Genomic DNA, 53,526 nt, shown 5'->3' on the forward strand with positions numbered 1-53,526 from the left:
GCTGGGCGCCGGTGAGCTCCCGCCCGTACTGGATGTGGCTGTCCTCCACCTGGGCGGCGACCATCCAGCCGGCGGCGAGGGAGAGCAGCAACGGCAGGGCCACCGTCAGCAGGCCGTAGGGGACCGCGCGTGCGGACCGGCCGGTGGTGGGCGGGGCCGGGCGGTCCTGAGGGGCCTCGCGGCGCTCGATCAGTTCCAGCACCCGTTCGGTGGCCTGGAGGGGTCCCAGGTCCTGGCCGTGCCCCAGGCCCAGGGAGCTGCGCAGGGCGGCGAACGAGTCGGTGGCCCCGGCCGTGGCGGCCGAGACCCTGCGGCGCGAGCGCTCCTGGACCGCCTCCTCCAGGGTCCGGACGTGGGTGGCGTTCGGGATCGTCTTCCGCGGGGTGACGCGCCGGGCCATCGTCCCGGCCGTGGTACGGATGGCCTGCTCCGCGGTGTTCCAGCGGTCCATCAGCTCGGCCGACGGCCCGACGCCGGCCGCCACCTCGTGCGTGATGGCCAGCAGTTCCGCGCGCTGGGACTCCAGGGCACGCGCCGCGGCCGGGTACCTCTCATGGTGGGCGAGCACCTCGTCCACGGACTGGAGCAGGGGCAGGGCGAGCCGGTCCAGCACCGAACGGGATCCGGCATGACCGGAGCGGACCTCGGCGCTCTGGGCGAGGACGTCGGAGCGCCGCTGGAGGTCCAGGGTGTCCGCGGAGAACTGCTCGAGGTCGGTGGTGAGCTGCTCCTGCGTGCGGGCCTTGAGGGGGGAGACGGTGCGGTCGAGCTCCGCGACCAGCTCCTGTTCGGTGCGGGCCAGCTCGACGGTGAGGCCCCGGACCCGCGTCCAGTCGTTCCGCAGCTGGGCCGGTGCTGATCGCTCCGGGCCCCCGGCCTCCGTGGCGGGAGCCGCGACCTCTGCCACGTCCACCCGGAGGTTCAGGGTCTCCAGCGCCAGCACGGCCCGGGCGAGCCGGAGCTGGGCCTCGCCGAAAGCCCGGTAGCGGGCGTGCTCGCCGCGCCGCCGGCCGATCCAGCGGTACATGGCCAGGACGGCGATGAACATGGGCAGGGCGGCCAGCGGGGCCCAGAGCAGCGGGGTGCGCACCCCGCCGTCGAACCGGAGGTCCGCCGCCGTGAGTGCGGCCCCGAGCACGGCGTTCGGACGGTGCCCGAGGGTTCGGTTGTTGACGAAGGTCTCGCGGATGGTGGCCGCATCCCGGTAGTGATCGCTGTAGTCCTCGCCCGCGAAGGCCACGCGGTTCGCGTCCGGCAGGTCCAGGTCCAGGTCGTCGGGGTCGTCGGCGATGGAGAGCAGGACGTCCGCGTCTCCGGTCTCGCCGTGGGTGTACTCCTCCCATTCCAGGTCCCGGCCCACCACGTGCAGGGTGAAGGGCTCATGGGCCAGGCCGATGCCCTCGGCGGCGGCCTCCACGGAGTCCTGGGTGATGCCGTAGGGCAATCCCCCGTCCACCACGAAGGTGATGGGCTCGGTGGGCTCGGCGGTGACCTGGGTGAAGCCGATGGTGCCGAGCAGCACGGAGAGCCCGGCCAGGGACACGGCCAGGACGGGGAACCGGGACGGGGGCCGGCGGCGCAACGGGCCGCGGTGCTGCGATCGGGAAGGGCGGGGCACGGCACGAGTGTATGGGAGGGTGGGCCTTGTCCCCTGTCCCGCCGCCGAGGAGGAGCCGCATGGCGCAGCCAGCACCGTGGACCGATGCCGAGATCCGTCCCTACCTGGAGTCCCTCGGGCTGCCCGGTGTGGTGGACCTGCACGTGCACTTCATGCCCCAGAACATGCTGGACAAGGTCTGGGCGTTCTTCGACCGGGTCGGGGAGCAGGGCACCGTCCCACCGTGGACCATCACCTACCGCACGGACGAGCAGGAGCGGGTCCAGGCCTTGCGGCAGATGGGCGTCCGCGCCTTCACGACCCTGAACTACGCGCACCGCCCCGGCATGGCCGGCTGGCTCAACGAGTACTCCGCCCGGTTCGCGGCCGCCCACCCGGACGCCATCCATTCCGGCACCTTCTACCCCGAGCCCGGGGTGGCGGAGCAGGTGGCCGGGTGCCTGGAGGCCGGCGTGCGGGTGTTCAAGGTTCACGTCCAGGTGGGCGGATTCACCCCGCTGGATCCCCTGCTCGAGCCGGCCTGGGCGTTGCTGGAGGAGTCCGGGACCCCCGTGGTCATCCACTGCGGCAATGGCCCGACGCGCGGCGAGCACACCGGCCCTGGGCCCGTCCGCGAGCTGCTGGCCCGCCACCCGCGGCTGGTGCTGGTGATCGCCCACGCGGGGCTGCCCGAGTACGGCCAGTTCGCCGCACTGGCCCGCGAGTACCCCGGAGTCCACCTGGACACCACCATGGTGGGGACCTCCTTCATGGAGCACTCCTTCCCGCTGCCGGCGAACTACCCGCAGATCATGCTCGACCTGGCGGACCGGGTGGTGCTGGGCACTGACTTCCCCAACATCCCCTACCCCTACGCCCATCAGATCGAGGTCCTGGCCGGCTGGGGCCTCGGGGACGACTGGATGCGCAAGGTCCTCTGGGAGAACCCCCGCCGGCTGCTGGGCTACGAACCACCCCGGTAGTCCCGCGGCGTCAGGCCCAGCACCGTGCGGAAATCACGGCTCAGGTGGGCCTGGTCCGCGTAGCCGAGGTCCGCGGCCACGTCCGCGATGCGCACGGCCGGGTCCGTGCGCAGCCGCTGGGCCGCCTCCTGCAGCCGGTACCGGCGGATGATCGCCAGCGGGGGCAGGCCCACATGAGACCGGGCCAGCCGTTGGATGCCGCGCACGGAGGTGTCCAGCTGCGCGGCCACGTGCTCCACCCGGGTGATCTGCCGGCCCGCGGCGATCACCTCCTCCATCGCATTGGCGAGCCGGCCCGCCTCGTCCGGCGCCGCCAACCGGCCCGCAGCCCATCGGGAGAAGGCCGAGGTGGCCCGTTCGTGGGAGGGGGCGCCGCCGTCGTGCGTCATGGCCAGCACCACAGCGGCGTGCAGGTCCGGCGCGTCGAACGGGACCTCGGCGTCCCGGAGCGCGCCGGGCTCAGGATGCCATTGCACGACGCCGGCCGGGCGGAGCAGCGCGCCCACCGCCCAGCCGGTGCCCCGCAGGTCTCGGAACGAGGCGCGGGTCGAGGGTCCGGAGAGCGTCACGCCCTCCGCCTGGACCACCAGGTTGGAGGCCGGGAAGGGGAGCAGCTCCTGGCGGGAGGTCCGGCCCGGGGCCATTCGCCAGCGCGGGATCCAGAACCAGCGGATGAGGCCCTCCAGCCCGGGCGGGGCGGGGACGCGGCGGAAGGTGGGCAGGCGGGTGGGATAGAGGATGCCGCGCGGGTCCTCGGCCCGGGGGCCCTCGTCACCGCTCATGCCGGGCTCCTCCCGGGGACGGATGCTGTCGCGAATCTCCAAGCCAGGCGATCCGCGCCCGGCCTACGGTGGCTCCATGAGCGAACAGGACACACAGAGCGAACAGGACACACAGAGCGAACAGGACACACAGAGCGAACAGGATACGCCCCGGCTCGGGGTTGATGGAGAGCATACGGCCCACGGCGTCCCCCACGGGTTCACCAGCCTGACCCCGTTCCTGGCGGTGGCCGGCGCGGGCGAGGCGGTGGAGTTCTACCGGGACGTCTTCGGCGCCCGGGTACTGGGCGTCACCGAGATGGGCGGGATGGTGGTGCACGCCGAGCTGGACTTCGGCCAGGGCCGGCTGCAGCTGGGCGAGCCGAACCCGGACTACGGCCTGGTGCCGGCCCCCGCGGGGGAGGACGACTGCTACTCGATCGGCCTGTACTGCGCGGACGTGGACGCCCTGGTGGCCCGCGCCGAGCAGGCGGGCGCGGTCATCCGTGAACCGCTGAGCACCTTCGTCTCCGGAGACCGCTTCGCCTCGATCCGAGATCCCTTCGGGGTCCGCTGGTCCCTGATGTCCCGGGTCCAGGACCTGACGCAGGAGGAGAGCGACCGGCGGGTGGCCGAGTGGGCGGCGGCGCAGGGGTGACGGTCCCCGGGCAGACTGCGAACCAGAAGTCCGACCCGAAGAAGGAGATCGACTCCTACCGGGCGAAGCGTGGCGAGTTCCGGATCCTTGACGTGCCCGCGATGAGCTATCTGATGGTGGACGGGCACGGTGATCCCAACAGCTCCCCGGAGTACGCGGAGGCGCTGCAGGCCCTGTACCCCGTGGCCTACGCCCTGAAGTTCGCGTCCAGGGCGGCCGGGCGCGACTACGTGGTGCCGCCGCTGGAGGGGCTGTGGTGGGCCGAGGACATGGACGCCTTCACGGTGGCCCGGGACAAGTCCGCCTGGGACTGGACCATGATGATCCTCGTGCCGGACTGGCTCGGTGAGACCGAGGTGGCGGCCGCCGTGGGGGCGGTGGAGGCCAAGGGAGCGCGGGCGCCGGAGGGCCCACCGGGACGGCTCGGCGATGTCCGGTTCGCCACGCTGACGGAGGGGCGGTGCGTGCAGACCCTGCACGTGGGCCCCTTCGACGCGGAGGCCGCCGTGCTGGAGGAGATGCACCACCGCTTCATCCCGGCGAACGGGCTGGAGCTGACGGGGACCCACCATGAGGTCTACCTCTCCGACCCGCGTCGGACCGCCCCGGAGAAGCTGCGCACCCTCCTGCGCCAGCCGGTGCGGGCGGCCGGCGCCTGAGACTGGGGACGGGGCCGGGCAGGCCGCACAGATCCTCGCCGCCGGGTCCGCCGAGCCTCGGTCCGTCCGGAATCGTCATACGAACGTTCGGCGTGTTGTGGGTTACGGGCGCTGACACGCCGGAAATCCGCATGACGGAAAATCCGCATGGCGAGAATCAAGGATGGGGGATGCCCGCTATTCCGGGTCGGTGACGTCCGCGAGCTGCGCGCCCAGCACCTCGACGAGCCGGTCGGCGTCCACCGTCGCCGCGGCACCCGGCGCCCCGGCACCGATCGAGACCCGACCCCCGGCCAGGGCGAGGTCCGCGATGACGGGCCAGGCCGTCGTCGCGCCGAAGGGGGTGATGGAACCCCGCGGGTATCCGGTCACCTCGAGCGCCTCGGCCGCCGAGGGCATGGACAGCCGGTTCACGCCGAGCAGGGCGCGCAGCTTGGGCCAGGAGATGCTGTGCCCGCCCGGGACCAGGACGAACAGGAAGTCGCCTTCCCCGCGGCGGACCACGAGGGACTTGATGAGCCGGTCCGGGTCCACGCCGCGGGCGGCGGCGGCCTCGGCCAGCGAGTTCACGGGACCGTGCTCGGTCAGGGTGTACTCCAGGCCGGAGCCGATGATGGCCTGCAGGCCGGGCGGGGTGTGGTCGGCGTGTTCGGGGTGGTGGGTCACTGCGTCAGGGTATCGGTGTGGGGCAGGATGGAGCCATGGCCACCCAGCCCCCGCCCCCCGTTCCCGGAGATGACCGCGACTGGACCTTCGTCGTGACCGACGGTTGCAGCGAGTGTGGATTCCAGCCGGTGCCGCGCGCCGAGCTGGCCGACTGGTTCGTGGAGCGGTCGAGCCGTTGGCGGGACGCCCTCACCCGGTCCGACGTGGCCGAGCGCCCCGACCCCGAGGTGTGGTCCGCGCTGGAGTACGGCCGGCACGTGCGGGACATGCTGGCGGTGCTCGACGAGCGGATCGAGTCGATGCTCGGTGCGGACACCCCGGTGCTGGCCGACTGGGACGGCGACGCCAAGGCCGTGGAGCTGGAGTACTGGAACGCCGACCCGCTGCAGACCCTGACGGAGCTGCAGCGCGCCGCCGTCCGGGTGGGCACCCTGCTGGGCAGCGTGGTGGGGGAGGACTGGGAACGGGCCGGCCTGCGCTCGGACGGCATGTCCTTCACCGTGGCCACGATGAGCCAGTACATCGCCCACGAGATGGAACACCACCTGCACGACGTCGGCGCCTGAGTCCCTGCCCGCCCCCTGGGCGCAAAGTGACCTCACCCCCACCGGAGTGACGTGGTGTCGTCACTTTATGCCTGGGGTGGGGCGGGGTCAGACCCGAGCAGCGAGGGTGCCGGAGCGACGACCGGAGATCAGCGCATCGAGGCTGATGCGGCCCGCGCCCACGAGGGCGAAGATCAGGGAAGCCACGCCGATCACGGCCACCAGCTCCCAGCCGTTGCCGGCCACGAAGACGCCGTGGGGGGCGTGGACGAACAGCACGGCGCCCAGCATGTTCAGGGCCACCAGGAAGCCGGCCACCGTGGTGAAGAGGCCGAGGATCAACAGGACCCCGCCGCCGAGCTCCACGATCGAGGCGACGAGGGCCGAGACCGGGGGTGCCGGCACGCCCATCTCCTGGAAGCTCGCCGTGGTGCCGGCGATGCCCCACTCGGTGAACTTCTGCCAGCCGTGGGCCACCAGGACCACCCCGAGGACCACGCGGGCCACGAGCAGGCCCCACTCGCGCACCGGGGTCGGCAGGGGCAACAGGCGGGCGGTTGCTGTCCGGGCAGCAGGGGCGGGAGTCGCAGTGGGGGCGCTCATGGAAGGTGGCCTTTCGTGGAAGTTCAGTGCGCAACGGACGGAGGCACGGAGGACCACTGTTCCGCACATTTAGTTGAAGAGTCAAGTTATGCGGCGCGGTGGTGAGAAGCCCCATATCCGAGTCCTGCGGGGAATACGTCGGAGACCATTTGCGCCGCCGGCGAAGTGTGGCGCCGGGCGGGCCGGGACGGGTTGGCAGGACTGCCCGAGTCCGAAAGGGTGGAGCCATGGCTACTTACACCACCACCAACCCGACCACCGGCGTGACCGAGCGCGAGTTCCCGAGCCTGGACGAGTCCGGCGTCGAGGACGTGCTGCGCCGCTCCGATGCCGCCTTCCCCGCCTGGCGCTCGCGGACTCCACAGGACCGGGCGGAGATCCTGACGAAGGTGGCGGCGGCCTACCGGGAGCGGGCCGAGGAGCTCGGCCGGCTCATCGCCACCGAGATGGGCAAGCCACTGGCGGAGGCCGTCGGCGAGGCCAAGCTGGCCGCGGCCATCTACCGCTGGTATGCCGAGCACGGACCCGAGCTGCTGCAGCCGGAGCCGTTGGACCCCCAGGGTGCCGAGGAGTCCCTCGTCACCACCGAGCCGGTCGGCCCGCTCGTGGGGGTGATGCCGTGGAACTACCCGTACTACCAGGTGGCCCGCTTCGCCGCCCCCAACCTCATGGCCGGCAACACGGTCATCCTCAAGCACGCCGAGATCTGCGCCGGCTCCGCGGAGGTCATGGCGGAGATCTTCCACGCCGCCGGCGTGCCGGAGGACGTGTACATCAACGTGTTCGCCGACCACGAGCAGATCGCCACCATGATCGCCGATCCGCGCGTCCACGGGGTGTCCTTGACGGGAAGCGAGCGGGCCGGCGCCGCCGTCGCCGAGACCGCCGGGAAGCACCTGAAGAAGGCCGTGCTGGAACTCGGCGGCTCCGATGCCTTCATCGTGCTCGAGGACGCCGACCTGGAACGGGTGGCGCGGACCGCGGCCAAGGCACGGCTCTCCAATGCCGGCCAGGCCTGCAACTCCCCGAAGCGCATGATCGTCCCGACGGAGAAGTTGTCTGACTTCGTGGCCTCCCTGACGGCCGCCTTCGAGAAGGCAGCGGTGGGAGATCCCCTCGACCCGGACGTGCGGGTGGGCCCGCTCTCCTCGACCGGGGCCCGGGACACCGTGGTGAAGCAGGTCAAGCGGGCCGTCGAGCAGGGCGCCACACTGCACACCGGTGGCGATGCCCTGGACGGGGACGGCGCGTTCATGCGGCCCGCGGTCCTCACCGGCATCACCCCGGAGATGGATGCCTACTCCGAGGAGATCTTCGGACCGGTGGCCATGGTCTACGCCGCGGACTCCGCCGACGATGCCGTTCACTTGGCCAATGATGTGGGCTTCGGCCTGAGCGGTTCGGTGTGGGGTTCCGACATCGCCCGCGCCCAAGAGGTCGCCGACCGGCTGGAGGTGGGGATGGCCTACGTCAACGAGCACGGCACCACGCTGCCCGGACTGCCCTTCGGTGGCGTCAAGCGCTCCGGCTTCGGCCGTGAGCTGGGCCGCTGGGGGATGGGCGAGTTCGTCAACACCCGGCTGCGCCGGACCGCGGCTCCCAGGGGCTGACCGGGCTCGAGGTCACGCCCGGGCTACAGTGCCGCGCAAGCCGTCCGCACCCTCACCGCCCAGGCGATCCAGGTGCACGGTCCGTCCGGTCAGCAACAGGAACAGGTCTCGCATCGAACCGGTGACCACTGGCCCGTGGCCCGCGGACCACGGGTGGTCGTCGGCCACGAGGCGGAACCCTTCCGACGGCAGCGGGTGGAAGACCCGGGCGTTGCCGCGGCCCCCGTAGGACAGCACGCGGTCCGCCGCCTCGGCCAGTTCCGACGGCGGGATCGGCAGCTCGCGTCCCAGGGGCAGCGTGATGTCCTGGGTGTGGCCCACAAGGTCGATCAGCGCCTCGCGGCACGTCAGGCCGGGGAAGTGCCGGTGGAACCCCACCATCCGGCGGATCGCGGCGACGATCTGCGCCTCGTCCATCCCGCGGGCCACGGCCTTGGACCCGTCCCGGATGGTGCGGTTCGTGCTGCCCGGGTACCGCAGGAACAGCGGGAAGAGCCGCCACGGCGGCAGCGCCGGCAGGGTCAGGTGTGCAGCCACCTCGCGCACCGTCCACGCCTCGCACAGGGATGGGTTGGCCCAGTCACCCGGCGCGAGCCCGTCCAGGAAGTCGGCGATCTCCTGCCGCCGGCGGTCGACGGCCGCCCAGACCTCGGTCTCGTCCATGACGATGTCCCTTCCGAGTGCGGTCCACCGTGCGGGACCGCGAGATAGTACGATCATAGGACTATATTCGGGGCGCGAGTAGGCTCCGAAGCCGGGATTCCAGGGAGAGACCATGCAGCGTGAGATTCCGTCCAGCCTGCTGATGTTCCTGGGCTACCGGGCGGCCGAGGACCGCATCCTCGCCGCCCTGGCCCAGGCCGGCTTCGGAGACCTCACCCGGGCGCAGGGCCGGCTGCTGGCGGGGATGGACGACGGCGGCACCCGGCTCGTCGTGCTCGCAGACCGGGCGCGGATCGCCAAGCAGACGGCCCTGGCGCTCGTCGACCGGCTGGTGGCCGCCGGCTACGTGGAGCGGGTGCGGGACCCCGAGGATGGTCGCGCCCGGCTCGTCCGGCTCACCGACCGGGGGCGGGACATCCTGCCGGTGGCGCGGGCGGAGGAGCGGCTGGTCGACGACGAGTGGGCGGCGCACCTGGGTCCCCGGCGCATGCGGGAGATGCGTACGGCGCTGCAGGATTTGCGGACGGTCGTCGATCCCTGAGGGCTATCGGAGCCGCCGTTGACGCCGCGGTTGCCGGATCAGGCGGATGCCCAGCAGGATTGGCACAGCCGGAATGAGCAGGATCAGCAGGAAACCGAGGAAGAGCCCGACGTTGTACGCGTTCTCCCCGGCCGTGACGTTGGAGTTGAAGGAATCGACCCCCGCGAAGAAGAGGACGAGGAACAACAGCCCGAACAGGATGGTGAGGACCCAGCCGACGGTGGCGAGCGCCGGGCTGTGGAGCTTCCGATCGGACTCTGGGACGGACGACCCGAGGCCGGGCGGCTGGACGGGCGCTGGCTCTGGCGGGTGCGCCGGCCCAGGCTGGTGCGTCCAGGAGGATTGCCCTGGCGGCGGCTGCCCGGTGGCTTCGGGGGCCGGCGTGTACCAGGAGGGCCGCTGGTCCTCAGGCTGTGGGGCGTGCGGTGGGTCGGTCATGACGGTGCGTCCCCTCTCGTGATGCCGGACGTGGTGCCTGACTTCAGAGGATAGCCGCGCCTCCGGACCGGCTATCCGGCGCGATGCCGGACGGCGCGTGCGGACATGATCCCCGCACCCAGGGCCCGGACCCGGTCCTGAAGGCCACGGTCGGCGGTGGCCACCACCACGGTGCCCTCCGGGTCCGCGGCGAGCAGATGCCCGACGACGGCCACGACCTCGTCGTCCCCCTCACCGGGGGCGTCGACCACCTGGACCCCGGTGACCGACTCGAGGCCGCGGGCGCGGCCCTCGGCGACCAGGACGATCTCGGGACGGACCCGCGGGGTCTTGAGGCCGGCGGCGCGCACCTCCAGGCCGTCCCGGGCCAGGGCGGCGAGGTGATCCCGAAGCCGGGTGGTGGCGCCGAGGCGGTCCTTCCACCAGCCGTCCGGGACGGAGCCGACCACGTTGGCGGCGTCCACGACGAGGGTTGTCCGCGAGGGATTCGAGTGGCTCACTTTGTCTGTCCGTCCTTAACCGGGCTCGGCGACGAGACCTGCGACGGCCCGGGCGGTGGACGTCAGGGCCTCCGCCACCTCGGCGTACCGGGACGGGGGGAGGCGTTGGGAGATCGCGGAGGCGGACAGGGCCAGGAAGGGCACCGCATCCCCGTTGGGAACCGTCACGGCCACGCCGGCGATGCCCGAGTAGCCGTCCAGGACCAGGTCCGAACCGGCGACGTGGCCCGTGCGACGCAGGTCGGTGCGCAGCCGCCCGATGAGCCGCACCATCCGCATGGCCTCGTCCTTGTTCCGCTCCGTGGACGCAATGATGCGGTTCGAGGCCTCCGCCGGAAGGGACGCCAACATCGCCAGGCCCGAATAGCTGTTGGAGATGCGCCGCAGCTCGCCGACCTCCACCGTGTAGGTCCTGATGGGATAGGGGCCCTCCTCGCGGATCAGATACTGCATGGTGGTTCCGCGGCGCATGGAGAAATAGACGACATCACCCAGCTCCACCGCGAGATCCCGGAGCAGCGGACGGAATCGATCCAAGGTCCCGACCGGATTGGACGCCGCCAGACTGAACTCGAAGAGTTGCTGGCCGAGGACATACCGCTTGGCGGAGGTCTGGCCGATCAGACGCTCTTCCATGAGGTCGGTGAGCAGGCGATGCACGGTGGGCCGGGGGAGGCTCACGGCCTCGGCCAGGTCCTTGAGCCGGGTCCCCTCGGGCCCGCCGTCCGCGATGTGCCGCAGGAGCAGTGCCGCCTTCTGGACAACGCCGGCTCCGGCCACGGTACTCTCGCGATCGGTCATGCCAGCCTCCTTCCGTTCCGGATCCCATGAGGTCTCCGGGTTGTTGCCGTGTCCCCCTGAAGCCCACGACCAAAGTCCGATGGTTGGACTCTGCGCCCCCGGTCGACGCGAGCCATCTTACGGTGGAGTCCACTGAACGGACCGAGAAGGAGATCGCATGACGAAGTCCAGCATCACCCGTCCCGTCGCCATGGTGACCGGTGGCCGGCAGGGACTGGGGCTGGCCGCCGCGCGTGCCCTGGGGGCTCAGGGATTCGACGTGGCCATCGTGGACCTGGCCGCGCCGGACACCGTCAGCGAGGGCATCCTCACAGGGCTGGCCGGTCTGGGTGCCACCGCACGCTACTACCGACTGGACATCTCCGAGCTGGAGGGTCATCAGTCGCTGGTGGACCGGGTCTGGGCTGACTTCGGCCGGTTGGACTGCCTCCACAACAACGCCGGGATCGCGGCCCGACCCCTGACGGATGTGCTGGACCTGGGCCCTGAGGCCTTCGACCGCGCCATGGACATCAACCTGCGGGGCACCTTCTTCCTCTCCCAGACCGTGGCGAAGTCCATGCTGGCCGACGTGTCCCGCCACACGGACGGCATCTATCGCTCGATCCTCATCGTCAGCTCGATCGCCGCCGAGATGGTGTCCACCAACCGTTCCCAGTACTGCATCACCAAGGCCGGGGTGTCGATGCTCTCGAAGGTCCTCGCGGTCCGGTTGGGCGCCGAGGGCATCCACGTCCACGAGATCCGGCCGGGGTTCATCCGCTCGGATATGACCGCCTCCGCCGGGACCACCGAGATCGACGACTGGCTCGAGCAGGGGCGGGTGCCGATGCCGCGCTGGGGCAAGCCCGAGGATGTCGGGACAGCGGTGGCCTCGCTCGCCTCCGGTGCCCTGCCCTACAGCACCGGCCAGCCCTTCTGGGTGGCCGGTGGACTCAACGTCATGCAGGCCACGTGATGAACCCGAAGGAAGGCCCCATGCCGGCCCCGACGTCCCTCGCCGGCCAGATCGCCATCATCACCGGTGCCTGCGGCGGGATCGGTGCCGCCACCGCCCGTCGATTCGTCCGTGACGGTGCCCACGTGGTCTGCCTGGACCTGCGCCAGGACGCCCTGGACGAGCTCGTCGGGCAGATCACCGAGGCGGGCGGCTCCGCCGTGGGCCTGGCCGGGGACGTCACCGACTCCGAACTGCCCGCGCGTGCCGTGGCCCTCGCCCAGGAGGCGTTCGGGGGCCTGGACATCTTGGTCAACAACGCCGGCATGGGCAGCGGCATGGTGCCGCTGTGGGAGGTGGAACCCGAGACCTGGCGCCGCGATCTCGAGATCAACCTGACCAGCCAGTTCATGTTCATCCGTGCCGCGGTACCGGTGCTCATCGAGCGCGGCTACGGCCGGATCGTCAACACGGCCTCGGCCGCCGGCATGGAGGGCCACGCCCTGTCCGGCCCCTATGCCGCGGCCAAGGCCGGAGTCATCGCCATGACCAAGACGCTCGGCAAGGAGCTGGCCCAGAAGGGAGTGGTCGTCAACGCGATCGCCCCCGCCCTGATCGGCTCCGGGATGCTCGAGCAGCCCTGGTTCTCCGGGGAGGTCAAGCGCACCCTGCTGGAGCGCATTCCCATGGGCCGGGTGGGCGAGCCGGAGGAGGTCGCCGAGATGGTCGCGTTCCTGTCCAGCCCCGCCCTGACGTTCTCCACCGGCGCCGTGTTCGACCTCTCCGGCGGCCGCGCCACCTACTGAACCACCAGAAAGAAGAGCCATGCTGACTGAAGACGTCTTCCGGTCCCGGACCCTCACCGTGGACGGCACCGCCGTCACCTACTACGACTCGCAGGACACCAAGGGGCGGGACGAGATGCTCGTGCTGGTCCATGGAACCAGCGGCTCCACCCGGGCCCACTTCGGATTCCTCTACCCGATCCTCGCCGCCAAGCAACGGGTGGTCTCGGTGGACTGGGCTCAGCCGGAGGGTCTGGCGGGCCCGCTGGAACTGGACCATCTGGTCCGGCAGGTGACGGCCGTCGTCGGGCACGTCCGAACCGGGCAGAAGGTGGTCCTCCTCGGATACTCGCTGGGCGCCGTGGTGACCGCCGTGGTGGCCGCCCGCCACCCTGAGCTGGTCAACCGGCTCATCCTGGTCTCCGGGTGGATCAAGACCGATCTCCAGCAGATCCTGCGCAACGACGTCTACCGGGCCCTGCGGGCACTGCCCGACGATTCCGCGCTGCGCGAATACAACACCTTCTGCGCCTTCGGCGGCCCCTTCCTGGCCGGCAAGACCCTGGCGGACATGCAACCCGGCATGGACGCCGCGCAATTCACCGACTTCGGCGACCTCCAGATGGACCTCAACCGGCGCATCGACATCCGCTCGGAGGCCGAGGAGATCCGGGTGCCCACCCTCATCACCGGCGGCACCCACGACCAGATGGTGCCCTTCCGCCACCAGAAGGACCTGTTCGGGGCCATCGCCGACTCCCGCCTGGCAGAGATCCCCACCGGACATGCCGTGGTCTTCGAGCGACCCAGCGAGCTGTCCCACCACATCCAGGTCTTCATGGACGACCCGTCCCGCCACCCGACCGGAACCGCTATCCCGGTCCCCGCGCCCTAGACCCCGTCGCACGCCCCGGGCCGACCCCACCGGCCTCCTCCCGATGCTGAGCACCACCGAACGGACCGACATGACCGAGAACCCCTCCACCCACCAGCACCCGCACCAACGCCTCATCGTGATCGGCGCCGGCTTCGCCGGCCTGGGCATGGGCATCCAACTCAAGCGCCGCGGCGAGGACGACTTCGTCATCCTCGAGCGGGCGGACGACGTCGGCGGGACCTGGCGCGACAACACCTACCCGGGTGCGGCGTGCGATGTGCCCTCCCACCTGTACTCCTTCTCCTTCCGGCCCAATCCCGACTGGTCCCGCATGTACCCCCCGGGGTGGGAGATCCAGCAGTACATGCGCGACTGCGCCGAGCAGGAGGGCCTGATGCCGCACCTGCACCTCAACACGAATATGGAGGACGCCTCCTGGGACGAGGGGCGCGGGATCTGGCGGGTCCGCACCAACCGCGGGGTCTTCACCGCCGATTACCTCGTCACCGGCACCGGGCACCTGGCCGATGAGCACTTCCCGGACATCCCCGGCCTGGACGGCTTCACCGGACACAGGTTCCACTCCGCCCGCTGGGACCACGGCGTGGACCTGGCCGGTCAGCGGATCGGGGTGGTCGGCACCGGTGCCTCCGCCATCCAGGTGATCCCGGAACTGGCCAAGACCGCCTCCGAACTCGTGGTCTTCCAGCGCACCCCCGCCTATGTGATCCCCCGCCGGGAGCGCACTTTCACCGACGGGGAGCGTCGCCTGTTCCGGCGGGATCCCCAGTCGATGAGGGACCTGCGCTCGGAGCTGTTCTGGGGCGGGGAGAACAACTACGCCCAGCGCCGTGCGATCCCGCAGTTCCTCGACGCGGCCAAGGCTGAGGCGCTGTCCCACCTCGCGTCCCAGGTGACCGACCCCGAGCTGCGCGAGAAGCTGACCCCGCGCTACGAGCCGGGCTGCAAGCGGGTGCTCATCTCCAACGCCTACTACCCCGCCCTGACCGCCCCGGTCACCACGGTCGAGACCTCCGCCCTGAGCCGGCTGGACGGCGGACGGGCCGTGGCGGCCTCCGGGGCAGAGTACGAGCTGGACGCGGTCGTCTTCGCGACCGGCTTCGAGGCCACCGAGCCGCCGTTCGCCGAGGTGGTGCACGGCCGGGGCGGCCTGAACCTCTCCGAACACTGGCAGCAGGGGATGCAGGCCTACGACTCGATCTCCGTGGCCGGGTTCCCCAACCTGTTCATCATCAACGGGCCGAACACCTCGCTGGGGCACAACTCCATCGTCTACATCATCGAGGCCCAGGTCGAATACATCCTCGGTGCCCTAGACCATGCCCGGGCCGAGAGGTTCCAGGTCATGGAGCCCACACGTGAGGCTGAAGACGCCTACGTCGAGAGGATCCAGCGCAACGCTGCCGGAACCGTGTGGATCGACGGTGGTTGCAAGAGTTGGTACGTGGACCAGCGCAGCGGAAAGCTGACCCTGATCTGGCCCGACTTCGGCTATGCGTTCCGGGACGAGAACGCCCGCTTCTCACCGGAGGGCTATGAGCTGACCCGGGCTGAACTCGTCTCCGCCGGTTGACTGCTCGGACCGCAGGCATCATGACAGCATGATCACAGCACAACACCAGCCATGATCAACGAAAGGAACACCATGAAGATCGAAGCCCTCGTCGTCGAACAGAAGAACGCCCCCTTCGTCCCCGAGACCCTGGAACTGGAGGGGCCCGGCCCCGGGGAGGTGTTGGTCAAGGTCGTCGCCAGCGGCGTCTGCCACACCGATGCCAACACCCAGGCCGGAGACATGCCGCTGCCGCTGCCGGGCGTCCTGGGCCACGAGGGCTCCGGGATCATCGAGGCCGTGGGTGAGGGCGTGACCGAGCTGGTCATCGGTGACCACGTGGTCATGGGCTGGCCCTACTGCGGCCAGTGCCGCAACTGCCGCCACGGCGAGCACCGCTACTGCGAGCTGATCGGCCCCGCCCTGGTGGGCGGACGACGCTTCATCGGGCCCGACGCCGGCACCACCGGTTACCGGCGCGCCGACGGCTCCGAACTGTCCGGCCACTTCTTCGGTCAGTCCTCCTTCGCCACCTACTCGCTGGCCAACGCCAGTGCCGTGGTCAAGGTGGACAAGGATGTCCCGCTGGAGCTCGTGGGTGTGCTGGCCTGTGGCATCACCACGGGCGCCGGTGCCGTCTTCAACACCGCGAAGCCGGGGCCGGGGCAGTCGATCGTGGTGTTCGGGGCCGGTGCCGTGGGATTGGCCGCCATCATGGCCGCCAAGAACACCCCGGCTACCACCGTCATCGGCATCGACCTGCATGACAACCGACTCGAACTGGCGACCCGCTTCGGCGCCACCCACACCATCAACTCCGGCACCGAGGACGCCATCGCCCGGATCAAGGAGATCTTGGGCGGCCCGGCTGACTACGTGATCGACTGCACCGGTTCCGTGAAGGTCATCGAGTCCGCCATGGAGGTCGTCGGCATGCTGGGGACCATGATCCTCATCGGCGGCGCCCCGGTGGACGCGCGGTTCAGCCTGGACCACTTCACCACCCTGTGGGGCCAGCGGGTGGTCGGCACCCTGGGTGGATCCGGGACCTCCCAGGACCTGATCCCGGCTCTGGTGGATCTCTATCGGCAGGGACGCTTCCCGTTCGACGAGCTGGTGAGGTACTACGAGTTCGATCAGATCGACCAGGCCTTCGCCGATTCCAAGTCCGGCGAGACGATCAAGCCCGTCCTGCGGATCGGCTGATCCCTCCGCCACCCACGCTTTGAGGGCAGAAATCACAAGTAATCATCAGCCGGCCAGCAGCTGGCGGTTGATGTCCTCCGCGGCGTGTCGGAGGCGATCGACCATGTTGGCCTCCCGGTCGGGCGTGCTGCGAGACGAGGGCAACACGATGCCGAGACCGGCCACGGGCTTGGTGGGATCGTCCCCGAATACGGGCACTCCGACGGAGACGGAGTCGCGGTCGTATTCGCCCCGGGATACGTAGAAGCCGTGCCTGCGGATGGCATTGACGATCCGGAGGACATCCTGGACCGTGCGCGGGGTGTCATCCGTGTACGGTTCGATCTCGACGCCGCTGAACGCCGACCTGACCTGCTCATCCGTGTCACCGAACAGGAGGACCAGGGATGGGGCGCCGGCGTACAGGGGCATGACCGTGCCCAGGTCGTAGGACACCCGGAGCAGCCGGTTGCTGCTCTCCGATGCCCGGATGACCGTGCGGATCCCCCCGAGCCTGGCGGTGTACGTGGTGGTCTCGTCGAATTCATCGCGCAGCTGCAGCAGCCACGACTGGGCCAGGACGAGGGCTCGGTCGGAGTCCCGGTCGAGCATGGCCAGTTCCTGGATCCGTCGGCCGATCCGATAGCCACCTGCCGGATCTTCAGCGAGAAAGTTCATCTCCAGCAGGGTGTCCAGGTAGCGGTAGGCAGTCGATCGTGAAGTCTGCAAATGATTGGCGATCTGAATCGCCGTGATGGTCTTCTGCTCCACCGTGAACAGATTGAGGATCTCCAGCGCATTGTTGGCGGTGCTGTTCTTTCCCTTGTAATTCCCGGCCATGAGGCCATCCTTCCACGCGATCCGCACGAACGGGTCCTGAAAATCAGGACATTGACTTGCACATGTCAGGTCATCATAGTTATTGTGAGTTGCATCTCAACCGCACCGTTCTCTGCTGTCTCAGCCCTCGAAAGGCACCTTCATGACGAATCGCTCGCGTTCCCCCCGCCGGGTGGCGGCCGTCACGGCCACGCTCGCCGTCGCCGCCCTGACCCTGACCGCCTGTGGCGGCGGGTCCGATGCCGCCGACTCCGTGGAGTCCTTCGCGGACATGGAGGAGGTCAACCTCAAGGTGGCCACCATCTACGGCCCGGACAATTACTCCACTCTGGCCATCGAGAAGTACACGGACGCCATCACCGAGGCGACCGAGGGCAAGGTCACCTTCGAGTACTTCTATGCCGGGAGCCTGCTGCCGCAGAATGAGATGGCGCAGGGGCTGTCCGACGGGACCATCGACTTCGCGGAGTTCATGCCGACCTATACCCCGGCCGACTACCCGGTGGACAACTGGGCCACCAAGCTGGCCTTCATGTCCGATCCGGCCCCTGTGGTGGGCTCGACGCAGAGCAAGAGCGCCACCTGGGAGTTCGCCTACTCGGAGCCCGCCTTCCAGGAGGAGCTGGCCGACAACAACATCCACGGTCTGGTCCCCCGCAATCAGACCGTGCACACCTACGACCTGATCTGCAAGGACCCGGTGACCTCGCTGGAGGACATCCAGGGCAAGCGCATCCGCGTGGGCGGTGAGGCCTGGGCCGGCGAGGTGGAGAACCTCGGCGGGACGCCCGTCAACCTGCCGTCCAATGAGGGGTACACCGCCCTCCAACAGGGTGTGACCGACTGCCACCTGGGCGGCGTCCAGGAGATCGACGGCATGGGACTGACGGACGTGGCCAAGAACTACACCCCGCTGGGCCTGACCGGCTGGACCAGTGCCTCCACCGGCGTGAACCAGGACACCTGGGAATCCCTGCCGACCCTTGCCCAGCAGGCCTTCGTGGACAACCTGCCGGTGCTGTTCGAGGCCCAGGCCGCGGAGTCCAGTCAGGCCGCGTTCGACTTCTTCAGCCAGGCATCAGACGCCGGGGTGACGACCCACCAGGCCGACGAGGACGTCCACGCCAAGGTGGGCAGTTACCACGACCAGCTGGCAGCCGACCTCGTGGAGCAGGCGCCCGCCGAGGTGGCTGACCCCGAGGCGGCCATCGCCTCCTACCAGGAGGCCCACGCGAAGTGGCTGGAGACCCTGACCGGCGAACTCGCTTTCCCGAACGAGGCCGCCACCTGGGCCGAATACGTGGAGCAGAACGAAGGCGTGGACGAGGACTTCAGCGCCTGGTCGGACAAGATCTCCACCGAGATCCTCGATCAGACCGACTTGCTCGGCTCCGCCGAGTAGCCACCACCTGAACCCTCCCGGGGCCCGGCCAGCACACGTGGCCGGGCCCGGGGTCCCACGGAGAAGAGGACGACGCATGTCGACCACCACGCCGGAGCCGAGCTCCGGATATCCCGAGGCGCTGGTGCGCAAGCGCGACCGGCCTCCGGGCGTGAACCTGAAGAATCCCACCCGTTGGTGGCAGTGGCCGGGCCAGGTGCTGACGTGGCTGGGCATGGCCGCCGTCGCCGCGATGCTCTTCCACGTGGTGGCCGAGGTTGCAGCCCGCGGGGCGCTGAACTCCCCGTTGACGGGGACGCTGGAGATCACCACGTACTGGTACCTGGGGGGGATCGCCTTCATCGGCCTCTGGCAGGCCTTCGTCCACAATGAGCACATCTCCGTGGACCTGGCCACCGCCCGTCTGCAGCCGGGTGCCCAGTGGGTCGCGTACCTCTTCGGGGCCGTGATCACCTTCATCTTCCTGGCACTGGTCCTCTGGTTCTCGGTGGAGGCCGCGTTCGAGGCCATGGACAAGGGCGAGTACATCGGGGCGGACCGGGTCCCGGTCTGGCCGATGCGCTTCGTCGTCCCCCTCGGGGTGGGCGCCTTCATGCTGTCCCTGATCGCCCAGGTCACGCGCGTGGTCCGCGACGGCAACCTCACATCCCTGGAGGATCACCATGAGCCTGTCTGAGCAGCTGTCCACCCCGTCCACGGCACCCGCCGGCGGGCAGGGGCCGGCCGACCCGAAGGCCGGGCGCAGGCAGGGATACCTGATCGTGGCCGGCACCGTGGTGGCCGCGGTCCTGATGGTCCTCGCCGCCCAGTCCGACCTGCCCCGCGAGGCCGTGGGCGGGATCCTGCTTGTCCTCATGCTCGGTCTCATGGCCCTGAACGTCCCGGTCGGGGTGGCCATGGGCCTGACCGGCGTGATCGGCGTGTTGTCCCTGGCCGGCGAACGACCGACCATCGGCCTGCTGGCGGAGGGCCCCTTCGCGGCAGCCACCAACTTCTCCCTGACCGTGATCCCCATGTTCGTGTTCATGGGCCTGATCCTGTGGCGTTCAGGGGTCACCGCGGATCTCTACACCGCGGCCAAGCACTGGCTGAGCTGGCTGCCCGGCGGACTGGCGATCACCACCAATCTGGCCGGGGCGGGTCTGGGTGCGGCCTCCGGGTCCACCATCGGCATCACCTACGCCCTGGGCCGCATCGGGATCCCCGAGATGCTCAAGGCCGGGTACGACAAGCGCCTGGCGACGGGGGCGGTGATGAGCTCGGGCACCATCGGCCAGCTCATCCCCCCGTCCATCCTGCTGGTGCTCTTCGCCGGCTTCGCCGAGGTCCCGGTCGGGCCCCAGCTGATGGCCGGTATCGTCCCCGGGATCGTGCTGACCCTGATGTACATCGTGATCGTGGTCGGCACGGTGAGCCTCAAGCCGCACTGGGCGCCCCGGGACACCTCCAAGACCCAACTGGACTGGGGCGTGGTCTGGAAGGACTCCGCCAAGTGCTGGCCGATCCCCGTGATCGCGTTCATGATCATCGGCGGCATGATGTCCGGCTGGTTCACCGCCACCGAGGCCGGTGCCGTCGGCGCCATGACGGCCCTGGTCTTCGCCCTGTTCCGCCTCGGTCCCCGCGAGGCCCTGCGGTCCGGGCTGACTGCGCTGAAGGACACCGTGGCCTCGGTCGGCGGGATCCTGTTCGTGATGATCGGGGCCACGATGCTCAACCGCTTCCTGGCCCTGTCCGGCACGGCCCAGCTGTTCTCGGACGCCGTGATCGCCGCTGGCCTGCCGATGCTGGGGCTCGTGGCCGTGCTCACCGTGTTCTACCTGGTGCTGGGCATGTTCATGGACCCGATCGCGATGATGCTGCTGACCGTGCCGATCCTGCTGCCGGCTGCCACCGCCGCCGGCATCTCCCCGGTCTGGTTCGGCGTCTTCGTGGTGCTGATGGGCGAGATCGCGATCCTCTCGCCACCGGTCGGCATGCTCGCCTTCATCACCCACAAGATCACCCGGACCCGAGAGGTCAACCTCGGCCACGACATCACGCTCATGGACGTCTTCAAGGGCGCGCTGCTCTTCGTGCCCGGCGCCCTGGCCGTGGTCTTCATCATGGCCCTCTTCCCCGAACTGGCGACCTGGCTACCTGGCCTGACCTCGTCCCAGTAGGCCGGCGCGCCTCCTGACACCCCACCCCACCCCACAGAGGTTGATACTGCATGCATGACATCGGATTGGGCTCCTGGCCACGGCGCCGGGCCCTGGCCAGCCCGCACCGGGTCGCCTGGACCCATGAGGGCCGGGACACCACCTACGCGGAGGTCCACGCCCGGACCACCCACCTGTCGGGGGCCCTCGGGGACGCCGGGGTGCAACCCGGAGACCGGGTCGCCTACGTGGGGTTCAACCACCCGGCACTGCTGGAGACCCTGTTCGCCACCGCGCGGGCCGGGGCCATCACCGTGCTGGTGAACCCACGGCTCTCCACCGGCGAACTGGACTACATCGTGGCGGACAGTCAGCCCACCGTCGTGGTCCACGGACCGGAGTTGGCCGCCTGGGCGCAGGGGTACGCGGCCGGAGACCGGAACGACGCCGGCCCGGACGGCTCCAGCGGGGGCGTCCGGGCCGTCGTCGGGGTCCAGGAGGCGGGGCCGGGAGGCTACGAGGCCTTCCTGGCTAGCGGGTCGGAGACCGAGGCGACACCGAACGGGCTCGAGGACGTCTGCCTGATCATGTACACCTCCGGGACCACGGGAAATCCGAAGGGGGCCATGCTTACGCACGGCAACCTGTTCTTCAATGACATCAACCAGCTGCTCACGGTGGACCTGCGCCCGGACGAGGTCTGCCTGGACGTCGGCCCGCTGTTCCACATCGCCGCCCTGAACGGGCTGGCGCTGCCGGTCTTCCTCAAGGGAGGGCGGCAGGTGATCAGGACCAAGTTCCGTCCCGAGGAGGCCTTCCGGGATATCCGCGAGCACGGGGTCACCTCCATGTTCACGGTGCCGCTGATGCTGGACGCCATGGCCCACCACCCGGACTTCGCCACCGCGGACCTCTCCAGCCTGCGATCGCTGATCTGTGGCGGGGCTCCCGTGCCGGACCGGCTGCTGCGGGTCTTCGCCGAGCGTGGGATCAGCGTGCTGCAGGGTTACGGATTGACTGAGACTTCGCCGGGGGCCATGCTCCTGGAACCGGAGTACAGCGCCACCAAGTCGGGTTCGGCGGGGGTGTCCCAGTTCCTGGTGGACACCCGCGTGGTCGGTCCGGACGGCGAGGACCTGCCTCCCCATGAGCCGGGCGAGATCCTCATCCGCGGGCCCATCGTCACCCCGGGGTACTGGCAGAAGCCGGAGGCCACCGAGGAGGCCTTCACCGGTGACTGGTTCCACACCGGGGACATCGCGGTGCGGGACGAGGACGGCTTCACCTTCCTGGTGGACCGGTCCAAGGACATGTACATCTCCGGTGGAGAGAACGTCTATCCCACCGAGGTGGAGAACCGCCTCCTGGACGTGCCCGGGGTCGCCGAGGCCGCCGTGATCGGCGTGGCGGACGATAAGTGGGGCGAGGTCGGGTCAGCCTTCATCGTGCCCCAGGACGGCGTGGAGCTCACCGAGGACTCCCTCCGCGCGGACCTGGAGAACCGGCTGGCCCGGTACAAGATGCCGCACCACGTCACGTTCGTCTCCGAGCTGCCGCGCACGGCGACCGGCAAGGTGAAGAAACACGTGCTGCGCCAGGACCTCGCCGGCGCGGCTCCCGGCGTCTCTGACTCGCCTGGTGCCCTGTCCACGTCCATGACGGGAGAATCCCGGTGACCACCCCCGACCTGCTCGACATCGCCTCTCTGCTGTCCGCCGAGGAACGCGCGCGCCTCGACCGGCTCAAGGAAGCCCTGGCAGGCCTGGACCGTGCCGAGTTACGCGGGTGCTGGGAGCGGGCAGAGTTCCCGCACCACCTGGTCCCCGTCCTGGCGGAGGCCGGAAGCCTGGGCCTGCACCTGGACGAGTACGGTACCCAGCCGCGGGCCTCCTGGCTGTTCCGCGGTCTGGCCGCCATGGAACTGGGCCGAGTGGATGCCTCCATCGCCACGTTCTGCGGGGTCAGCTCCTCACTGTTCGGGTTGTCCGTGCGCCACTTCGGCTCCGAGGAGCAGAGGCGACGGTACCTGCCGCGCATCGTCACCGGGGAGGAGTCCGGAGCCTTCGGGCTGACCGAACCCCTGCACGGCTCGGACGTGGCCGGGGCCATGACCACCACGGTCCGCCGCGAGGGGGAGGACTGGGTCATCAACGGCCACAAGCGCTGGATCGGCAATGCCACCTGGTGCGATCACGTGGTCGTCTGGGCTCGGGAGGAGACCACCATCGCGGCGGATTTCGAGGACGACGCCGGCCGGTCTGGTTCCGGACGACCGCGCACCCTGGGCTTCATCGTCCCGACCAGCAGCGAGGGCTTCGAGGCACTGAAGATCGAGGGTAAGTACAGCCTGCGGACCGTGCAGAACGCGGACTTCACACTCACGGAGGTGAGGATCCCGGAATCGGGCCGGCTGCCCGGCGTCGAGTCCTTCAAGCAGACCTCCGAGGTGCTGAAGTACACCCGCCTGGAGGTGGCCTGGGTGTCGGTCGGCAACGCCCTCGGCGCCCTCGACGGGGCCCTGGACCACGCCAGGAATCGGGAGCAGTTCGGCAAGCCCCTGGCGAAGTTCCAGCTGATCCAGGACCTGCTGGTGAGGGCCCAGGCCGAGATCGCCACCGCATTGGCCTCCCTGGCCCACGCCGCGGCCCTGGCCGAGAGGGGGGAGCTGACGGACGAGCAGGCCTCCTTCATGAAGCTGGTGGCCTCCGGCAATGCCCGCCGCGCCGTGGCCGCCTGCCGCGAGGTGCTCGGCGGGGATGGGATCACGCTGGAGAAGGATGTGATCAAGCACTTCATGGACGCCGAGGCCCTGTACACCTTCGAGGGCACCCATCAGGTCAACACCCTGATCGTGGGCCGCGCCCTGACCGGGATGTCCGCGTTCGTCTGACCCGGGCGCACGTCCCGATCCACCCCACAGACCACCCCGAAACCAGGAGCCAGATCTCATGAACGATGCCGTCCTCGTGTCCTTCGCCCGCACCCCGATGGGCCGCGCCTACAAGGGCGCATTCAACAACACCTCCACCCAGGAGCTGGGTGGCCACGCCATCGCCCACGCGGTCTCCCGATCCGGGGTGGACCCTGCCGAGATCGACGACGTGATCATGGGGGCTGCCCTCCAGCAGGGTGCCCAGGGGATGAACCTCGGGCGGCAGGCCGCCCTGCGCGCCGGGCTGCCGGCCTCGGTGGCCGGGATGACGGTGGACCGCCAGTGTGCCTCCGGGCTGATGGCCGTGGTGTTCGCCAGCCGCCTCATCGCCGCCGGGGACGCCAGGATCATGGTCGCCGGCGGTGCCGAGTCGATCTCGGTCGTCCAGAACCAGCACCTCAACACCTACCGGGCGGAGGACCCGTGGCTGCGGGAGAACGTCCCCGGGATCTACGACTCCATGCTCCAGACCGCCGAGACCGTGGCCGAGCGCTACGGCATCTCCCGCGAACGCCAGGACGCCTACGCCCTGGAGTCCCAGCGGCGCACCGCGGAGGCGCAGGCCGCGGGCCGGTTCGATGAGGAGATCGTGCCGCTGGCCTCGACGCCCCTGGTCAAGGAGGAGGACGGGCAGATGGCCGAGGGACAGCCGGTGACCCTGGCGAAGGACGAGGGCAACAGGCCCTCCACCACGCTGGAGGGCCTGGCCGGCCTCACGCCCGTGCTGGACGGGACGGTGGAGAATGCCTCGGTCACCGCCGGAAACGCCTCCCAGATGTCCGACGGCGGCGCCGCCCTGGTGGTCATGGCGGCCGAGGAGGCCTCCCGCCGGGGTCTTGAGCCGCTGGGCCGTTTGGCCGGATACGCCGTGGGCGGCGTGGACCCGGGCGAGATGGGCATCGGTCCAGTGGCCGCCGTGCCGAAGCTGCTGGCCCAGACCGGATTGGGCGTGGACGACATCGACCTGTGGGAGCTCAATGAGGCCTTCGCCAGCCAGGTCCTGTACTCCCAGGACGTCCTGGGCATCCCGGCCGAGCGCCTCAACGTGGACGGCGGCGCCATCTCCGTGGGCCACCCCTATGGCATGTCCGGTGCCCGGATGACGGGCCACGGACTGCTCACCGCGAAGCGTCTCGGTGTGAAGCGCGTGGTGGTCACCATGTGCGTGGGCGGCGGCATGGGTGCTGCGGCTCTCTTCGAGCGCCTCTGATCCCAGGCGAGCCCCAGCCACCTCAAGATTCACAGTGACCAAACCCCGTCACAACGGTGGGGGTCAGGTCACTGTGCGCCCAGGTGTCAGGCCAGCAGGGTGGGTCCGATGGCGTCCCGCGGTCCACGGGAGGGGCCGCTGCCGTGGACCCGGTCGTGGAGGCGCTCCATCCGCCGGTCCAGGTCGTCGGCGGCCTGCGCCGCCTCCGTCAGTTCATCCACGACGTCGGCCGGCACCTCCCCGTCGTACTTGTACTTGATCTTGTGGTCCAGCGAGGCCCAGAAGTCCATGGCGATGGTGCGGAACTGGAGTTCCACCGGGATCAGGATGACGCCAGTGGAGAGGTATACGGGCACACGGACGGTGGCGTGCAGGGAGCAGTAGCCGTTCGGCTTGGGGTGGGCGATGTAGTCCTTCACCGAGATCACCTCCACGTCCTCCCGACTGGTGAAGAGCTCGAAGACCCGGTAGGCGTCCCGCCGGAAGCTGCACGTCACGCGGGTTCCGGCGATGTCCAGGATCTCCCGCCGCCACACGCCCAGGTCCATGGGCAACTCGCGCCGGTTGGCCTTGGCCACGAGGGAGTCCAGGGTCTTCAGCCGGGTGGAGACATGCTCGATGGGGTTGTAGTCGTGCAGGTGTAGGAACTCGTCCTGCAGGATGTGCATCTTCGTCTCCACCTCCCGCAGCGCGAACTCGTACTCGAGGGTGAGCTGGCGGAACTCGGAGCCGATGGCCGCCAGCCGTTGGGCGAGGTCCGGCGGCATGGTGCTCAGGTCCATCCCGGTCTCGGCGCCCAGCCGTTCGAGGTCGGTGGAGGGCGCCGGCCGTCTGGGGGAGTCGTCCATGCCGCCCATTCTCCCGGAGCCGCCTGTCAGCGCGCCGAACTGAGGCTGGGTGTCGGCTGGACCGGACTCGGATCACCTGAGACCGCCGGAGATGGCCGGTGACCGCCGGAGATCACCGCAGTTTCGGAGGGGACGGCGCCCATGGCCCGGACCTACCGTGGGGGCACGCACGCAGAGCCCTGCGTCCACCGTCCACCGGTCCGACCCGGCTGAAGAGGATTGCCATGACCGCCACCGATCTGTCCCACTACGATCCGGCACCGGCCACCCCGCCCGTCGTTGACCAGGCGACGTGGCAGACCGAACTGGACCAGCTGCGTCGGCGCGAGAAGGCCTCCACCCGTGAACTCGACGCCATCGCGGCCCAGCGCCGGCGGCTGCCCATGGTGAGGATGCCCGACTACACGCTCGAGGGGGCCTTCGGGCCCGTCCGCCTCGCGGACGTCTTCGACGGGAAGCACCAGCTCATCGTCTACAGCCATATGTGGCATCCCGGCGGCGAGTACCAGTGCGGCGGTTGCACCTTCTTCACCTCGCAGTTCACCCGACTCGACTTCCTCGAGGCCTTCGATGCCCGGTTCGTGGTCGTGACCCAGGGTTCGATTGACGAGGCGCTCGCGTACCGGCGCCGGGTGGGGAACCGCATGAGCTGGTATTCCACCGCGGACAGCACCTTCGGGGCGGACGTCGGCGCCCCGCCGGACGCCGGCTTCGCCCTGAACGTGTTCCTGCGGGACGGTGAGGACGTCTACCGGACCTGGCACACGGACGGACGCGGGGTGGAGCAGGTCTCTCATGTCTTTCCCTTGATGGACGTGCTGCCCTACGGACGCCAGGAGATGAGGGAGGACTCGCCCGAGGGGTGGCCGCAGGACGAGACGTACGGTGGCTGGCCGGAACCGCAGGAAATCGCCGGCTGGTACGGCGAGGAGTGAGGCCGGTGCTGGCCGCGCCGGGCACGAAGTGACGGATCTACGTCACATCGGTGGGGGTGTGGTCACTTTGCGCCTGGAGGGGTCAGGCGTCGCGGGAGGGCGAGAGGATGCAGAACTCGTTGCCGGAGGGGTCGGCCCAGGTGGACCAGGGCCAGTCCGGGTGGTCGACGAGCAGCTGCGCGCCCGCAGCCTTCAGTCGGGAGGCGACCGGGCCGTCGTCGGGCCCGGGCCGCACGTCCAGATGCATGCGGTTCTTGCCCCGCTTGGGATCGGATTCCGGCAGGAACTCCAGCAATGGGCCCGTCCCCGAGGGGTGGCGCAGCGACGCCGGCGCCACCCCCTCAACGCGCTCCCAGCCGGTGGCCACCGCCCAGAAGTCCGCGTCCCGGGCCGGGTCCGTCCCCTCCAGGACCAGGGAGGCGAGGACCCCGGTGCCGCGGTAGGCCTCCCGGTCGTCCATGACGCAGAAGGCGTTGCCCTCTGGATCGGCCAGGACCACCCACGGCGGGTCCCCCTGCCCGATGTCCGCGGGAGTGGCGCCCAATCCGAGGAGCCCGTCCACCACCTCGTGCTGGCGCGCCCCGCCGGTCAGGTCCGGGTGGACTCTGGACTTGGCGGGGGAGGGATCCGGGACCCGCTCGAAGCAGAGGTCCAGGAAGCGACCCTCGGGCAGGGTCACCCGGATCTCGACCAGGTCTTCCTCCGCGGTGACCGTCTCCGCGTCCAGGGTCGCCGCCCAGAAGGCCGCCAGCCGGTGCGGGTCGAGGGAGTCGACGTTCAGGTTCTCCAAGCGCATCTTGCCGGTCTATCAAGACCGGCAGGCACCGGACAAGGGGTTCGAGCCGCTCGGATCTTCATTCAGGACACCGGTCGGGCCTACCGTCGTGGTGGGCGCAGCCGGCACGGTCTCGGCCGGGGAGCCACGGACAGCGCCCACGGAGCATGTCCACCGTGCACGCACACCTGGAGAACGCCATGAAATACATGCTGATCATGCGGGCCACGGACGCCGCGCTCGAGGCCTCCCGCCAGATCCCGATGGAGGAGATGTTCAACCGGATGGGCGCCTACAACGAGAAACTCATGAGCGCCGGCGTCATGGTCGGCGGCGAGGGCCTGGCCGAGCCGGAGGACCCGGCCAACTTCGTTGTCGATTTCGGCCAAGACCCGCCGGTCATCACGGATGAGTCCTACGGCGCCGCCGAGGCACTCTTCAACGGCTTCTGGATGCTCGAGGTGCCATCCAGGCAGGACGCCATCCGGTGGGCCAGCAAGTGCCCCTTGGGCCCGGGCTCCAAGCTGGAGGTCCGCAGCGTGTCCGGCGAGGAGGACTTCGCCGACTTCGCAGACAACGAGTACCTCCAGAAGGAGGCGGGCTGGCGCCAGGAAGTAGCCCGGCGCAACGCGGGCGGAGGCGAATAAGCCATGGCGGAGTTCACGGATCGGTACGACGCCGGCCGGCAGCTGGCCGCGCTCCTGGCCTCCCGCGGCTGGTCGCCGGACCCACGCTCCGGGGGAACCTCGGCGCAGGAGGTGACGGCCGGCGTCGGGCACGAGGGGATGAGGTTGGTGGTGCTGGGACTGCCGCGCGGCGGGGTGCCGGTGGCCGAGGTGGTGGCCCGGCACCTCGTGGCGCCGCTGGATGTGATCATGGTCCGCAAGCTGGGGGTGCCCGTCCACCCGGAGCTGGCCATGGGCGCGATCGGGGAGGGCGGACTGCGCGTGCTGGACGAGTCGATCGTTCGGCACTTCGCGGTCACCCCGGAGCAGGTCGAGCAGGTGCAACGGCAGGAGGAACAGACCCTGACTCGGCGGGCCGAACTGTTCCGGGCGGGACGCCCGCCCCTGGATTTGGGCGGCTCTACCGCTGTGCTGGTGGACGATGGCATGGCCACCGGTGCCACCGCCCGGGTGGCGTGCCAGGCCGCCCGGGGCCTCGGGGCGGCGCGGGTGGTGCTGGCGGTGCCGGTGGCCGCGCGGGACACCGTGGAGCAGATCCAGGCGGACGGGGCCGCGGATGAGGTGATTGTGGTGTCCACGCCCCGGTACTTCAGGGCGGTCGGGGAGCACTACGGGGATTTCGCCGCCGTGGACGACGACGACGTGGTGGGCATCCTTCAGCGGTCGTGATCCTCGAAGAAGAACAACAGCTCCTCCTCGAGGTCACCGGCAGCCTGCATCGGCAGCGAGTGCGTGGTGTTCGGCCAGATCTTCACCGTCGACTGGGCCAGTGACTCTGCTCGCTGCAGGGCGGGGGGTCCTCCGGCCATGGAGTCCCTCGAGGCCAGGGCCACATAGACCGGCATCTCGAGCCGGTCCAGTTGGTCGTCGGTCAGGGGCGAGGGCTGCGGCAGGGCCGCCTGGTAGTGGGCGGAGGCCGCTGTGACCAGCCGGGTCACCGGATCGCCGCGGACCTCCTCCGAATTGATCTCCGCGCCGCCGACCCGCTCCAGCGCCGTCTCCCGCCATGCCTCTGGCAGGCCCGGCAGGGAGACGACCATGGCCCACCACAGCATGTCCGGCGACGGTGTGCCGAGCGTGAAGGCCGGGTCCAGCAGGGTGAGGGTGACCGTACGGTGAGGGTACTGGTGTGCATACGCCGAGGCCACGGCACCGCCGAAGGAATGGCCCATCAGGTGGACGCCCTCAGGGGCGAGCTCGGAGACCACCTCGTCGATCGGATGGGCCTGGTCGGCGAAGCTGTCGAACGGGACCGTCTGCTGGGACCGGCCCGAATCACCGAGGGCGTCGAAGGCCAGCACCCGGCGTTCCCCCACGAGGTTCTCGAGATTGTCGACCCACATGGGAGCCCCCGTCGCACGGCCCGGGATCAGCAGGATCGGGGTATCGCCGCGGTTCTGGTCGGTCGCCCATTCGTAGACGCGGATCGATCCGTGGCTGGTCGGGATGTCATGGGTATCCGTGGGTTCCGGCAGCTGGTCCATGGAGTCCTCGTAGGCCGACATGTACTCCCCGCGGCCGTCGGCACTCCGGAAATGCCCGACGCCGGGAGGGCCGGCAAAGAAATCCCAGGTGGCCACGAGACCGATGGCCGCGAATACCACGACCAGTCCCTTGGCCAGCCACAGCGCGATCCGGCACCATCGACCGCGGCGCCCTGGCCGGCGTCGGGTCCCGCCGTCTGTGAGCCCCGGTCCGTGGGCCTGCCGGAGCGACCGATCTTTTGACAATACGTTCATACTGCAATGGTGATGCAAGTCGACCGTACTGTAAAGTCGCGGCATGCCGAAGATCGTCGACCATGACCAGCGCCGCTGGGAGATTGCACAAGCGTTGTGGCAGGTCATCTACGCACGGGGAATCGACGGGGTGTCCTTCCGTGCGGTGGCCGAGGCCGCCGGGGTATCCATCGGCCGCGTCCAGCACTACTTCTCCAGTAAGGACGAGTTGGTGGTCTTCGGTTGCCGCTCCATGGTGTCCGCAGCGGAACGGGACCATGGTCCGGATCTGGTCCTTCGGGGAGCAACCCGGGTCCAGGACGCGCTGGTGGATTTCCTCTGTGCACCCCTGGCAGTCACCGAGGCGCTGCGGGTGGGCGCCTCCGTGTGGGCGACCTACCAGGCCAAGGCGGTGTCCCATCCGGGGATCGCCGAGGTGGTGGCCGAGGCGATGCGGGGCCGGACGGAGGCGACATCCGCGCTGCTCGCCGTGGCATGCGGTGCGGCGGCGGCGGACAGTGCACCGTCCCGCCCGCGTGCCGAGGGCGGCCCCGCGGCGTCCGCGGGGTTCCACGCCACGGCCCTGGTCCTGGTGTCGCTGGCCGAGGGGCTGAACACGCGCGTACTGGCAGGCGCCGTGAGGGCCCGGGAGGCCGGCGAGCTGATCCGGGATGCTGTGGACCGCGCCGTCCGGGCGGCGTGAGGCGGACACCGGGAATCCGGCAGGATCGGAGACGCCCTCCAGAAGGCATTGCCCCTACGGTGGAGGCACCCGCCGAACCGGGAGGATGACCCATGCGGATTGTGATCACCCAGAACACGACCCTGGACGGCCGGGTCGAGATGCTGGACGACTGGTTCGACCCGGCGAGCCAGGACGAGGAACTGGCCGCCGAGCTGATGCGCCAGACCGAACGGGAGGACGTGCTGCTGCTCGGACGGCAGACCTTCGAGGACTTCCGCGGCTACTGGCCACAGCAGACCGAGGACACCACCGGGGTGGCCGCGAGCCTGGAGGCGGCGGACAAGCGGGTCGTCTCCGCCACCCTGACCGAACCCGGCTGGGCCAACACCACGGTCATCTCCGGGGATCCGCTGGAGGCCGTGCGCGCGCTGCGGGACGAGCCGGGGCAGGACGTGATCATCACCGGCAGCATCACTCTGTGCCACGCCCTGATCGGGGCCGGTCTGGTCGACCTGTACCGGATGTTCGTCTATCCGCACTGGCAGGGCCGCGGCCGGTCCTTCTTCCCGGACGGGCACCCCGGGACCGGCCTGCACCGGGTTCAGGCCCGGGCCTTCTCCGGCGGGGTGACCTACCTGGCCTATGTGCCGCTCGCCGGCCTCGGCTCCGAGCAGGACGACTGAACCGGCTGCGACGACTGACGCGACTGACATCTATGAAGGACCTGACATGGGACAGCTGACCTATTCCGCCATCGGATCCCTGGACGGCTACATCGCCGATCCGGACGGCGACTTCTCCTGGGCCGAGCCGGACGAGGAGGTCCACCAGTACGCCAATGACATGCTGCTCGGCGTGGACCTGCACCTCTACGGGCGGACCACCTACGACCTGATGACCGTGTGGGAGACGGACCCGGAGTTCGCCGCGGGGTCTCGCGTCTACGCCGAGTTCGCGCAGCGGTGGATGGACGCGGACAAGGTGGTCTACTCCACCACCCTGAGCGAGGTGGTCACGCGTCGGACGCGGCTGGAGCGCGTCTTCGACCCGGACGCGGTGCGGGAACTGAAGGACTCCACCGCCGGCGGGATCATGATCGGCGGACCCACCCTGGCCGCAGCGGCGTTCCGGGCCGGGCTCGTGGATGTGGTGGACCAGGTCCTGCTGCCCATCGTCATCGGCGGCGGGCTGCCCGTCTTTCCCGGCGGCGTCCGGCTGGGTCTAGAGCTGGAGGCCGAGCGCCGCTTCGCCTGCGGTGCGGTGGCGGTGCGGCACCGGGTGGTGTCTGGCCAGTAGGGGGGTGCGCTACAGGAGGTTGACCAGCAGCACGAAGGTCAGCGTGCCCAGCCCGATGCTCAGCAGGGTCCGCCGGCCGAACAGCAGGTGCACAGCCACGGTGACCGCAGCCGCGAGGGCCGCTTGGGCCGCCGTCGCCCAATCGATGCCGGCGCCGCCGTCATCACCGGTGAAGGTGCCGATCCAGGTGGAGGCCGCCAGGATGCCGAGGATGCCCACCGGCATCCACAGCCCGAGGGCCAGCACGAGACTCGACTCACGCAGGGGTTTGAGGATGGCGAAGGGCACGGCCCGCAGCGCCACGGTGATGGCGCCGGCGATCAGCAGGGCGGCCACCACATATCCGAGGTCAGGCATCGGAGGTCTCCGTTCCGTCCGGCCCGTGCTTCCCGGACCGCCGCGAAAGGGCGTACCGCGCGGCGAGGGCCACCACGAACAGCATCATGGCCAGGAACAGCGACTGTTCCGGCAGGGTCAGGTGGGCGGCCGCGAAACAGGCCAGCGCTAGGAGGAGCGACGGCACCTGCCTCCGGGTGCGGCAGGCGTCCAGGGCCAGGGTGATGAACAGGGCCACGAGGGCGAACTCGAGGCCTTCGACCGGGCCGGGCAGGGCGGAGGCGAAGAGCACCCCGGCCAGGCCGCCGAAGACCCAGTAGCACTGGAAGGCGACTTGGGTCGCGAGCAGGCGCGGGGCCGTCCACCCGCGCGGATTGACCGCGGTGATGGCATAGGACTCGTCCGTGAGGGCGTAGACGGAATAGGCCCGGGCCAGCGGGTTGCGCACCCGGTGCAGGGGAAAGGTGAAGGCGTAGAAGACATGCCGGAAGTTCACCAGCAGGGTGGTCAGGGCGATCGTCGCCAGCGGGGTGGCCGCGGAGATCAGTCCGACCAGCAGCAACTCCACCGAACCGGCATAGACGGCGATGGACAGAGCCGGGGCCATCCACCACGGCAGCCCGTACTGGATCACCAGGATGCCGAAGGCCACGCCCAGCGGGAACATTCCCAGGCCCGCGGGTAGGGACAGCCGGATGCCGAAAGCGATCTCGGCGCGGCGACCGCGCGGTTGATCGATCGCCTGATTCATGTCATCAATGATCCCCTAGATCTCCGGGCCTGATGACGGAGATCCTGGTTCGGCGTGCAGTACCTGAGGCGATCGGGGAAGGGGCCAGTCCCTCTCTCAGGAACCCGCCGGGTACGGATGCCTGCGCAGCAACAGCGCCAGGTGCGTGGCGTTCCGGGCCGCGCCGGCCGTCGTGGCGGCCACGTTCTCGGGGACCTCGTCCAGGTCCTGATAGTCCACGGCCTGCATGGCCTCGCCCACCCAGTAGGTGCCGGCCTGTGCGGGGACGGTGAACCCGATGTCGCTCAGGGCCTGGGTCATGTCCGCGATGGTCTTGTGGGCGCCGTCCTCGTTGCCCACCACGGCCACGATCGCCGTCCTGTCGTACATGATGGGCCGGCCCTGCTCATCCGTCTCAGCCAGGTCGGCGTTGAGCCGCTCGATCACGCGCTGGGCGATACTGCAGGGGTGGCCCATCCAGATGGGGGTGGCCAGCACGATGATGTCCGCCTCCAGCACCTGCCGGCGTAGTCCCGGCCAGTCGTCGCCGTCGCCCATATCCACTTGGACCCCCGGCTTCACGTCGTGGTCCACGACGCGGATCAAGGAGGTGGCGACGCTGTTCTTCTCCAACTCGCCCAGCACGTGCCGGGCCATCAACTCACTGCTGGAGGGCTTCGGAGAGGGTGTCAGGGTGCAGACCAGGGCCACCGCCTTCAGTCCGGCGGACGGTGCGGACGGGCTCTGTTGCGTCGATTCGGTCATGGTCCCCAGCATGGGACGATCCGGGCTGACCTGGCTAGGGCGCAGTGGCAGTCATCGTCGCCCTGCCGTACCGTAGAACCCATGAGGTCTTGAGTTCCCTTCGTCCCGCGCCCGCGGCTGAACCCTCACGGTGCCCGGCGGGAATCCGGCTGTACTCCTCCAGGACTCCCTCATGACCCGAAACCCCGCTCAACACGTCTCCGTCCTGCCCAGTGGGCCCACCGGCCTCGGCCACGCCGCCCACCTCAGCGTGGACGGTGTCTCCCAGTCCTTCCCGGACCGCCGGGTTCTCACGGACGTCTCCTTCACCGTCCCCTCCGGCGAGCGCGCCTGCCTGATCGGGGAGAACGGCACCGGGAAGTCCACGCTGCTGCGCATCATCGCCGGGCTGGTCGAGGACCATGGCGGCACCATCGCCGCCCCCGGTTCGGTGGGCCTGTTCCACCAGCAACCGCCCTTCGCCCTCGACCACACGGTGGAGGAGGTCCTCGCGGAGGCCGCGGCGCCGGTCCGCGCGGTCGCTGAGGAGGTCGCCCGGCTCGCCGAGGCGCTCGCCGTGGGTCCACCATCAGGTACGACGCCGGCCCCGGGCTCCGGCGGTCGGCTCACCCCGGGCACTCCGGAGCCATCCGAGGACCTGGCCACCGCCTACGACCGCGCCCTCGCCGAGGCCAGCCGGACCGACGCCTGGGACGTGGACCGGCAGGTGGAGCGCCTCGTGGACGGGCTGGGCCTGGCCCGTATCCCCCGGGACCGGCGGGCCGGGGAACTCTCCGGCGGGCAGCTCTCCCGGCTGTCCCTGACCTGGCTGCTGCTGCGGCGGCCGGACACCCTGCTGCTGGACGAACCCACCAACCACCTCGACGCCCGCGGCACCGCCCTGCTCGTGGACCTGCTCACCGGCTGGACCGGGCCGGTGCTGATCGCCAGCCACGACCGCGCCTTCCTGGACGAGGTGGCCACCACGCTGCTCGACCTCGACCCGGCGCCGCGCCCGCACACGCAGGTGCGGGACATTCCGGGCGGAGGAGTGGTCGCAGGCCCCGCCGGCGATCTCAGCACCGGTGCCGGCTTCGGGGTGACGCGCTTCAGCGGCCGCTACTCGGACTACCTGCTGCACCGGCTCGAGGAGCGCGAGCGCTGGGAACGGCGTTACCGGGACGAGCAGGCCGAACTGAAGCGGCTGCGTCAACGGGTAGCGGACGACCACTCCGTGGGACACGCGGACCGGCCCCCACGGACCGAGGGCAAGATGGCCCAGAAGTTCTACTCCGACCGCAACGCCAAGGTCGTCTCCCGCCGGGTCAACGACGCCGCCACCGCCCTGGCCCGACTGGAACGGGAGCAGGTCCGCAGGCCTCCGGCCGTGTTGCGCTTCCACGGCCTGGATGCGGCAACCCCGGGCCGGGGCGCCGGGCACCGTGACACCGCAAGGGATCGCGCAAGGAACCGGCCGGCGTCGGGCCCGGTGCTGGTGGCCGCGCAGGTGTCCGTGGCGAACCGGCTCGCCCCGGTCTCCCTGTCTCTCGCGCCGCGCTCGCGGCTGCTCATCACCGGGCCCAACGGGGCGGGAAAGTCCACCCTGTTGCGGATCCTGGCCGGAGACCTGACGCCCGACGCCGGCTCGGTCACCACCTCCGGCCGGATCACCGTGGGGCTGCTGGGCCAGGACACGGATCACGTTCCGGGCGGGGGAGACGGCACCGTGGGGGAGGGCCTGTCCGTGGCCGAGGCCTATCGGGCCGCCCTCGGCCACGAGCGGGCCGAGCGGGTCCCGCTGGGCACCTTCGGCCTGGTCGCGGGGCGGGACGGGCAACGCCGCGTGCGTGATCTGTCCGTGGGCCAGCGCCGCCGCCTGGACCTGGCCGTGTTGCTGGCCGATCCGCCGGACGTGCTGCTGCTGGACGAGCCCACGAACCACTTCTCCCTGTTGCTGTCCACGCAGCTGGAGGCGTCCATCCCGGACTACCCGGGGGCCGTGGTGGTGGCCAGCCACGACCGCTGGCTCGGGGCCGGCTGGACGGGGGAGCGGCTGGAACTGCGGGGGCTCGGCCAGGAGAATGGATAGGATTCTGGGCGTCCCCGCCCCTGCGAAGAATCGAACAGCCATCTCCCGCGACACCCCTCCCATCCCCGAGAAGCAGGCCTGGCGTGCCCTGGCGGCCCTGTCCGTCGGACTGTTCATCACCCTGCTGGACCAGTCCCTGGTGGCGGTCTCCCTGCCGAGCATCCGTGCGGAGTTCGACGCCGGCATCAACCAGGCCGTGTGGGTCTCCGCCGCCTACCTGTTGGCCTTCGCCGTCCCGCTGCTGATCACCGGCCGGCTGGGCGACCGCTTCGGACAGCGGAACGTGTACCTGGTGGGCATGGCCGTCTTCACCCTCGGCGCCCTGGCCTGCTCCCTGGCGCCGACCATCGAGTGGCTGATCGCGCTGCGGGTGCTCCAGGGACTGGGCGGCTCCCTGATCAACCCGCAGCCGCTGAGCATCATCCACCGCATCTTCGCCCACAGCCGCCGGGGAGCGGCCACCGGGGTGTGGAGTGCGGTTGCCAGCTCGGCCGGCCTGTTCGGTCCGGTCCTCGGCGGTGTGCTGGTCGGCACGGCCGGCTGGCGGTGGGTGTTCTTCGTCTACGTCCCCCTGGGCCTGATCTCGCTGGTGATGGTCGCGCGCAACGTACCGCGGCTGCCGACCGGCACCAGCCGCATCGACGTGCTCAGCGGCCTGGTCTCCCTCATCGCGGTGCTGGGGATCGTCTTCACCCTGCAACAGGGCCCCGAGGTCGGCTGGGCGCCGTGGCTGTGGATCGTCCTCGCCATCGGGCTGCTGGCATTGGTGCTGTTCCTCCGGCTCCAGCGGACGGCCGGGCGGCGGGGGACCGAGGCGCTGGTCCCGCTGGAGTTGTTCCGCCACCCCAACTTCGCGCTCGGCGTCGGAGCGGTCTTCACCCTGGGGTTCACGGTGTACTCGATCAACCTGCCGATCATGCTCTACCTGCAGGAGGCCCAGGGCCTCCCCGCCGAGCTGGCGGGCCTCATGCTCCTGCCGATGGGGCTGGTCTCCGTGGTCATGTCCCCCGTCATCGGCCGGCTCACCGACCGGCTGTCCCCGGGGCGGATCTCCCGGATCGGATTCTCGGCCCTGATCGCCGCGATGGCGCTGTTCGGGGTGTTCATGCACCTGGGCGTCGGTGCCGGCTGGCTGCTGGTGCCGGTCATCGCCCTCGGGTTCGCCAACTCCCTGTGCTGGGCGCCCAACTCGACCATCTCCCTGCGGGACCTACCGCCGACGCTGGTCGGGGCCGGCTCGGGCGTGTACAACACCTCCCGCCAGGTGGGCGCAGTGGTCGGTGCGGCCGCCCTGGGCGCCACCATGCAGGCGGGGGTGGGGGCCGTCGGCTTCGGGGCGGCCATGGGCAACGCCCTGCTCGTGCCCGTGGTGCTCCTGCTGGCCGGTCTGCTGGCGGTCTCCAGGTTCCGTGCCGACGGTCGCCCGCGTGATGCGTGACGACGGTCGCCCGAGTGCGGGCGGGCGGGGCCGGTGAGCGCAGGGTAGCCGCCTGGACACGGGGACGGGCAGGATGGGCGCATGACCTCTCTTGCCCAGACCTGGGACCGGCACACCGAACCCCTGACCCGCGTGATCCAGGACGTCAGGGACTGGGACGCCCCCAGCCCCTGCGAGGGCTGGACCGCCGCCGACGTGCTGGACCACCTGATGGACACCCACCGCGACTTCGTGACGCGCCAGGGTCGGGAGATCCCGCTGGTCAGCGGGTCGCCGGCCGAGCAGTGGCAGCACCACTGTGCCGCGATGGACGCCCTGGTCCGGGACGAGGAGTTCACCGCCACCGGGCTGGAGACGCCGTTCGGGGACTCCACGGTCGGTCAGGTGCTGCTCGACTTCTACGGCATGGACCTCATCGTGCACCGCTGGGACCTGGCGGTCTCACAGGGTGAGGACCACCGGCTCAGCGAGGACGAACTGGCGGAGGTGGACGCCGCCGTGGACGGCTACGGTGCCGCCGCCTACGGCCCGGGCGTCTTCAAGGACCCGGTCCGGGCCCCGGAGGACGCGGACCGGCAGGCGCGGGTGCTGGCCCGGACGGGGCGCGCGGGCTAGCCCGTCACGCGATCGCGCTCGGAGGTGACCGCGCGCGTGAGGGCCACCAGGCGGGCCAGGACCTTCGCGAGGGAGGCATCGTGGTGGTCGGTCAACGCCAGCTGGCCGCCCGGGAAGTCCACCCGGCGGATCAGGTTCACGGAAGCGCCGACCACGTGCATGTTGTAGGCGGCGGTGGTCACCCGCCAGGCCTCGTTGGCGCGCACCCCGCCGAGGCCCCCGTAGGCCACGATCGCCAGGGTCTTGTCCATCCACTGCCGGCTCAGCAGGTCGTAGGCGTTCTTGAAGGCACCGGGGATGTTGCGGTTGTACTCGGGGGTGACGAAGACGAAGCCATCACATTCCTCCACGGCGTCCCGCCAGCGGTGCACCTCGGCCGGGCCCTCTGGATCCTGAGCCCAGTTCTCATCCGTCATCACGGGCAGCCTGAAGTCCTTCAGGTCCAGCAGCTCCCACTCCACGTCCGCCGCGTCCTCCTGGACCGCGGCGCGCTCGGCCACCCAGGCGCCGATGGATTCCCCGATCCGGCCCTCGCGGACCGATCCGATGATGATGCCGATCTTCATGTGGTGCCCTCCCGTGCGTCTCCTGCGATGTGGCACAGTGCCCTGACCTCCCCAGCGTAGGCGGGACGGGCCATACTGGGCAGAGCAGCGTCATCCGCCGTCCCACCAGCACCGTTGCCCGACCATCCCGTCGTGGCAGCCCCCCGAAAGGCCCACCATGAAGATCGCCCAGGCCCATCTGCTCGTCAGTGACCAGGACGCCGCCAAGGCGTTCTACACCGAGGTGCTCGGCTTCGAGGTGGAAACGGACTTCGCCAGCGGGGACTTCCGCTGGCTGTCCCTGCGCGCCCCGGGGCCCGACGGCGGCGCCTCCCTGGTGCTCGGCGGTGCCGAGGGTGCCGGGCTGGCCTACCAGGAAGAGACCAAGCGGGCCGGGATGCCCGCCTTCTCCCTGACCCTGACCGGCGGCACCGAGGAGTTCGAACAGATCCGGGCCCGCGGTGCGGTGGTGGTCATGGAGCCGACCCAGCAGCAGTACGGCGGTACCGATGCCCTGATCGATGACACGGTGGGCAACATCATCTGCCTGCACCAGGACTGACGGCCGTGGCCGGGCTGTCCTCCCGCGCCGTGCCGGGTGGGGCCGGCGCTGCGCGGCAGGCGACCGGCGCACCCGGCCGGTGGGCCGGCGTCGGGCGCGTGGTGTTCGTCCTCTCGGCGCTGCTGTCCTTCACGGGCAACGGCCTGTCCTTCTACATCGGCTCCTGGAAGGACTCCGACCTGCCGGCCGATGCCGGGTTCTCCGGCGGTTTCGCGGGCGGCTGGGAGCACCTGCTCAACCAGCCGACGTACTTCACCTTCCTGGCCAACTTCCTGGTCGGCCTGACCTCACTGCTGCTGGCGATCCGGCCGCACCGGAGCTCGGAGGTGTTCCACGCGCTGCGGATCGCGGCGGTGGTGTGCATCGTCATCACCGGGGTGGTGTTCAACGTGTTGCTGCGGGACGCGCCGCCCGGCACCACCGTGGAGTACGTCAACGACACCATCCAGCACATCATCACGCCGATCCTGACGCCGGTGGTGTGGCTGCTCTTCGATCCGCCCGGCCAGGTGACCTGGCGGCGGATCGGGCTGTCCTCCGTGATCCCGCTGGCCTGGCTGGCCTTTACCCTGGCCCGGGGCCCGGTCCTGGACTGGTACCCGTACAGCATCCTGGACGTGCCGCGGATGGGCTACGGCGGGGTGGGCGTGTACGTGGTGGCGATCCTGGCGTTCTTCTTCGTGCTGGCGGCGCTGATGTGGGTCGTCGACCGAGTACTGCTCCGGATCCTTGCATCGCGAATGCCCTGACCTCCGGATCACGGCCGCGATAGAGGTCGAGAATCGCCGGTGCAGTCGACAGTTACCGCTCTCGTGATGGGGTTCAGGCTTGGAAGGGCCTGAGCTCCACCTTGTTGCCGCAGGCCTCCGACGCGCGGGCGGCCAGTTCCTCGGCCTGCTCCGGGCCCGCGGCGGTGACCACCCAGAACCCGCCCATGTGCTGCTGCGCCTGGGTGAAGGGGCCGTCCGTGATGACCGGGGCACCGCCGGCGGTGCCGTCCACCACCACGGATTCCTCAGGGGCCACCAGGCCGCCGGCGAACACCCAGGCGCCCTCCGCCCGGAGGGCCTCGTTGAACTCCCCGACCGCCTGGAAGGCGGCCTGCATGGCCTCCTCCGAGGCGTAGGGACCGGTCTCGCGGTGCTGGACACCGGGAGAGTGCCAGACGGACAACAGGTACTGCGGCATCGGGACCTCCAGGGGTGAGCGGGGTTACACTCTACGGGGCCCTTTCCGCCATGGCACCCCGTGGCGGCCGGGTCCGGCCAGAGCACCGCCAGACCCCCGGGCGCCCACCACGCGGAACCGATCGTTCCGTCAATCGAGGAGCACTCCCCTGCGATCCACCGAGACACCCGTTGAGACGAGCGCCGCCCCGCGCTGGAACCGCTTCGACACGAGTTGGACCATCAGCCTCTTCGGCACCGCCGTGGGCGCGGGCATCCTGTTCCTGCCGATGAACGCCGGCCTCGGCGGACTGTGGCCGCTGCTGGTGGCCACCCTGCTGATCGGGCCGATGACCTACCTCTCCCACCGCGGCCTGTCCCGCATGGTGGTGGCCTCCCCGAACCCGGACCAGGACATCACCGGGGTGGTGCGCGACTACTTCGGTGAGACGGCCGGCCGCGTGGTCACGGTGCTGTACTTCCTGGCGATCTACCCGATCGTGCTGATCTACGGGGTGGGCATCACCAACACGGTGGACTCTCTCATGGTGAACCAGCTCGGCCTGGACCCGTGGCCGCGCTGGCTGCTGGCCGGGATCCTCGTGCTGGGTCTGTCCGCCGTCATGCTGGCCGGGCAGAAGGCCATGCTGGTGGTGACCCAGTGGATCGTCTACCCGCTGATCGCGGTGCTGTTCGCGGTGACGCTGCTGTTGATCCCGTCCTGGTCCTTCGACGGCTTCGGGGCCGTCCCGGCCGCCGGTGACTTCGCCCTGTCCCTGTGGCTGATGATCCCGGTGCTGGTCTTCTCCTTCAACCACTCCCCGGCCATCTCGCAGTTCTCCGTGGCACTGCGAGCCCGCTACGGGGACGCGGCCGTGGCCAAGGCATCCTCCGCCCTACGGGTGAGCGCCGTCCTGCTGGTGGTCTTCACCATGGGCTTCGTGTGGTCCTGCGTGCTGGCCCTCGGCCCGGAGGGCCTGCGGGACGCCAAGGACGCCAACCTGCCCGTGCTCTCACACCTGGCCAACGTCATGGGGCTGCCGATCATCGCCTGGCTGGGCCCGGCCGTGGCCGTCACGGCGATCGCCTCCTCCTTCTTCGGCCACTGGATGGGCGCGGCCGAGGGGGCCGCCGGGATCGTCCGGACCATGGTGGACCGCAGGGGCCGGTTCAGCGACCGTGGCGTGCGGATCGGCGTGAGCGTCTTCCTCATCGTCACCACGTGGCTGGCCGGGGTGCTCAACCCGAGCATCCTGTCCCTGATCGAGTCCCTGGCCGGCCCCGTGATCGCCGTGGTGCTCTACCTCATGCCGATGTACGCGATCCACAAGGTGCCCGCCCTCGCCCGGTTCCGGGGCACCGCGTCCAACGTGTTCGTGGTGCTGGCCGGCCTCGTGGCCGTGGGCGGGATCCTGCTCAGCTTCTTCCGCTGAAAAGGCCGGGCCCGACGCCGGCCGGAACCCGCGCTGGCAGGTTCCGGCCGCCGTCGGGCCCGGGTGGGGGTGCCGCAGAGCGCGTCAGAGCTGGACGAAGGCCGCGGTGACGGGCTCCTCGCCGTCGGTGAACTCGATCTGCTGGCCGATGGTGTTCGGACTGGCCAGGGCCACGCGGATGGCCTGCGCCACGTTGCCGCGGGAGGTGTCCCGGCTGGCGCCGTCCCCGCCGCCGGAGCCCACGGCGATGGTGCCGGTGGGCTCATCCAGGGTCAGCGCGCCCGGGCCGAGGATGGTCCAGTCCAGTCCGGAGTTGCGCAGGTGCTCGTCCGCGGCGCCCTTGGACTCCGCATAGGGGAAGAAGGAGCTGTCCTCGGGCACGCCGTGCTGGGCGCTGGCGCCCTGGTAGGACACCATGAGGTAGCGCTTCACGCCGGCCTGTCCGGCCGCGTCCATGGAGCGGATGGCAGCATCCCGGTCTACGGCGTAGGTCCGTTCCGGGTTGCCGCCGCCGGCTCCGGCCGACCACACGATGGCGTCCTGGCCGTTGAAGGCTCGGGCCATCTCGTCCTGGCTGGCCGTCTCGACGTCCAGCACGAGGGCCGTGGCGCCCGTGGCCTCGATCTCCGCCGTCTGCTCCGGGTTGCGGATCACGGAGGTGACGGTGTGGCCCTCCTTCACGAGCAGGGGCGCGGTGAGCATCCCCACCTTGCCGTGTCCGCCGATGATCAGGTAGTTCGCCATGGATCTGGTCCTTCCGTCCGGTGTGCACTGATTCAGTGGCCACTGTTCCACCGGGAGGACGGCCACGCCAGCCGGTTCGGCCAGCGGCGGAACGGACGTCTCCTGCGGTCATCCGGGGAATACGGTCGGATCAGGTCTCGGTGACGCCCTCATAGAGGCCGATCTCGTTGCCGTCCGGGTCCCGGAAGACCGCCCACCAGCTGGTCTCGGTGATGGGCGACTTCCCGGCCACCACCGTGCCCCCGAGCCTCTCAACCTCTGCCAGGGTCTCCTCGATCGAGTCGACCTCCACCGTGGACCGCGGCTGGGTGAACCCCTCGCTGCGCGGGGCCAGCCCGCCCCCACTGACCTCGTTGGGGGCCTGCCACATGGGGTAGTCCTCGAAGCCGGGGTAGGTCTCGATCCTCCAGCCGAAGACGGCCCCGTAGAAGGTGGAGGCGCGTTCCTGGTCCGAGACCGGGATGTCGACGTGGGTGATGTCTCCGTGTGCCATGACAGATATCGTCCTGCACCCGGCGGGCTGGCGGAACCCCTGCCGGGCGGTGCTGTTCAGGACCTTTCGCGCCGGTGCCCGCGCCGGTGCCCGCGCCGGTGCCCGCGCCGGTCAGGGCATCCCCTGCCGCTCCCGCCACTCGTCCGCCAGGATCCCCATTACGTGGGAGTCCACCCACGCCCCGTCGAAGAGCAGGGCCTCCCGCCGGGTGCCCTCGTGGACGAACCCGGCCTTCTCGTACACGTGCCGGGCCCGCGGGTTGAAGGCATAGACCTCCAGGGACACGCGGTGCAGGCCCTGATCGGCGAAGGCATGGCGGAGGGTGAGTTCCACCGCCTCGGTGCCGAGCCCGCGGTCCCGTGCCCCGGCGATCCAGATCCGGAAGCCGCAGGCGAGGTTGTCCTCGTCCAGGTCGTTGAGCACCGATTCGCCCACGATGCGCCCCGTGGCGGTCTCCTCGATGACCCAGACGATCCGGTCCAGTGCGGTGGACCAGCGCCCGTAGATCTCGGCGATCTGGGCTGCGGACCAGGACAGGCCGGCGTCCTGCCCCGGGTCCGTGGAGTGGACCGTGCCGGTCAGTCGGCCCACCTCGGGATCCGCCAGCAGCGGATGCAGCGCGGCGGCGTGCTCGCGCCGGGCCGGCACCAGCCGCACCAGCGTGCCGGTGAGGGCGGTCTTGCGGCTGAAGTCGGGGCCGGGTACGCCCATCAGATGTTGGAGCCGTCCGGCGGCAGGTGCGCCGGGGGCTGGGAGGACCCGCCGCCGTCGGGGGCCTCGGGGCAGTCCATGCCGAGGGTGTAGGCCGTCATGGACAGGGATCCGTAGGAGTATCCGTCCACCAGGATGCCGGTGCCCGGGTCCGGGCTCGCCCCCGCCAGGCCGGCCAGGTAGAGCGAGGGGATGAAGTGGTCCGGGGTGGGCACGGCCTGGTCCCAGTCCGCGTGCGCGTCCAGGGTGGGCAGCTCGGTGGGATCGGTGAGCAGGCGCTCCTTGGCGACCTCGTTGAAGCGGTGCGCCCAGTCGAAGCCGTCGTCCGTCCGCTTCCAGTCCATGCTGCGCAGGTTGTGCACGATGTTCCCGCTGGTCACGATCAGCACCCCCTGCTGCCGCAGCGGGGCCAGCCGGGCCCCGAGCTGCAGGTGGTAGTCCAGGGGCTTGTCCGCGTTGATGGACATCTGCACGACCGGGATGTCGGCGTCCGGGAAGGCGTGGGTGAGCACGGACCAGGTGCCGTGGTCGATCCCCCAGCTGTCCACGTCCGCCCCGACCCACGTGGGATGGACCACATCACTGATCTCCTCGACCAGTCCGGGCAGCCCCGGCGCCGGATACTGCACCTCGAACAGCTCCTGCGGGAAGCCGTAGAAGTCGTGGATGGTGCGCGGAGCCGGCATGGCCGTGACGGCGGTCGCGTTGATGTACCAGTGCGCGCTGACCACCAGGATCGCCCGGGGCCTGGGCACGGCCGCGCCGAACGCCTTCCAGGCGGAGGTGTAGCGGTTGGTCTCCAGGGCGTTCATCGGGTTGCCGTGGCCGAAGAAGGCGGCCGGCATGGTCGCGGACGGGGCCTCGGTGGGCTGGGACGTCGGCGGCACGGCTGCTCCTCGATCGGCTGGCGGCACCAGCATCTCACGCCGATCAGCCGTTGTGGAGGGCCGGTCCGTGGACCTCGGGACGGGCCGTCGGGTGGGCCGTCCGGTTGGCCGCGGTGCGCGGCAGCACCACCGGGTGCCCCAGCAGGGGATCGGGCACGACGTCGGCATCCAGTCCGTAGATCGCCTCCAGGTTCGCGGGGGTCAGCACCTCGGCCGGGGTGCCCGTCGCGACGACCTGGCCGTCCGTCATGGCCACGATGTGGTCTGCGCAGCGGGCCGCGAGGTTCAGCTCGTGCAGCACCGCCACCACGGTGGCCCGCGGCCGCTGCCTGGTGGGGTCGGGCAGCTCCCGGACCAGGTCCAGCAACTCCACCTGATGGGAGAGGTCCAGGTAGGAGGTGGGCTCGTCCAGCAGGACCACGGGCGTCTGCTGGGCCAGCACCAGGGCCAGCCACGCCCGCTGGCGCTGCCCGCCGGAGAGCTCGGCCACGTCCCTGCCCGCCAGGCCCACGAGGTCGGTCAGCTCCAGGGCGCGGGCGATCGCCTCGGTGTCCCGGGGGGTCCGCGCGCCGAACCAGCCGCGGTGCGGGTGCCGGCCACGGTCCACGAGCTGTTCCACGGTCATCCCCTCCGGCACCACGGGGGACTGCGGCAGCAGCGCCACGGTGCGGGCGTAGGAGCGGGCGTGCCAGCCCTCCACGTCCCGGCCCAGCACCTCGAGGGAGCCGCTGGCCAGCGGCAGCTGCCGGGTGATCCCCCGCAGCAGGGTGGACTTGCCGCAGCCGTTGGCCCCGATGATCGCGGTGGTCCGGCCGGCCGGCACCTCCAGGTCCAGCGGAGCCTGACGGCCCACGATGATCCGGTCCCCGTAGCCGAGGGTGACCCCGCGCAGCCGCAGGGCGGCAGGCGCGACGGGCCCGGCGGGCGCGACGGGCTCGGGGGACGGCGGTTCCGCCGGGGCGGCGCTCTCGGTGCTGGGATCGGTCATCAGGTCCATGCTGTCAGAGGTGGACATCTCACGCCTTCCGTCCGGTTCGGATCAACAGCCACAGCATCAACGGGGCGCCCGCCGCGCCGGTCAGCACGCCGGTGGGCAGGCGCGTGCCGCCGAAGGCCTCGGCGGCCGCGAAGTCCGCCACCACCACGATCACCGCCCCACACAGGGCCGCCACGGGCAGCGAGGGCCGGCCGCCCGTCAACCCGCGGGCCAGGGGGGTGGACAGCAGCGCCACGAAGGCCAGCGGGCCGGTGGCCGCGGTGGCTGCCGCGGCCAGCAGGGCCCCGACCACCAACGCGCCCAGGCCGGTCCGTCCCGGCCGGGACCCCACCCCGTGGGCCAGCTCGCCCCCCAGGTCCGCGGGGGCCAGCCGGGCGTGCAGGGCGCCACCGATCGGCACCAGCACGAGCATGAGCACGGCGAGCAGGGTGATGCGCTCCCACGTCACCGCGTTCAGCGAGCCGGCCGTCCACACGGCGGCCGCCTGCAGGTCGTGCTGGTTCAGCGCGAGCATGGCCCCGGAGAGGACGGCCTGGCACAGCGAGGCCACGGCGATCCCGGCCACGATGAAGGTGGCACCGCCCAGCGCGCCGGCCAGCCCCCCGCTGCCGCCCGCCCCGCTCCCGGACTTCTTCCCGGCCAGCGAGAACCCGAGGACGATGCCGATCGCTGCCAGCCCGCCCACCAAAGCGGCGGCGGCCATGCCGGTCCCGCGGACCCCGCCCAGGGCCAGCACGGCCACGGCGGCGACGGCGGCCCCCTGGGTCACGCCGATGATGTCCGGGCTGGCCAGGGGGTTGCGCAGGGTCCGGCGGAACAGTGCCCCGGAGGCCCCGAAGGCCGCACCGGCCAGGGCCCCGGCCACCGCCCGCGGCAGCTTCTCCTGCCGCACGATGAAGGAGGCCCCGGGGATCTGCTCGCCGCCCAAGATGGCGAGGAAGTCGGGCAGGGTGATGGTGTAGTTGCCCAGCAGCACGCGCACACCCATGGCCAGGAGCAAGGCCACGGCGAGGCCGATCGTGGCGGTGAGCAGCCGTCGTCGGGCCCTCGAATGCAGGGAGCGGACCGCCGCCACCGCGGCAGGCGAGGCCGCCACGGGCGGCGGGGTGGCCGAGCGGGTGGTGGCGTCCAGGACCGGGGCGCTCACGGTGACGTCGGGCGTACTCACAGCGAGACCGCCTTGCGGCGCAGCAGCACCAGCAGCACGGGGACGCCGATGACCACGGTGGTGACGCCCACGTGGATCTCCTGCGGGGCGATCACCAGGCGCCCGGCCAGATCGGCCGCCACCACCAGGACGGCGCCCCACAGGGCGCAACCCAGCACGAGGATGCGGGTGGAGTCGGGGCGGAAGCGGCGCAGGGCGTGGGGAACCAGGAGCCCGACGAACACCACGGGGCCGGCCAGGGCGGTGGCGGCGGCGGTGAGGACCACGGTGGCGCCCAGCAGCACCAGGCGCAGCCGCTCGGGACGGGCGCCCAGCCCGTGGGCCAGCTCGTCGCCGAGGGCCAGGGCGTCCAGCCCGGGGGCCGCCACGAAGACCGCGAGGATCCCGAGGGCGATCACCGGGGCCAGCCACGCGGCGTCCTCGAGCGAGGTCCGGGCCACCGAGCCGACGGTCCAGAACCGGAAGCGCTCCAGCACGGCGGGGGAGAGGATCAGCAGGGCGCTCGTGACCGCGGTGCAGCCGGCGGTCACGGCCGCGCCGGCGAGCACGAGGGAGAGCGGCCCGGGGGCGCCACCCCCTGCGCCGGAGCCGCCGCCGAGGCGGGAGGCGGCCGCGGCCACCGTGTAGACCACCACGGCCGCGGCCAGGGTGCCGACGATGGAGAGGACCATGACCCCGGCCAGGCCGGCCGAGAGGCCCAGGCCCAGGCCGAGGGCCACCGCCAGGGAGGCCCCGGCGGTCAGCCCGAGCAGGCCCGCATCGCCCAGCGGGTTGCGGGTGGCGCCCTGCAGGGCCACCCCGGAGACGGCCAGGGCCGCACCCACCAGGATGGCCGTGATGGTGCGGGGGATCCGGGACAGCACCGCGGCGGCATCGATGTCCGCCGCCGCGGCGCCGCCGGATCCGGAGAAGAACGCCCCGAGCGCCTCCAGTGCCGTGCCCGGGTCCACGCTGCGGGCCCCGAACGCCACCGCCGCCAGGGCGGCGAGCACCAGGACGACCACCGGAAGGGCGAGGAAGACGCCGCCGGTGACCGGCCGCCGTCGTGCTCCCGGCGCGGCAGCCCGCCCCCGAGGCGCGAGGGCCGGGGAGGCGGGCCGCGGTGTGCCCGGGGCGGGGCGGTGCAGGGTGGGGCGCATCAGCGGGGCGTGATCAGTTCCCGGCCGTCTCGGCCTGCTCGGCGGCGGCGGCGAGGTCCGGGACCACGTTGTCCAGGGCCCACGGGATGGACAGCGGCGAGGCGGCGGAGGTGGAGAGGACCTCCTGCTCGTCCGTCTGCAGCACGAGGGTGTCGTCCTGGACGGCCGGGATCTTGGACAGCAGCGGATCGGCGGCGATGGCCTCGCCCACCGAGTCGTCCGCGGCGGAGGTGACGAAGATGTCCGAGTCCAGCTCGTCCGCACGCTCGGGGGACCAGGTCAGGTAGAAGGCGCCCTCGGCGTCCTCGTTCTCCGCGAGCACGGGGGCCAGCTCCATGCCGAGCGAGGTGAGGAACTTCGGCCGGTTGTCCGCGGCCGTGAACAGGTAGATCTGGTCCGCGGCGGCCGGATCCACGGTGCCCGTCAGGAAGGTGGTGCCCGCCAGCGCGGGGTACTCCTCGGCGGCCTGGGCCACCTGGCCCTCCACGTCCGCGATGACCTCCTCGGCCTTCTCCTCCTGGCCCAGGGCCTCCCCGATCAGGCGGGTGGAATCCTGCCAGGCGGTGGTGAACGCGGCGGTGTCCTCCGGGTAGGCGACCACCGGGGCGATCTCGGAGAGCTTGTCATACTCCTCCTGCGTGATGCCGGAGTAGGCGGCCAGGATGATGTCCGGCTCCGTGGCGGCCAGGGCCTCGAAGTTGATGCCGTCCGCCTCGGAGTACTGCTCGGGAGCCTCGCCGCCGGCCTCCTCGAGCGCCGCGTCGAACCAGTCGGTGGACTGCTGCTCGTTGCCGCCGTACTCCGTGGCCGCCACACCCACGGGCACCACCCCCAGGGCCAGGGCCACGTCCTGGTTCACCCAGGACACCGTGGCCACCCGCTCCGGCTGCGCCGGGATCTCGGTCTCGCCGTAGACGTGTTCCACCGTCCGGGGGAAGGTGGCATCCGAGCTGGTTGTGCTGGACGTTCCGGAGGACTCGTTGTCGGTTCCGCCGGCGGGGCCGGTGGAGCAGCCGGCCAGCAGGGTGGCGGTGAGCGCGAGGGAACCGACAGCCAGGGCACGACGGCGGGTGGTCCCGCGGGTACGGCGCTCGCCGGAGGACGGGGGGAGGGATGAGGCGGGGGAGAGGGAGGAGACGGAGGAGACGGGGGAAGAGGACACGAGGTCGCCTTTCGGATCATTGGACAACGTTGACATTGCCTAATTTCGGAAGGTTAGCCTAGCCTAACCATGTGGTGCAATCCGCCGTGCGGGGTGGATGCACCTCCAGTGGGTCGACGGGGTCGGCTGTGTTGGCTGGGTCAACGGTGGACGTGCCCGGCGACCGTACCGGATGTGCGAACCCTCCCAGGGTTTCCGGTGCGGTCGTCGGGTACGCGACGTTGAGGGGGCTGTCGGGCGGCTGGCTCACCCGAACCGCACGACCGAACGAGATGAGGGGCGAGGGATGAGGTCGGACGTGGTCGCAGCAGTCCGTTCCACGGTGACAGCCATTCCAGCGGGTCAGGTGGCGGCCTACGGTGAGATCGGGCTGGCCGTGGGCATCGGCCCTCGACAGGCTGGCCGGGCGGTCTCGATGCTGGAGGGCGACGTTCCCTGGTGGCGGGTCGTCTACGCGGACGGTACGCCGGCGACGTGCCATGAGGGAGGCGCCCGGGCATTGCTCGAGGCCGAAGGTGTTCCGTTCCGCCAGGGCCGCGTCCTGATGGCGCAGCTGCGGTCCGACCTCGATTCCGGCGAAGGGCCGTGGGGGCGGCGCCCGTAGGGGCATTTTGCCGCGATGTCTTACTATCCATCGTTTACGTGACAGAAGGCCCGCACAGTCCGAAGTTCAAGGAAGCTGTCACATAACCCGTCATCTATTCTACGTCTCGCAGACAGTGCCGGATGCGATCAATGTGACAGGGAATCTCGGTGACGCCCCGCCCGGCGGAGTCCCCTCGGAGTTGATGGGCGGCCTGCGTGGCTCCTGCCTCTCTTTCGGGAACACCACTGGGTGCGGTCGATCAGCTTGCCGCAGCGGTCGCCCGGAGTGACCGGCTCCTCGGTGGGCTGGGCGAAGGGGTGGGAACCCTGGCAGTACAGCTCCAGGCCCATCGGGGCGGTGATGCCGCGCAACTTCTGGCCGAACTCGCGCAGCTGGGCGGCGGCCTCGCCCACGGTGGTGCACACGCCCGTCACCAGCTCCACGGTGTTCAGCAGCATCTCGGGCTTGACGTGTGGGTGCTTCTGGCCCAGGTGCAACCCCGCGCGGTCTGCGACGCCGGCCAGCACGCGGTCTGCCAACGGCTGCAGCGTGCCGTCAGCATCAACCAGGGCGAGTTCCCACTCGATGCCCAGCGTTGACTGGTCAGATCGTGCGAAGGGCAGAGGCATGGGGACTCCTTGTCGGGCGGCAGCAGCGGGCGGTCCTGCCTGGATGCCCGACAACGCTCCTCCTTATAGCCGGTGCTTCCGCACTCCAGGAAACGCCGATGACGTTTCGGTAGCGGTATTACGGGACCCGGGCGGGCCAGGCATGCCCCGGTGGTGGATTGTGACGTCCCGGGTCCCCGCATGACCGCGAGCTGGCGTCACGCCCCGGCGCAGGCATTGACTGAGGAAGTTATGTCCATCTCGAGCGGCTGAGAGATCTGGCTTGGTGATGCCGCAGCAAAACCCGGACCCCAGGTGCCTCAGGGTAGTGCTCCTGCCAGAAGCGATGGAGAGGATTCGCGCATGCCCCGTCATAGTTCCACCCCCACCGACCCCGTGACCGTCTCAGGTGACGGCACCCTGCCCGCAGTCACCCTCACGGCGCCGGACGACCGGGCCCTCACCGAGCGCTTCGAACCGATATTCGCTCGTATTGCCGAGGGCGCCTCCACCCGCGACGCTGAACGTCGCCTGCCGGTCACCGAGATCCGGGAGCTGGCCGATGCCGGCTTCGGGGCCGTGCGGGTGCCCGTGGAGCACGGCGGTCTCGGTGCCACCCTGCCGCAGCTCTTCGAACTGCTGACGGCCCTGGCCGCCGCCGACCCGAACATCACCCAAGCTTTACGAGGTCACTTCGCGTTCGTGGAGGATCGGCTCGTGGCGGCTCCCGGGCTTGACCGTGAGCGTTGGCTGCGTAGGTTCGTGGGCGGCGAGTTGGTCGGCAACGCCTGGACCGAGGTCGGTGACGTGAAGCTCGGCGAGGTGGGGACCACCGTCTCGCCGCGGCCGGACCTGGGTGCGGGCCGCTTCACCGTCAACGGTCAGAAGTACTACTCCACCGGCAGCATCTTTGCCGACTGGATCGACACCTATGCCGAGCGCACCGACACCGGACAACGGGTCATCGCCGCGGTCAGCACGCACCAGGAGGGCGTGATCCTGCAAGACGACTGGGACGGCTTCGGTCAGCGGACCACCGGGACGGGGACCACGAGCTACGTCGACGCCGAGGTACTCGAGGAAGACATCGTCGACTTCGACACCCGGTTCAAGTACCAGACCGCCTTCTACCAGGTCGTCCTGCTGGCCGTGCTGGCCGGCAGCGCGCGAGCTGCGGAACGGGACGTCGCCGCTGCCCTGGCCGGCCGACGTCGCTCCTTCAGCCATGGCGCTGCGGCAATCGCCGCTGAGGATCCCCAGCTGTTGCAGGTCATCGGGGAGGTCGCGGGGGCCGGGTTCGCCGGCGAGGCCGTCGTGCGCAGGGCCGCCCAGTTCCTGCAGGGCTCCTACGAGGCGGCTCTGGGACGGGGCGAGGGGACCGTCACCGCGGAGGAGGAGGAGCGGCGCAACGACGAGGCCGAGCTGGCCTCTGCGGAGGGACAGGTCGCGCTGACGCGGTTGGTGACGGCATCGATCTCAAATGCCTTCGACGCCCTGTCGGCCTCCAGCACCTCCAGCACCAAGAACCTGGACCGGCATTGGCGCAACGCCCGCACAGCGGCCACCCACAACCCCTGGGTGTACAAGGCCCGGCTGGTGGGCGATCGCAGCGTCAACGGTGCCGCCCTGCCGCGGGTCTGGGCGATCGGCGCCACGTCGTGAGGACGACGACACCTGCACTACCGGGCAATGCCCGCCTTCCGAGAGGACGATCATGGCCACAGTGACCTTTGAGAACGCCACGCGCCCTACCGCCACGCCTCCCGGCCGGCCGTCGACGGCCTCGACCTGACGGTGCAGGACGGGGAGTTCCTCGTCCTGGTCGGCCCCTCCGGATGCGGGACGTCGACGTCGCAGCGCATGCTGGCCGGGCTGGAGCAGGTCTCGCATGGCCGGATCTTCATCGATGAGCGCGAAGCCACCTGCCGGTCATCGAACACGGTGTTCACCGGGGCGACCGCACACTGCCGGCGCCGTCGGAGAAGATCGCCCGAGTGACGAACAGGATCCGTGTGAGCGTTTGCCCGGAGCACCGGCACCTCATCACGGAGGGCCGCCTGTCCCTGCGCGTTGGCACCGTGGAGGAGCTCGGGCGGACTCCTTCATCCGCGGGCACCTACGCCACGAGGAGGATAGACCCCTGATCACGGTGCGCGCCGGGGGGATACTCCGCCCCCGAACCCGACACAGTCGTGACCGTGGCGCCCGCCGTCGAGGCGCTCCACCTGCTCGGCCGCAGCACGGGCCGGCGCCTCTGACCGCTCAGGGCCTCGGCGCGGAGCCGTCCTGGACCTGTATGCCCGAACACAGCCGAAGGGGGCATCGTGAAACCACGGTGCCCCCTTCGACTGTGACTGCTCAGGTGTAGAGGGATAGTGGCTGGTTGATGCCCAGCAGGTGGTACTGCGCTATCTCGATCTTCTTGTAGTCGACGGGATCGTGCAGGGTGTGGGTGCGCACGTTGCGCCAGTACAGGTCCAGGCCGACACTCGAGGCGGTGGAACTGGCCCCGGTGACTTCGAAGATCCGATGGGCCGTCTCCAGTCCGACTTCGGTGGAGACGACCTTGAGCTCGGCGATGGCCACGGCGTACTCGCCACGCTCGGCTGCGGTCAGGGAGGAGGACTTGTCCACCTCCTCGTCATAGCGGTCGTTGAGCTCCCGGGCCAGGGCCGCCACGGCCGCGGTGCGCGCTTTGAGCTCGCCCCACACCCGTTGGAACACCGGGTCCTCGGCATACCGGTCCGCGTTGCTAAGGAACCAGGCGTTCTTGCGCTCGAGCAGGATCTGCCGGCCGCGTTCCAGGGCCCCCTGAGCCACGCCGAGGTAGAAGTTGGCGAAGCCCAGCTGCACTCCGGGGGTCAGCAGGGTCACGTAGGGATCGTCGGTGACCTCGCCCAGGATGTCCTCGGGTCGCACGGCCACGGAGGTGTACCGGACGGAGCCCGAGGCGGTGAGGCGCTGGCCGAGCATGTCCCAGTCGTCGACCAGCTCCACGCCCTCCCGGTCGGTCTCGAGGACGAAGCACAGGACCGTGCCGTCCCGCTGCCCGCCCTGGACGCCCGCATTGACGACGATGACGTCACCGACACCGGACCCGGTGGAGAAGCGCTTGAAGCCGTTCAGGCGGAAGCCCTCCCCGTCCGGGGTCAGGACCAGGTCGGGGTCGACCGGGTTGACCGAATCCCCCCACAGCCACCGGCCCTCGACGGTCCGCCGCCACCAGGCGGGCTGGTCTGCCGGCGGGGCGTAGAAGCCGATGCACCCCTGGTTGAAGTAGTGGTAGGCGAGCAGCTGGGAGATCGACCCGTCCGCTTGGGCAAGGATGCGTACCGCGTCGAAGGCCGTCGCGAAGTGCCCACCGTGGCCGCCGTATTCCCGGGGTACCAGCAGGTCCACGAGGCCGGAGGCTTTGAGCAGCTCGACCTCACGCCGCGGCTGCTGGTTGGCGCGGTCACGGTCGATTGCGTCCCGCGCGAGCTCGTCGGCGACCTGGCGGGCCACGTTGGCCCAGTGGTCTCGT

58 protein-coding genes and 1 pseudogene (2 of these 59 only partly in view) are annotated in these 53,526 nt (G+C 70.4%); 32 read left to right on the forward strand and 27 right to left on the reverse strand.

All coding sequences use genetic code 11. The annotated features are described in order from the left end of the window. Positions 1 to 1,618: the 5' portion of a hypothetical protein gene (locus tag AB0K08_RS00535; RefSeq protein ID WP_363350575.1), read on the reverse strand. The gene continues 1,049 nt to the left of window position 1, outside the view; the window shows 1,618 of its 2,667 coding nt (coding positions 1-1,618); it begins with the start codon at positions 1,616 to 1,618; its stop codon lies beyond the left edge, outside the window. A 59-nt stretch (positions 1,619 to 1,677) separates the two neighbouring features. On the opposite strand from AB0K08_RS00535, the gene AB0K08_RS00540 reads away from it, so the two are divergent. Then, positions 1,678 to 2,580 (forward strand): amidohydrolase family protein, encoded by a 903-nt coding sequence (locus AB0K08_RS00540; RefSeq protein WP_363350577.1) that lies wholly within the window; start codon positions 1,678 to 1,680, stop codon positions 2,578 to 2,580. Here AB0K08_RS00540 and AB0K08_RS00545 read toward each other — a convergent pair. Further along, complete coding sequence (locus tag AB0K08_RS00545) at positions 2,562 to 3,362, reverse strand: helix-turn-helix domain-containing protein (RefSeq protein ID WP_363350579.1); 801 nt, start codon at positions 3,360 to 3,362, stop codon at positions 2,562 to 2,564. The two genes, AB0K08_RS00540 and AB0K08_RS00545, sit on opposite strands and share 19 nt — an antisense overlap. Positions 3,363 to 3,438: 76 nt before the next feature. On the opposite strand from AB0K08_RS00545, the gene AB0K08_RS00550 reads away from it, so the two are divergent. Beyond that, the gene (locus AB0K08_RS00550) at positions 3,439 to 3,999 is read left to right on the forward strand and encodes a VOC family protein (protein ID WP_363350581.1); all 561 of its coding nucleotides are present in this window, start codon (positions 3,439 to 3,441) and stop codon (positions 3,997 to 3,999) included. Next, positions 3,978 to 4,658: a GyrI-like domain-containing protein gene (locus AB0K08_RS00555; protein ID WP_363350583.1), complete on the forward strand. Its 681-nt coding sequence runs from the start codon at positions 3,978 to 3,980 to the stop codon at positions 4,656 to 4,658. The genes AB0K08_RS00550 and AB0K08_RS00555 overlap by 22 nt, the downstream gene beginning before the upstream one ends. Positions 4,659 to 4,835: 177 nt before the next feature. Here the strand turns inward: AB0K08_RS00555 and AB0K08_RS00560 are convergent, their stop codons facing one another. After that, positions 4,836 to 5,324 (reverse strand): YbaK/EbsC family protein, encoded by a 489-nt coding sequence (locus AB0K08_RS00560; protein ID WP_363350585.1) that lies wholly within the window; start codon positions 5,322 to 5,324, stop codon positions 4,836 to 4,838. 35 nt (positions 5,325 to 5,359) lie between these two features. Between AB0K08_RS00560 and AB0K08_RS00565 the strand changes: the two genes are divergently transcribed. After that, positions 5,360 to 5,890, forward strand: a complete 531-nt coding sequence (locus AB0K08_RS00565) for a DinB family protein (RefSeq protein WP_363350587.1) — start codon at positions 5,360 to 5,362, stop codon at positions 5,888 to 5,890. Between the two features lie 87 nt (positions 5,891 to 5,977). Here AB0K08_RS00565 and AB0K08_RS00570 read toward each other — a convergent pair whose 3' ends face one another. Continuing rightward, positions 5,978 to 6,472 carry a DoxX family protein gene (locus AB0K08_RS00570; protein ID WP_363350589.1) on the reverse strand — a complete coding sequence of 165 codons (495 nt, stop codon included), beginning with the start codon at positions 6,470 to 6,472 and terminating at the stop codon, positions 5,978 to 5,980. Between the two features lie 227 nt (positions 6,473 to 6,699). On the opposite strand from AB0K08_RS00570, the gene AB0K08_RS00575 reads away from it, so the two are divergent. Beyond that, a complete protein-coding gene (locus AB0K08_RS00575) occupies positions 6,700 to 8,082 on the forward strand; it encodes an NAD-dependent succinate-semialdehyde dehydrogenase (RefSeq protein WP_363350591.1) in 1,383 nt (460 codons plus the stop codon). Positions 8,083 to 8,094: 12 nt separating this feature from the next. On the opposite strand, the gene AB0K08_RS00580 is transcribed toward AB0K08_RS00575, so the two are convergent. Further along, positions 8,095 to 8,745 (reverse strand): maleylpyruvate isomerase family mycothiol-dependent enzyme, encoded by a 651-nt coding sequence (locus tag AB0K08_RS00580; protein WP_363350593.1) that lies wholly within the window; start codon positions 8,743 to 8,745, stop codon positions 8,095 to 8,097. A 112-nt stretch (positions 8,746 to 8,857) separates the two neighbouring features. Here AB0K08_RS00580 and AB0K08_RS00585 point away from each other — a divergent pair, with 112 nt between their 5' ends. After that, on the forward strand, positions 8,858 to 9,286 hold the full coding sequence (locus tag AB0K08_RS00585) for a MarR family transcriptional regulator (RefSeq protein WP_363350595.1): 429 nt from the start codon (positions 8,858 to 8,860) through the stop codon (positions 9,284 to 9,286). Positions 9,287 to 9,289: 3 nt separating this feature from the next. Here the strand turns inward: AB0K08_RS00585 and AB0K08_RS00590 are convergent, their stop codons facing one another. The 3 genes from AB0K08_RS00590 to AB0K08_RS00600 form a co-directional block, all read right to left on the reverse strand. Next, entirely contained in the window at positions 9,290 to 9,724 is a 435-nt protein-coding gene (locus AB0K08_RS00590; RefSeq protein ID WP_363350597.1) for a hypothetical protein, read from the reverse strand. A gap of 71 nt (positions 9,725 to 9,795) precedes the next feature. Next, positions 9,796 to 10,224 carry a hypothetical protein gene (locus AB0K08_RS00595; RefSeq protein WP_363350599.1) on the reverse strand — a complete coding sequence of 143 codons (429 nt, stop codon included), beginning with the start codon at positions 10,222 to 10,224 and terminating at the stop codon, positions 9,796 to 9,798. A 15-nt stretch (positions 10,225 to 10,239) separates the two neighbouring features. Further along, positions 10,240 to 11,025 carry a helix-turn-helix domain-containing protein gene (locus tag AB0K08_RS00600; protein WP_363350601.1) on the reverse strand — a complete coding sequence of 262 codons (786 nt, stop codon included), beginning with the start codon at positions 11,023 to 11,025 and terminating at the stop codon, positions 10,240 to 10,242. 157 nt (positions 11,026 to 11,182) lie between these two features. On the opposite strand from AB0K08_RS00600, the gene AB0K08_RS00605 reads away from it, so the two are divergent. The 5 genes from AB0K08_RS00605 (at position 11,183) to AB0K08_RS00625 (ending at position 16,403) form a co-directional block, all read left to right on the forward strand. Beyond that, a complete protein-coding gene (locus AB0K08_RS00605) occupies positions 11,183 to 11,983 on the forward strand; it encodes a 3-ketoacyl-ACP reductase (protein ID WP_363350603.1) in 801 nt (266 codons plus the stop codon). Between the two features lie 20 nt (positions 11,984 to 12,003). After that, positions 12,004 to 12,768 (forward strand): SDR family NAD(P)-dependent oxidoreductase, encoded by a 765-nt coding sequence (locus AB0K08_RS00610; RefSeq protein WP_363350605.1) that lies wholly within the window; start codon positions 12,004 to 12,006, stop codon positions 12,766 to 12,768. Positions 12,769 to 12,787: 19 nt separating this feature from the next. Then, positions 12,788 to 13,642 carry an alpha/beta hydrolase gene (locus AB0K08_RS00615; protein WP_363350607.1) on the forward strand — a complete coding sequence of 285 codons (855 nt, stop codon included), beginning with the start codon at positions 12,788 to 12,790 and terminating at the stop codon, positions 13,640 to 13,642. Positions 13,643 to 13,712: 70 nt separating this feature from the next. After that, entirely contained in the window at positions 13,713 to 15,218 is a 1,506-nt protein-coding gene (locus AB0K08_RS00620) for an NAD(P)/FAD-dependent oxidoreductase (protein ID WP_363350609.1), read from the forward strand. 72 nt (positions 15,219 to 15,290) lie between these two features. Next, positions 15,291 to 16,403: an NAD(P)-dependent alcohol dehydrogenase gene (locus tag AB0K08_RS00625; RefSeq protein ID WP_363350611.1), complete on the forward strand. Its 1,113-nt coding sequence runs from the start codon at positions 15,291 to 15,293 to the stop codon at positions 16,401 to 16,403. Positions 16,404 to 16,448: 45 nt separating this feature from the next. Here the strand turns inward: AB0K08_RS00625 and AB0K08_RS00630 are convergent, their stop codons facing one another. Then, a complete protein-coding gene (locus AB0K08_RS00630; protein WP_363350613.1) occupies positions 16,449 to 17,222 on the reverse strand; it encodes an IclR family transcriptional regulator in 774 nt (257 codons plus the stop codon). A gap of 142 nt (positions 17,223 to 17,364) precedes the next feature. On the opposite strand from AB0K08_RS00630, the gene AB0K08_RS00635 reads away from it, so the two are divergent. From AB0K08_RS00635 to AB0K08_RS00660, 6 genes are all read left to right on the forward strand, one after another. Continuing rightward, complete coding sequence (locus AB0K08_RS00635) at positions 17,365 to 18,624, forward strand: hypothetical protein (protein WP_363350615.1); 1,260 nt, start codon at positions 17,365 to 17,367, stop codon at positions 18,622 to 18,624. A gap of 76 nt (positions 18,625 to 18,700) precedes the next feature. Beyond that, positions 18,701 to 19,300, forward strand: a complete 600-nt coding sequence (locus tag AB0K08_RS00640; protein WP_363350617.1) for a TRAP transporter small permease — start codon at positions 18,701 to 18,703, stop codon at positions 19,298 to 19,300. Continuing rightward, on the forward strand, positions 19,287 to 20,786 hold the full coding sequence (locus tag AB0K08_RS00645; protein WP_363350619.1) for a TRAP transporter large permease: 1,500 nt from the start codon (positions 19,287 to 19,289) through the stop codon (positions 20,784 to 20,786). Before AB0K08_RS00640 ends, AB0K08_RS00645 begins: the two co-directional genes overlap by 14 nt. A gap of 50 nt (positions 20,787 to 20,836) precedes the next feature. Beyond that, the gene (locus tag AB0K08_RS00650; RefSeq protein WP_363350621.1) at positions 20,837 to 22,441 is read left to right on the forward strand and encodes a long-chain fatty acid--CoA ligase; all 1,605 of its coding nucleotides are present in this window, start codon (positions 20,837 to 20,839) and stop codon (positions 22,439 to 22,441) included. After that, positions 22,438 to 23,655, forward strand: coding sequence for an acyl-CoA dehydrogenase family protein (locus tag AB0K08_RS00655; protein WP_363350623.1), 1,218 nt, complete (start codon positions 22,438 to 22,440; stop codon positions 23,653 to 23,655). Before AB0K08_RS00650 ends, AB0K08_RS00655 begins: the two co-directional genes overlap by 4 nt. Positions 23,656 to 23,713: 58 nt before the next feature. Further along, on the forward strand, positions 23,714 to 24,907 hold the full coding sequence (locus AB0K08_RS00660) for an acetyl-CoA C-acyltransferase (RefSeq protein WP_363350625.1): 1,194 nt from the start codon (positions 23,714 to 23,716) through the stop codon (positions 24,905 to 24,907). A gap of 86 nt (positions 24,908 to 24,993) precedes the next feature. Here AB0K08_RS00660 and AB0K08_RS00665 read toward each other — a convergent pair whose 3' ends face one another. Further along, positions 24,994 to 25,755, reverse strand: a complete 762-nt coding sequence (locus AB0K08_RS00665) for a GTP pyrophosphokinase family protein (RefSeq protein ID WP_363350627.1) — start codon at positions 25,753 to 25,755, stop codon at positions 24,994 to 24,996. 224 nt (positions 25,756 to 25,979) lie between these two features. Here AB0K08_RS00665 and AB0K08_RS00670 point away from each other — a divergent pair, with 224 nt between their 5' ends. Continuing rightward, positions 25,980 to 26,690, forward strand: a complete 711-nt coding sequence (locus AB0K08_RS00670) for a DUF899 family protein (RefSeq protein WP_363350629.1) — start codon at positions 25,980 to 25,982, stop codon at positions 26,688 to 26,690. An 82-nt stretch (positions 26,691 to 26,772) separates the two neighbouring features. On the opposite strand, the gene AB0K08_RS00675 is transcribed toward AB0K08_RS00670, so the two are convergent. Then, a complete protein-coding gene (locus AB0K08_RS00675) occupies positions 26,773 to 27,486 on the reverse strand; it encodes a VOC family protein (protein ID WP_363350631.1) in 714 nt (237 codons plus the stop codon). Positions 27,487 to 27,665: 179 nt separating this feature from the next. On the opposite strand from AB0K08_RS00675, the gene AB0K08_RS00680 reads away from it, so the two are divergent. Next, a complete protein-coding gene (locus tag AB0K08_RS00680) occupies positions 27,666 to 28,112 on the forward strand; it encodes a YciI family protein (RefSeq protein WP_363351814.1) in 447 nt (148 codons plus the stop codon). Between the two features lie 3 nt (positions 28,113 to 28,115). After that, the gene (locus AB0K08_RS00685) at positions 28,116 to 28,820 is read left to right on the forward strand and encodes a phosphoribosyltransferase family protein (protein WP_363350633.1); all 705 of its coding nucleotides are present in this window, start codon (positions 28,116 to 28,118) and stop codon (positions 28,818 to 28,820) included. Here the strand turns inward: AB0K08_RS00685 and AB0K08_RS00690 are convergent. Beyond that, a complete protein-coding gene (locus AB0K08_RS00690; protein WP_363350635.1) occupies positions 28,808 to 29,656 on the reverse strand; it encodes an alpha/beta hydrolase in 849 nt (282 codons plus the stop codon). The two genes, AB0K08_RS00685 and AB0K08_RS00690, sit on opposite strands and share 13 nt — an antisense overlap. Before the next feature lie 277 nt (positions 29,657 to 29,933). Here AB0K08_RS00690 and AB0K08_RS00695 point away from each other — a divergent pair, with 277 nt between their 5' ends. The 3 genes from AB0K08_RS00695 to AB0K08_RS00705 all read left to right on the forward strand — a co-directional run bounded on the left by AB0K08_RS00695 (position 29,934) and on the right by AB0K08_RS00705 (position 31,850). Beyond that, entirely contained in the window at positions 29,934 to 30,572 is a 639-nt protein-coding gene (locus AB0K08_RS00695) for a helix-turn-helix domain-containing protein (protein WP_363350637.1), read from the forward strand. Between the two features lie 92 nt (positions 30,573 to 30,664). Continuing rightward, positions 30,665 to 31,237 carry a dihydrofolate reductase family protein gene (locus AB0K08_RS00700; RefSeq protein WP_363350639.1) on the forward strand — a complete coding sequence of 191 codons (573 nt, stop codon included), beginning with the start codon at positions 30,665 to 30,667 and terminating at the stop codon, positions 31,235 to 31,237. Between the two features lie 46 nt (positions 31,238 to 31,283). Next, positions 31,284 to 31,850 (forward strand): dihydrofolate reductase family protein, encoded by a 567-nt coding sequence (locus tag AB0K08_RS00705; protein ID WP_363350641.1) that lies wholly within the window; start codon positions 31,284 to 31,286, stop codon positions 31,848 to 31,850. Between the two features lie 9 nt (positions 31,851 to 31,859). On the opposite strand, the gene AB0K08_RS00710 is transcribed toward AB0K08_RS00705, so the two are convergent. The 3 genes from AB0K08_RS00710 to AB0K08_RS00720 form a co-directional block, all read right to left on the reverse strand. Further along, entirely contained in the window at positions 31,860 to 32,207 is a 348-nt protein-coding gene (locus AB0K08_RS00710; RefSeq protein WP_363350644.1) for an AzlD domain-containing protein, read from the reverse strand. Then, positions 32,200 to 32,937: an AzlC family ABC transporter permease gene (locus tag AB0K08_RS00715; protein ID WP_363350646.1), complete on the reverse strand. Its 738-nt coding sequence runs from the start codon at positions 32,935 to 32,937 to the stop codon at positions 32,200 to 32,202. The genes AB0K08_RS00710 and AB0K08_RS00715 overlap by 8 nt, the downstream gene beginning before the upstream one ends. 96 nt (positions 32,938 to 33,033) lie before the next feature. Then, the gene (locus AB0K08_RS00720) at positions 33,034 to 33,681 is read right to left on the reverse strand and encodes an NAD(P)H-dependent oxidoreductase (RefSeq protein WP_363350648.1); all 648 of its coding nucleotides are present in this window, start codon (positions 33,679 to 33,681) and stop codon (positions 33,034 to 33,036) included. 172 nt (positions 33,682 to 33,853) lie between these two features. Between AB0K08_RS00720 and AB0K08_RS00725 the strand changes: the two genes are divergently transcribed. The 3 genes from AB0K08_RS00725 (at position 33,854) to AB0K08_RS00735 (ending at position 37,802) form a co-directional block, all read left to right on the forward strand. Continuing rightward, on the forward strand, positions 33,854 to 35,749 hold the full coding sequence (locus AB0K08_RS00725; RefSeq protein WP_363350650.1) for an ABC-F family ATP-binding cassette domain-containing protein: 1,896 nt from the start codon (positions 33,854 to 33,856) through the stop codon (positions 35,747 to 35,749). Further along, positions 35,742 to 37,187, forward strand: a complete 1,446-nt coding sequence (locus AB0K08_RS00730) for a DHA2 family efflux MFS transporter permease subunit (RefSeq protein ID WP_363350652.1) — start codon at positions 35,742 to 35,744, stop codon at positions 37,185 to 37,187. Before AB0K08_RS00725 ends, AB0K08_RS00730 begins: the two co-directional genes overlap by 8 nt. An 81-nt stretch (positions 37,188 to 37,268) precedes the next feature. Next, complete coding sequence (locus AB0K08_RS00735; protein ID WP_363350654.1) at positions 37,269 to 37,802, forward strand: maleylpyruvate isomerase family mycothiol-dependent enzyme; 534 nt, start codon at positions 37,269 to 37,271, stop codon at positions 37,800 to 37,802. Here AB0K08_RS00735 and AB0K08_RS00740 read toward each other — a convergent pair. Then, positions 37,799 to 38,368 carry an NAD(P)H-dependent oxidoreductase gene (locus AB0K08_RS00740; RefSeq protein WP_363350656.1) on the reverse strand — a complete coding sequence of 190 codons (570 nt, stop codon included), beginning with the start codon at positions 38,366 to 38,368 and terminating at the stop codon, positions 37,799 to 37,801. The two genes, AB0K08_RS00735 and AB0K08_RS00740, sit on opposite strands and share 4 nt — an antisense overlap. A gap of 157 nt (positions 38,369 to 38,525) precedes the next feature. Between AB0K08_RS00740 and AB0K08_RS00745 the strand changes: the two genes are divergently transcribed. Together AB0K08_RS00745 and AB0K08_RS00750 are read left to right on the forward strand one after the other, a co-directional pair. After that, positions 38,526 to 38,909 (forward strand): VOC family protein, encoded by a 384-nt coding sequence (locus AB0K08_RS00745; RefSeq protein ID WP_363350658.1) that lies wholly within the window; start codon positions 38,526 to 38,528, stop codon positions 38,907 to 38,909. A gap of 5 nt (positions 38,910 to 38,914) precedes the next feature. Continuing rightward, positions 38,915 to 39,658 carry a Pr6Pr family membrane protein gene (locus AB0K08_RS00750; RefSeq protein WP_363350661.1) on the forward strand — a complete coding sequence of 248 codons (744 nt, stop codon included), beginning with the start codon at positions 38,915 to 38,917 and terminating at the stop codon, positions 39,656 to 39,658. 73 nt (positions 39,659 to 39,731) lie between these two features. Here AB0K08_RS00750 and AB0K08_RS00755 read toward each other — a convergent pair whose 3' ends face one another. Then, entirely contained in the window at positions 39,732 to 40,097 is a 366-nt protein-coding gene (locus tag AB0K08_RS00755; RefSeq protein WP_363350663.1) for a YciI family protein, read from the reverse strand. A 241-nt stretch (positions 40,098 to 40,338) separates the two neighbouring features. Here AB0K08_RS00755 and AB0K08_RS00760 point away from each other — a divergent pair, with 241 nt between their 5' ends. Next, the gene (locus AB0K08_RS00760) at positions 40,339 to 41,508 is read left to right on the forward strand and encodes an HAAAP family serine/threonine permease (RefSeq protein ID WP_363350665.1); all 1,170 of its coding nucleotides are present in this window, start codon (positions 40,339 to 40,341) and stop codon (positions 41,506 to 41,508) included. Positions 41,509 to 41,592: 84 nt separating this feature from the next. Here the strand turns inward: AB0K08_RS00760 and AB0K08_RS00765 are convergent, their stop codons facing one another. The 8 genes from AB0K08_RS00765 to AB0K08_RS00800 form a co-directional block, all read right to left on the reverse strand. Then, complete coding sequence (locus AB0K08_RS00765; protein WP_363350667.1) at positions 41,593 to 42,252, reverse strand: SDR family oxidoreductase; 660 nt, start codon at positions 42,250 to 42,252, stop codon at positions 41,593 to 41,595. Between the two features lie 130 nt (positions 42,253 to 42,382). Continuing rightward, the gene (locus AB0K08_RS00770; protein WP_363350669.1) at positions 42,383 to 42,745 is read right to left on the reverse strand and encodes a VOC family protein; all 363 of its coding nucleotides are present in this window, start codon (positions 42,743 to 42,745) and stop codon (positions 42,383 to 42,385) included. Positions 42,746 to 42,856: 111 nt separating this feature from the next. Further along, positions 42,857 to 43,456, reverse strand: a complete 600-nt coding sequence (locus AB0K08_RS00775; RefSeq protein WP_363350671.1) for a GNAT family protein — start codon at positions 43,454 to 43,456, stop codon at positions 42,857 to 42,859. Beyond that, positions 43,456 to 44,343 carry a 4,5-DOPA dioxygenase extradiol gene (ygiD, locus tag AB0K08_RS00780; RefSeq protein ID WP_363350673.1) on the reverse strand — a complete coding sequence of 296 codons (888 nt, stop codon included), beginning with the start codon at positions 44,341 to 44,343 and terminating at the stop codon, positions 43,456 to 43,458. The genes AB0K08_RS00775 and ygiD overlap by 1 nt, the downstream gene beginning before the upstream one ends. Before the next feature lie 43 nt (positions 44,344 to 44,386). Then, positions 44,387 to 45,358, reverse strand: a complete 972-nt coding sequence (locus tag AB0K08_RS00785; protein ID WP_363350675.1) for an ABC transporter ATP-binding protein — start codon at positions 45,356 to 45,358, stop codon at positions 44,387 to 44,389. Position 45,359: 1 nt separating this feature from the next. Next, on the reverse strand, positions 45,360 to 46,508 hold the full coding sequence (locus tag AB0K08_RS00790; protein WP_363350677.1) for an iron chelate uptake ABC transporter family permease subunit: 1,149 nt from the start codon (positions 46,506 to 46,508) through the stop codon (positions 45,360 to 45,362). After that, a complete protein-coding gene (locus AB0K08_RS00795) occupies positions 46,505 to 47,647 on the reverse strand; it encodes an iron ABC transporter permease (RefSeq protein WP_363350679.1) in 1,143 nt (380 codons plus the stop codon). Before AB0K08_RS00795 ends, AB0K08_RS00790 begins: the two co-directional genes overlap by 4 nt. Positions 47,648 to 47,660: 13 nt before the next feature. Continuing rightward, positions 47,661 to 48,704 carry an iron-siderophore ABC transporter substrate-binding protein gene (locus tag AB0K08_RS00800; protein WP_363351816.1) on the reverse strand — a complete coding sequence of 348 codons (1,044 nt, stop codon included), beginning with the start codon at positions 48,702 to 48,704 and terminating at the stop codon, positions 47,661 to 47,663. A gap of 403 nt (positions 48,705 to 49,107) precedes the next feature. Here AB0K08_RS00800 and AB0K08_RS00805 point away from each other — a divergent pair, with 403 nt between their 5' ends. Then, complete coding sequence (locus AB0K08_RS00805) at positions 49,108 to 49,413, forward strand: MGMT family protein (protein ID WP_363350682.1); 306 nt, start codon at positions 49,108 to 49,110, stop codon at positions 49,411 to 49,413. Between the two features lie 128 nt (positions 49,414 to 49,541). Here the strand turns inward: AB0K08_RS00805 and AB0K08_RS00810 are convergent, their stop codons facing one another. After that, on the reverse strand, positions 49,542 to 50,024 hold the full coding sequence (locus tag AB0K08_RS00810; protein WP_363350684.1) for a glutamate-cysteine ligase family protein: 483 nt from the start codon (positions 50,022 to 50,024) through the stop codon (positions 49,542 to 49,544). Between the two features lie 342 nt (positions 50,025 to 50,366). On the opposite strand from AB0K08_RS00810, the gene AB0K08_RS00815 reads away from it, so the two are divergent. Together AB0K08_RS00815 and AB0K08_RS00820 are read left to right on the forward strand one after the other, a co-directional pair. Continuing rightward, the gene (locus AB0K08_RS00815) at positions 50,367 to 51,665 is read left to right on the forward strand and encodes an acyl-CoA dehydrogenase family protein (protein ID WP_363350686.1); all 1,299 of its coding nucleotides are present in this window, start codon (positions 50,367 to 50,369) and stop codon (positions 51,663 to 51,665) included. Between the two features lie 52 nt (positions 51,666 to 51,717). Beyond that, positions 51,718 to 51,926 (forward strand): annotated as a pseudogene (locus AB0K08_RS00820) (ATP-binding cassette domain-containing protein); the annotation flags it as partial. 435 nt (positions 51,927 to 52,361) lie between these two features. On the opposite strand, the gene AB0K08_RS00825 reads toward AB0K08_RS00820, so the two are convergent. Further along, a protein-coding gene (locus AB0K08_RS00825; RefSeq protein WP_363350688.1) for an acyl-CoA dehydrogenase family protein crosses the window boundary here: on the reverse strand, positions 52,362 to 53,526 show its 3' portion. 80 nt of this gene lie beyond the right edge of the window; only the last 1,165 of its 1,245 coding nucleotides appear in the window; its start codon lies off the right edge, out of view — the gene reads right to left on this strand; the stop codon is at positions 52,362 to 52,364.

Origin of the sequence: Citricoccus sp. NPDC055426 (genome assembly GCF_040677445.1) — a bacterium.
Taxonomy (GTDB): Bacteria; Actinomycetota; Actinomycetes; order Actinomycetales; family Micrococcaceae; genus Citricoccus.

What these genes read in the sequence shown, in the direction of transcription:
- AB0K08_RS00685 (WP_363350633.1), top strand. Translation starts at nt 28,116, where the DNA reads ATGGCGGAGTTCACGGATCGGTACGACGCCGGCCGGCAGCTGGCCGCG.
- AB0K08_RS00570 (WP_363350589.1), bottom strand. Translation starts at nt 6,472, where the DNA reads ATGAGCGCCCCCACTGCGACTCCCGCCCCTGCTGCCCGGACAGCAACC.
- AB0K08_RS00680 (WP_363351814.1), top strand. Translation starts at nt 27,666, where the DNA reads ATGAAATACATGCTGATCATGCGGGCCACGGACGCCGCGCTCGAGGCC.
- AB0K08_RS00795 (WP_363350679.1), bottom strand. Translation starts at nt 47,647, where the DNA reads ATGCGCCCCACCCTGCACCGCCCCGCCCCGGGCACACCGCGGCCCGCC.
- AB0K08_RS00690 (WP_363350635.1), bottom strand. Translation starts at nt 29,656, where the DNA reads ATGTCGGCCTACGAGGACTCCATGGACCAGCTGCCGGAACCCACGGAT.
- AB0K08_RS00755 (WP_363350663.1), bottom strand. Translation starts at nt 40,097, where the DNA reads ATGCCGCAGTACCTGTTGTCCGTCTGGCACTCTCCCGGTGTCCAGCAC.
- AB0K08_RS00715 (WP_363350646.1), bottom strand. Translation starts at nt 32,937, where the DNA reads ATGAATCAGGCGATCGATCAACCGCGCGGTCGCCGCGCCGAGATCGCT.
- AB0K08_RS00610 (WP_363350605.1), top strand. Translation starts at nt 12,004, where the DNA reads ATGCCGGCCCCGACGTCCCTCGCCGGCCAGATCGCCATCATCACCGGT.
- AB0K08_RS00775 (WP_363350671.1), bottom strand. Translation starts at nt 43,456, where the DNA reads ATGGGCGTACCCGGCCCCGACTTCAGCCGCAAGACCGCCCTCACCGGC.
- AB0K08_RS00640 (WP_363350617.1), top strand. Translation starts at nt 18,701, where the DNA reads ATGTCGACCACCACGCCGGAGCCGAGCTCCGGATATCCCGAGGCGCTG.
- AB0K08_RS00695 (WP_363350637.1), top strand. Translation starts at nt 29,934, where the DNA reads ATGCCGAAGATCGTCGACCATGACCAGCGCCGCTGGGAGATTGCACAA.
- AB0K08_RS00700 (WP_363350639.1), top strand. Translation starts at nt 30,665, where the DNA reads ATGCGGATTGTGATCACCCAGAACACGACCCTGGACGGCCGGGTCGAG.
- AB0K08_RS00635 (WP_363350615.1), top strand. Translation starts at nt 17,365, where the DNA reads ATGACGAATCGCTCGCGTTCCCCCCGCCGGGTGGCGGCCGTCACGGCC.
- AB0K08_RS00670 (WP_363350629.1), top strand. Translation starts at nt 25,980, where the DNA reads ATGACCGCCACCGATCTGTCCCACTACGATCCGGCACCGGCCACCCCG.
- AB0K08_RS00645 (WP_363350619.1), top strand. Translation starts at nt 19,287, where the DNA reads ATGAGCCTGTCTGAGCAGCTGTCCACCCCGTCCACGGCACCCGCCGGC.
- AB0K08_RS00710 (WP_363350644.1), bottom strand. Translation starts at nt 32,207, where the DNA reads ATGCCTGACCTCGGATATGTGGTGGCCGCCCTGCTGATCGCCGGCGCC.
- AB0K08_RS00675 (WP_363350631.1), bottom strand. Translation starts at nt 27,486, where the DNA reads ATGCGCTTGGAGAACCTGAACGTCGACTCCCTCGACCCGCACCGGCTG.
- AB0K08_RS00550 (WP_363350581.1), top strand. Translation starts at nt 3,439, where the DNA reads ATGAGCGAACAGGACACACAGAGCGAACAGGACACACAGAGCGAACAG.
- AB0K08_RS00545 (WP_363350579.1), bottom strand. Translation starts at nt 3,362, where the DNA reads ATGAGCGGTGACGAGGGCCCCCGGGCCGAGGACCCGCGCGGCATCCTC.
- AB0K08_RS00615 (WP_363350607.1), top strand. Translation starts at nt 12,788, where the DNA reads ATGCTGACTGAAGACGTCTTCCGGTCCCGGACCCTCACCGTGGACGGC.
- AB0K08_RS00740 (WP_363350656.1), bottom strand. Translation starts at nt 38,368, where the DNA reads ATGAAGATCGGCATCATCATCGGATCGGTCCGCGAGGGCCGGATCGGG.
- AB0K08_RS00600 (WP_363350601.1), bottom strand. Translation starts at nt 11,025, where the DNA reads ATGACCGATCGCGAGAGTACCGTGGCCGGAGCCGGCGTTGTCCAGAAG.
- AB0K08_RS00720 (WP_363350648.1), bottom strand. Translation starts at nt 33,681, where the DNA reads ATGACCGAATCGACGCAACAGAGCCCGTCCGCACCGTCCGCCGGACTG.
- AB0K08_RS00735 (WP_363350654.1), top strand. Translation starts at nt 37,269, where the DNA reads ATGACCTCTCTTGCCCAGACCTGGGACCGGCACACCGAACCCCTGACC.
- AB0K08_RS00585 (WP_363350595.1), top strand. Translation starts at nt 8,858, where the DNA reads ATGCAGCGTGAGATTCCGTCCAGCCTGCTGATGTTCCTGGGCTACCGG.
- AB0K08_RS00540 (WP_363350577.1), top strand. Translation starts at nt 1,678, where the DNA reads ATGGCGCAGCCAGCACCGTGGACCGATGCCGAGATCCGTCCCTACCTG.
- AB0K08_RS00815 (WP_363350686.1), top strand. Translation starts at nt 50,367, where the DNA reads ATGCCCCGTCATAGTTCCACCCCCACCGACCCCGTGACCGTCTCAGGT.
- AB0K08_RS00575 (WP_363350591.1), top strand. Translation starts at nt 6,700, where the DNA reads ATGGCTACTTACACCACCACCAACCCGACCACCGGCGTGACCGAGCGC.
- AB0K08_RS00810 (WP_363350684.1), bottom strand. Translation starts at nt 50,024, where the DNA reads ATGCCTCTGCCCTTCGCACGATCTGACCAGTCAACGCTGGGCATCGAG.
- AB0K08_RS00630 (WP_363350613.1), bottom strand. Translation starts at nt 17,222, where the DNA reads ATGGCCGGGAATTACAAGGGAAAGAACAGCACCGCCAACAATGCGCTG.
- AB0K08_RS00590 (WP_363350597.1), bottom strand. Translation starts at nt 9,724, where the DNA reads ATGACCGACCCACCGCACGCCCCACAGCCTGAGGACCAGCGGCCCTCC.
- AB0K08_RS00625 (WP_363350611.1), top strand. Translation starts at nt 15,291, where the DNA reads ATGAAGATCGAAGCCCTCGTCGTCGAACAGAAGAACGCCCCCTTCGTC.
- AB0K08_RS00725 (WP_363350650.1), top strand. Translation starts at nt 33,854, where the DNA reads ATGACCCGAAACCCCGCTCAACACGTCTCCGTCCTGCCCAGTGGGCCC.
- AB0K08_RS00745 (WP_363350658.1), top strand. Translation starts at nt 38,526, where the DNA reads ATGAAGATCGCCCAGGCCCATCTGCTCGTCAGTGACCAGGACGCCGCC.
- AB0K08_RS00770 (WP_363350669.1), bottom strand. Translation starts at nt 42,745, where the DNA reads ATGGCACACGGAGACATCACCCACGTCGACATCCCGGTCTCGGACCAG.
- AB0K08_RS00665 (WP_363350627.1), bottom strand. Translation starts at nt 25,755, where the DNA reads ATGGACGACTCCCCCAGACGGCCGGCGCCCTCCACCGACCTCGAACGG.
- AB0K08_RS00650 (WP_363350621.1), top strand. Translation starts at nt 20,837, where the DNA reads ATGCATGACATCGGATTGGGCTCCTGGCCACGGCGCCGGGCCCTGGCC.
- AB0K08_RS00765 (WP_363350667.1), bottom strand. Translation starts at nt 42,252, where the DNA reads ATGGCGAACTACCTGATCATCGGCGGACACGGCAAGGTGGGGATGCTC.
- AB0K08_RS00705 (WP_363350641.1), top strand. Translation starts at nt 31,284, where the DNA reads ATGGGACAGCTGACCTATTCCGCCATCGGATCCCTGGACGGCTACATC.
- AB0K08_RS00620 (WP_363350609.1), top strand. Translation starts at nt 13,713, where the DNA reads ATGACCGAGAACCCCTCCACCCACCAGCACCCGCACCAACGCCTCATC.
- AB0K08_RS00565 (WP_363350587.1), top strand. Translation starts at nt 5,360, where the DNA reads ATGGCCACCCAGCCCCCGCCCCCCGTTCCCGGAGATGACCGCGACTGG.
- AB0K08_RS00785 (WP_363350675.1), bottom strand. Translation starts at nt 45,358, where the DNA reads ATGTCCACCTCTGACAGCATGGACCTGATGACCGATCCCAGCACCGAG.
- AB0K08_RS00580 (WP_363350593.1), bottom strand. Translation starts at nt 8,745, where the DNA reads ATGGACGAGACCGAGGTCTGGGCGGCCGTCGACCGCCGGCGGCAGGAG.
- AB0K08_RS00605 (WP_363350603.1), top strand. Translation starts at nt 11,183, where the DNA reads ATGACGAAGTCCAGCATCACCCGTCCCGTCGCCATGGTGACCGGTGGC.
- AB0K08_RS00660 (WP_363350625.1), top strand. Translation starts at nt 23,714, where the DNA reads ATGAACGATGCCGTCCTCGTGTCCTTCGCCCGCACCCCGATGGGCCGC.
- AB0K08_RS00730 (WP_363350652.1), top strand. Translation starts at nt 35,742, where the DNA reads ATGGATAGGATTCTGGGCGTCCCCGCCCCTGCGAAGAATCGAACAGCC.